This window comes from Nitrosomonas mobilis, from assembly GCF_900103035.1.
Classification (GTDB): domain Bacteria; phylum Pseudomonadota; class Gammaproteobacteria; order Burkholderiales; family Nitrosomonadaceae; genus Nitrosomonas; species Nitrosomonas mobilis.
In genome coordinates, this window is sequence record NZ_FMWO01000061.1 from 1 (window position 1) to 57,671 (window position 57,671).

The window sequence follows — 57,671 nt, forward strand, 5'->3', positions numbered from 1 at the left end:
TACGCACATGCCTATTGCCGAATTTCAAGCTATCTGCAATCCATGGCCAACAAGGGATATAACCCACTTGTCGCTATTCAAATAGCGTTGGCCGGTGAAGCTCATAAAGTATGGGGTGAGTAGTTACGCTATAACTAAGATTTGAATCAGCGGCGCATGGCCCGCCGCTTTTCCAGCTGCTCAAAAATTGCCATGCCAGTCAGCATGGCAATCACAAAAATGATTCCTTCCACATACCCTGATCCGGCGAGTACCAGCGCAGGTCCGGGGCAGATTCCAGCAATCCCCCAACCCACCCCAAATAGCATGCTACCGAAAATCAGACGTACATCGATCATCTTGCTGTCGGGCAGGTACAAGGGGGTGGCCAGTAATGTTTTTCCACGCTGCTTTACCATCCTGAACGCAAAAAAACCGACGCTAATCGCGCCTGCCATCACAAAAATCAGCGAAGGATCCCATTGCCCGGCAATATCCAGAAATCCCAGCACCTTGGCCGGATTGAACATGTCGGATACGATCAGCCCGATACCAAAGACGATGCCTGAGATAAGTGCGATTAGCTGAGTGATCACGGACTCTCCTTACTCAAGATATTACATGACGAATAACGTAGGTTGTTGCCATCGCCATGGTGATGAAAATAATGGTGGCCACGATCGAACGCGGCGACAGACGAGAGAGTCCACACACGCCATGTCCGCTGGTACATCCCGAACCATAGCGGGTACCCATTCCCACAATTAAACCCGCCAGTACAAGCAGACCATAGCTGGCATGGATTTCAACGGGTGGCAGCACAGCTACCCAACGGTAAAGCCATGGCGCAAGCAATAAACCGGCAACGAAGGCAATGCGCCAGCCCATGTCTCCTTGCGACAGCCTGAATAATCCGCCAACAATGCCGGAAATACCGGCAATACGACCTGCTAAGATCAGCAACAGGGTGGTCGCCAAGCCGATGACCAAACCACCAAGCGCTGCGTTAAGCGGGGTAAAAGATGACCAATCAATCACCAGCATATTTGTCATAACAATTTAATAAATAATGTAATTTTTATATTTCAATATCGATTAAAGAGCGCCAACCGCAAAAATCCGCCTCAAACAAAAAGGGATCACATGGATAACTTGACTGCTGAAATCATTACATATTCAGTGCGGAGCGCAGCAACCCGGCTGCTGCCGACCCTCCAGTGGATTCAAGGGAATTGGTGATGATCGGGATGAATTGTCCGATCATATCCGGCGATAGATTTAACTGCTGAAAAGCTGACGCCAGCGCTGCTGCACTTCCTAATTGATTGCTGCCGCCCCCCAGCATCGAGGAAACCCCACCCGGGAGACCAGTAGCAGGCAAGGCCGGGGCCGCTGCCAATAAATCATCCATACCGGGCACCGACTGCGACACCGTTTCAAATGCCTGTGGCGTCATATTTCCCCGGGCTGTACGGAATATCGAACCGGCGCCACCGGCTGCCTGGTTTGGTGAAATACCCAATTGATTCGTCAACAGCTGTACGATTCCATTCTGCCCACCGCCAACTGCATTCACTGCTCCTGTTCCGCCGCCAAACGGCTGGCTGGCGCCCTGAATTACCTGATCTGTTCGACTTGAAGATGCGATACTTTCATTCAACGGATTGTAAATCTCTCCACCACTATTGGATGCGCAACCTGCAATCGTTAACGTACACAGTACAACCGTCGTTGTCATTTTATGGAAATTTTTCATGAAAACTCCTTGGTTTGTTGGATATGGCTGTTGCATGATAAACCAGAACGGTTCCTCCGATTGTAAGTAAAATGAGCGCTCTCTTGGCAAATAATCACTTTTAGATAGAATCGATCACTCGTCCAGCCTTGCTGAAGAGTTGATTTCTATTTTGTTTTAATGAAAAGACCGCCAAAAATGATTAACTTCACCCCGATCCCAGCAACAGAAATACGCTACCATCTACTCTGACTCTGCCGCAACAATTAACTCAGCTAGGAACTTCATGTCAAAACAAATCCATCTGATCGCTGGGGCACGCCCCAATTTCATGAAAATCGCGCCGATCGTGCGTGCCTTGCAGCATCAAGACAAGTTATCCTACAAAATCGTACATACCGGCCAGCACTATGACAAGGAAATGAACGATGTTTTTTTTGATGAGCTGGGTATTCCCACGCCCGATATTTTCATGGCGGCCGGTGGTGGCAGTCATTCGCAACAAACGGCCAAAATCATGCTGACATTTGAGGAATACTGCCTGGGCAACCGCCCGGACGCAGTGCTGGTCGTTGGCGACGTTAATTCAACTCTGGCATGCTCAATCGTCGCCCAGAAACTGCACATTCCGGTTGCACATGTCGAAGCGGGGTTGCGAAGCGGCGATATGCGCATGCCGGAAGAAATCAACCGTTTAGTAACGGATAGCATCACCAACTGGTTTTTTGTAACCGAGCCCAGTGGACTGGAAAATCTCTTGCGGGAGGGCAAACCGGCCTCCGCCATTCATCATGTCGGGCACGTTATGGTCGACAATCTGCTCTATCAGGCCGACCAGCTGACCCGTGCCAATACCAACCATTTTGAAACCCATGGCATCAAACACGCATTATCCGGACAAGCTTATGGTGTCATCACGCTGCATCGGCCCAGCAATGTGGATGATGCCGAAACTTTTACCCGCCTTGGCCAGGCATTGCGGCAAATTGCCGAAAGCCTGCCATTGGTGTTTCCGATGCATCCGCGAACACGCGCCAACCTGCAGAAATTTGCAATTGACTTAGGCCCCAACATTACCCTCATTGGCCCGCAAGCGTATATGTCCTTTCTGCATCTATGGAAAGACGCCGCAGTCGTCCTTACCGACAGCGGCGGGCTTCAAGAAGAAACGACCGCGCTGGGCATTCCGTGCATCACCATCCGTGAAAATACCGAACGTCCCGTCACGGTGGAAGAAGGTACCAACACACTGGTTGGTACCGATCCTCCGCGAATTGTGGCCGAAGTCAACAAAATCCTGCAAGGCCAGGGCAAAACCGGACGCAGGCCGCATTTGTGGGATGGCAAAGCTGCCGGACGTATTGTCGATATTTTGATCAGTGAGCTGACAGATGCTTAGGTCCGGAGCAAGCGTCATTTCTTTTATCAGCAAATAACACTAAATATGAAACCATTACTCGTTCCCGTCATTCTATCCGGCGGTTCCGGTACTCGTCTGTGGCCACTATCACGCGAACAATATCCCAAGCAATTATTGCCGTTGACTAATGAAGAGTCATTATTGCAAGCGACTGCACGTCGCCTGGACGGACTGGAAAACGTTGCGGTGCAATCGCCCATTATTATCAGCAACGAGGAATACCGATTCGTCATTGCCGAACAATTGCGCGTTATCAATAAAAAAAGTACGATCATTCTGGAACCATGTGGACGGAATACAGCCCCAGCTCTGACCATCGCAGCGCTGGCGGCCAGCAGTGATGAATACGACCCGGTTTTGTTGATTATGCCTTCCGATCATACCATTACCGATACCGCAGCCTTTCAATCCGCCGTCAACAAGGGTATATCCTTAGCTGACCACAATATGCTGGTCACGTTTGGCGTTCACCCGGACGCTCCCGAAACCGGTTTCGGCTATATTCAAACGGGTACGGCACTAGCGGAATCCGGCGCCTTGCAACTGATTCGCTTTGTGGAAAAGCCAGATGAGGCAACCGCACAGGCTTATCTGCAGGCAGGTGATTACTTCTGGAATAGCGGCATATTTATGATGCGCGCTTCCATCTGGTTATCCGCCATTCACGAATGTCACCCTGAAATGCTGGAAGCATGCCGTGCCGCTTGGCAACAGGCCACCATTGACGGCGATTTTTATCGGCTGGACGCGTCGGAATTTGCTGCCTGCCCAAGTAACTCTATCGACTATGCTGTGATGGAACGACTGGCGGCCAATAATCCTGCTCTGCCCCCCGGTGCAGTCGTGCCGTTGTCTGTTGGCTGGTCGGACATTGGAACATGGGACGCATTGTGGCGCACCCTGCCCAGAAACGAATCCGGTAATGTCACACGTGGTGACGTGCTGTTGCATGCCTGCCGCAATACACTGGCATTTTCCGGACACCGTCTGGTTGCCTGCGTGGGAATTGACGATATGGTGGTTGTTGAAACATCTGATGCCATTCTGGTGGCACATCAAAAAAATGCTCAGGAAGTCAAAAAAATTGTCGATCTGCTCAAGCTGCAGTCACGTCCAGAGATTCGTTCGCACCGCAAAATTTATCGCCCCTGGGGCTGGTACGACGCTGTCGATGTGGGTGAACGTTTTCAAGTCAAACGTATCGTAGTCAATCCCGGAGCGGCACTCTCACTGCAAATGCACCATCATCGGGCGGAACACTGGATCGTAGTACGTGGTACCGCTCAGGTCACGCGTGCCGATAATACTTATCTGGTCAGTGAAAATGAATCTACCTATATTCCTCTGGGCATACCACATCGCCTGGAGAATCCTGGCCGGGTGCCGCTGGAAATTATTGAGGTACAGTCTGGCGCCTATCTGGGCGAGGATGACATTGTCCGCTTTGAAGACAGATATGGCAGAAAGCAAGATGTTTCATCGGCTACCAAAGATTCGTGAAATTATTCGCGAATACCCGACCTGCTACTTTTCTGGACAGCTTTAATTTGTGGCGAATACTCACACATCGCCATCACGAACGTTGCCCGGCAAGCAGGCACACTGAGGGTCCAGTATAATACTGGCCTGTTTCTAACAATTTAATTAATGGAGAAAAAATGCCAATCTACGAATATGTTTGCCATGCCTGCGGATTCGCAAAAGAGCATCTCCAGAAAATGAGCGATGCGCCGATAGCAAATTGTCCGGCATGTGATAGTAAAGAGTACATTAAAAAAGTCTCTGCAGCGGGCTTCAGACTGAAAGGAAGTGGGTGGTATGTCACAGACTTCAAGGATAAAAAAACAACCAAACCAGACTCATCTACCCGAAATGAGAAGAAAGCCGAGACAGCTCAAACAGACACAAAAGCAGAAACGAGCAGTACTGAATCAACACCTGCAGCAACTGCAAATACCGCCACTGCTGCTGAAAGTTGACACTCGATCCGCTTGTTAGCAACCAAAACATACTATTTTTTCTATCCTTCAAAAAAATTTCCTATGCGTACTGATTATTGCGGCGCCATCAATAAAAACTTTCTGGAAAAGACCGTTACCTTGTGTGGATGGGTGCACCGCCGCCGTGACCATGGTGGTGTCATTTTTATCGATCTACGTGATCGCGACGGTATCGTGCAGATTGTATTTGATCCCGACAATGAAACTGCTTTCCATACTGCCGAAATCACCCGCAACGAATTTGTCATTAAAGTGAGTGGCCGCGTACGTCATCGCCCGGAAGGCACCGTCAATCCTGGAATTTTTTCTGGAGATATCGAAGTACTCGCAGATCAGGTGGAAATCCTCAATACTTCGCTTACCCCTCCTTTCCAGATGGATGATGAACATCTGAGTGAAGCGATACGCCTCGAATACCGTTATCTTGATCTGCGTCGTCCGGCGATGCAGCGTAATCTGCTGCTGCGGCACAAAGTCAGCATGGCAGCACGGGTTTTTCTGGATCAACATGGTTTCATCGATATTGAAACACCTATGTTAACCAAATCCACTCCGGAAGGTGCACGTGATTACCTCGTCCCTTCGCGCGTCAATGCCTGCCATTTCTTTGCGTTACCTCAATCCCCTCAGTTGTTTAAACAACTGCTGATGGTATCCGGGTTCGATCGCTACTATCAGATCACTCGGTGTTTTCGTGACGAAGACCTGCGCGCTGACCGACAACCAGAATTCACGCAAATCGATATTGAAACTTCGTTTCTGTCGGAAGATGAAATCATGGGACTGATGGAAAACATGATGCGGCAATTATTTGCTGATGTCATGGCTGTAACGTTGGCAGATCCCTTCCCCAGAATCAGCTACGCGGATGCCATGTTCTACTATGGCTCGGACAAACCAGATTTGCGTATCCCGCTGGTATTAACAGAATTGACCGATCTGATGCAGACCGTCACCTTTAAGGTTTTCCTTGACGCGGCACAAATCCCTGGCGGTCGGGTAGCCGCATTATGCATTCCCATGGGCGCAGAACTGTCGCGCAAGGAAATCGATGATTACACTCAGTTTGTCTCTATCTATGGTGCCAAAGGCCTGGCCTATATCAAAGTCAATGACCTGACAACCGGGCTGGAGGGACTGCAATCACCCATTCTGAAATTCCTGCCTGAGCAGGTCATTCAGGAAATTCTCAAGCGCACCGGTGCAAAATCGGGTGATCTAATCTTTTTTGGTGCGGACAAAGCCAAAATTGTTAATGATGCGCTAGGAGCGTTGCGTGTCAAAATTGGCCATGAACGCGGCTTCGCTGAAAATTCCTGGAAGCCATTGTGGGTAGTTGATTTCCCGATGTTTGAATGGGACGAGGAAGAAAATCGCTGGCAGGCGCTGCACCACCCTTTTACTTCTCCCAAAACCAGCCACGAAGATCTTCTGATTTCCGACCCCGGCAAGGCGCTGTCGCGTGCCTATGATATGGTACTCAATGGCGTAGAAATCGGAGGAGGCTCCGTGCGGATCCACCAGCAAGCTGTACAAAGCAAGGTATTTCAGGCATTAAATATCCCGGATGAGGAAGCGCAGGAAAAGTTTGGTTTTCTGCTTGACGCCCTTCAATATGGTGCGCCGCCACATGGTGGCATCGCCTTTGGCCTGGATCGTATCGTGGCGATGATGACGGGTACGGACTCAATACGCGATGTTATCGCATTCCCCAAAACGCAGCGTGCTCAGTGCATGCTGACCCACGCACCTAGTGCCGTTGCAGAAAAACAATTGCGGGAATTACACATACGGCTGCGTAAAAATGATCAACCCACCAGCTAGCAGCTGTCTGGCGGTGACCCGGTTGTCCGCCTTTATGTGATATGCCCTCATCATCGACCGAAGGGCCGCGTTTCAAGCATCCTGTATCCGTACTGGTGATCATTCATACGCCTGATTTGCAGATACTGCTCCTGGAACGCGCAGACCACCCTGGTTACTGGCAATCCGTTACCGGCAGCCAGGAACCGGGCGAAACCTTACTGCAAACGGCTGTACGGGAGATCAAGGAAGAAACGGGGCTGAACAGCAATCACTATCCACTGATTGACTGGCAAATGAGCAACCAGTATACAATTTATCCCGAGTGGCGATGGCGCTATGCCCCGAACATCACTCACAATACCGAACATATCTTCAGCCTGGTACTGCCAGAAATCTGTCCAATTTATATTGCCGTGCGGGAACATCTTGGTTATTGCTGGCTTCCCTGGCAGGAAGCAGAATCGAAGGTATTTTCACCGAGTAATGCACAAGCAATCCGGATGATTGCTTGTCGACAAGCGCCATCAGACAAAGGATGACGTTGAAGTTTCAACCAGATTTTAGCCGATACAAAGTTATAAAGCCAATCGGAAAATTCTGGTAGGCGCGATTGGACTCGAACCAACGACCCCCACCATGTCAAGGTGGTGCTCTAACCAGCTGAGCTACGCGCCTATCGTCACGACCACGACAGAGCCGAGATTCTAACTGAAATACAGCGCTGCTTCAAATTAATCTTGGCCTCTGCCGAGAGATCAGTGCTCACTTCCCCGGCTCTGGTCAATTTCATCGGGGCTGACCAGACTGCCAAAATTTCCCCAGGCATTACGGATATAGGAAATCACCTGTGAAATTTCAACGTCACGAATAATGTGTTGGTATGGAGGCATGCCATACGGTCTTGGATTACCTGCCGTGACTGGCGAATACCCGCCGTATAACACACTGCGAATCACATTTTGCGGTGGATTCATGGTGACAGCGCGATTACCTGCCAGTGGTGGATAAATACCTGGCGCGCCCTGACCGGATTTTCCGTGGCAATCCTGGCAATGCTTTTCATAGATACTTTCACCTCGCGCCAAATATTGGCGGACAACTTCTGGCATCGGCGGGATTTTGCGTTTGGATTGCTGGTCCTTATCCTGTTCTCCGAGCGACTTAAGATAAACCGCCATTGCACGTTGATCTTCCGCAGTCAGATATTGCAGGCTCTGCCGAACGATCGTAGCCATCGGACCAGATGTGACGGCGTGCTGATTGATACCAGTGGACAGCAATTCGACAATCTCTTCTATCGGCCAATGACCCACACCGGCCTGCTGTACCGAAACCAAGGAAGGTGCATACCAGCGGGAGCCGACGATTTCACCACCAAGCGGCCGATCATCCTTGCTGGCTCCCCAGACATTGCGTGCAGTATGACAGGCGTTACAGTGCCCTAATCCTTCAACCAGATAAGCGCCACGATTCCACTCCTGGCTTTTAGTGCTATCCGGCTGATAGACTCCCTCCTTGAAATACCAGGTACGCCACAAAAACAACAAAAACTGATTATCATAAGGAGAATGGATTTTATGCTCAGGGTTTATCTGTCTGACCGGTGTCACTGATCGCAAATAGCTGAAAATGGCATCCGCATCCTGCCGCGATATCCTAGTATATTCAGTATAAGGAAAAACAGGATACAAATAACGACCATCCTTCGATTTGCCATGATGCAGCGCCTGCCAGAAATCCTCCTCGCTCCAGCGCCCTAACCCAGTCTCGGCATCCGGCGTAATATTGGACACCACGAACTCCCCAAAAGGGGTATTCAGTATGCGCCCGCCCGCAAAGTCCTGCCCGCCCCGAGCAGTATGACAACCCGCACAATTAGCCACACGCGTCAAATAAGCGCCTCGCTGCTGTTTTGTTTCGACGGTATCTTTAGCCCAGACCACAGCAGGGAACAGAATACCGAACAACCAGCCAATGAATAACACCACGAGCTGCAACCGGCCAATGTATTTGGCAGAAATGGATATACTCACGGTTTCGTCATTCTCCTAGCTGAAAAGATTGACTGACAACGCTCGACCATTTCCGGTGCAAGTACATCCTGCTCGGCGGGCTCTCCACTTGCTGCCTGTGCCGGCAACCACAAAGCCAATGCATTCACCTCCTCCTGTGATAATTTTCTGGCAATTTCCGACATACAATTTGGTACCTGGCCACGCATGACACCCCCATTGCGCCAGCCACCAAATTGTGCCGCCAGATAAGCAGAGGGCAATCCTAACAATCCGGGAATGAAGGGCTTAACTCCCATTAAATCAGCGCCATGGCACGCGCTGCATGCCGGCAGATCGCGCGTGGCATCACCAGAATCAACAAGCACCTGTATTTCTTGCACAGTTGCCGACGGTAAGGCATGCGGCCGAGGTAATGGATAATTGTATGGCTGAGCAGCAAAATATTCTGCCATTTCCTGCAAGTATTCATCTGTCAGGTTTTCCAGCAAAATAGCCATCGGTTGATAATAACGCCTGCCATCACGGAAATTACGCAGCTGGTTAAACAGATAACCCGCTGGTTTACCGGTGATGCGTGGGTAATAGGCATCTAGACCGGTTTTATCCTGGTCACCGTGGCAAAGCATGCAGGATTTAACCCGCTCCGCAATCGTATCAGCCACTTCTACAGGTGCATCTGCAGCAGCAACCGATGTAAAAAACAGTATTCCTGAGAGTATCAATAATCGCATTTGATCATGAATATAAGAGAACGACGTTCAACCAGCATCTGCGGTAATTGTCTCTTTCAATTCCAACAATTCCGGTTCGTTCAGTGTTTCGGTTTCCAGTAATTTTTCTGCTGCCTGTTCAAGCTGTGCGCGGTTCCTGAGTAATATGGCGATTGCGCGCTCAAGGGCACCATCTACCAAGGCGCGCACTGCCTGATCTACCTTATTGGCAGTATCTTCGCTGTATTCTCGACCTTGCGGTACGGGGATTCCCGGTTCTAGAAATGCGGAACGTTCACGATCATAAGTCACATTTCCCAAGGCGTCACTCATTCCGTAGCGTAAAACCATCGCACGCGCCATATCGGTTGCACGAGCCAGATCATCTGTTGCACCAGTCGAAACCTCCCCAAAAACAACCTGCTCCGCCGCACGTCCGCCCAACAATACCGCCATTTTGTTTTCCAATTCCTTGCGCGTCATCAGGAAACGATCTTCCGTCGGGCGCTGAATGGTATACCCCAACGCACCCACACCACGCGGAATAATGGAAACCTTGTGGACTTCATCACTGCCTGGCAACGATAATGCAACAATCGTGTGACCCAGTTCATGATAAGCCACTGTTCTTCTTTCCATCGGATTTAGCAAGCGATTGCGTTTTTCCAGTCCAGCAACAATTCGCTCGATAGCATGATTAAAATCATCCATCAATACTGCGGCTCCCTTGCGGCGCGTGGCCAGCAAAGCAGCCTCGTTAATCAAGTTTGCCAGATCAGCTCCCGTAAAACCAGGGGTTAAAGCCGCAATCTTTTCAATTTCCACATCCGGATCCAGTGTAACCTTACTGATATGTACCGCCAAAATCTGCTCACGACCCTTTTTATCGGGACGATCCACCAGAACCTGCCGATCAAAACGCCCGGCACGCAAAAGCGCTGCATCGAGAATCTCCGGCCGGTTAGTTGCCGCCAGCAACACAACTCCGCTAGAAGGATCAAAGCCATCGAGTTCCGCCAGCAACTGATTCAGCGTTTGTTCCTTTTCATCGTGACCGCCAAACCCTGTTGCGCCACGGGCACGCCCCACTGAATCAAGCTCATCGATAAAAATAATCGCTGGCGCCATCTGCCGCGCCTGCTCAAATAAATCCCGCACCCGCGCTGCCCCCACACCAACAAACATCTCCACAAATTCAGAACCGGAAATCGAGAAAAACGGCACACCTGCCTCTCCGGCAACCGCCCTTGCCAGCAGCGTTTTTCCCGTCCCCGGCGGACCTACCAATAAAATCCCTTTAGGTGCGCGCCCACCCAGCCGACTGTAATCCACGGGGTTTTTCAGAAAATTGACAATCTCGATCAACTCATCCTTCGCTTCATCTACACCAGCGACATCAGCAAAGGTCACCTTAGTCTCTTTTTCCACGTATACCTTGGCGCGACTTTTGCCTATCGACATCATGCCGCCACCCCCCATCATGCTCTGACTCATACGCCGGATAATGAACAACCAGATGCCAATAAAAATCGCCATCGGCAAAATCCAGGAAAGAATGTCACGAAACCAGGTGCTGCGAATAATGCCCGTGTAAATCACGTCATGCTTATCCAGCATCTCCGCCAGTTCTGGCTCTACCCTGGTAGTAATGAATTCCGTGAATCCTTCACCAGCAGTTGAGCGTAACTTGCCATGAATATGGTTCTCGCTAATTGCCACTTCTTCGATCTGCCCTTTCTCTAGTAATGCTTGGAAACGGCTGTAAGGAATGGGTTCAACGCGTGTATATTCGCTATAGAGATTCTGAATAAACAAAATCGCCAGTATTGCAGTAAGGATGTACCAGAAATTAATCTGTGCTTTTTTGTCTATGGGTGGATTGCTCATATTGATTTGTTCCAATTATATTCACATCGATATGCCTTATAGTACGACAAAACGGTTAGCCAAAAATTATAAAAATTTGGCAAGAAGATTCATCATGCGCAAGCACACGTTAATTTATTTGTACCACCAGATCCACAGTTGCAAAATTGAGAAACCCACTGAATTACACTTATAACAATTTTAAACGTAAGATAAAACAGATAGGTATTGACTGGGATTGACAATAATATAATCGAGCCTCCTTTGCAGTCTACCCTGATAAAAGATGTCATTTTCTGTAGTAATGGTGCTGGTGTAGAGGAGTAGAGAATAGATAATGGAGTGCCGGAGTAGACATAAACTCGCCAATTGTTAAACTCCAGACTGCCGTCAGGCAAGAAAAACACTATCAGCTGTTAATGGCCTTCAGGTTAAAGTCAATGACCTGTCAGCCGTTACCACATCATGTCATCAAGGAAAGCAATATGAGCATGAATCAAAAATGTGGTTTACAGGCATTAGCTCGCAGGTTACTGGCAGGTTTGTTGGCAATCTGCTCACCTGTAGTTATTGCACAGACATCGGTTGTGACTAGATCAGATAATATTGGCGAGCGGAACAAATCGTATCGTAATATTGGCAATATCGAGCTCTCAAGTTTTTCCTCTGAGCCTGCGACACTACCAGTCGATACCTGTGCAATCGTTGATCACATTGAGCAGATTAACATGGCCAATGAAATTAACAGCAGTACGGATACCCGAATCATGGGAACAATTGCTCAATCGGCAGGGCGCAATGCCGATAAGGTGTTTTATGCCAATGTCGATGTCCCGGCAGGCCAAGGATATCATCCGCCACAGCGCAATATTGAAAAAACAGACCATTTCCGTATTTATCTCGCCACATTTGACGGCAATTTGCATATCGTTACCCAACCAGCTTCTCCTCGATTCATGCCAGGAGATACTGTTTTGCTTCGGGATTCAGGACTTCTGGAAGCAACAGATTGCACGCACAAACCCGTATCAAGATAAAAAAGTAATTAAATTAATTGCTTACATATGTTTGTAGGAAATCTTCCTACAGCAGTTCCCGTCTTATCCTTACGCCGCCTGTAGCAGCCCGACTCTTTACTCTTCGGTCGCTAAAGTTAAAAATACACCCATCTTGTTAATCAACAAGCGTAACTCAACTTTGCACAGGGAGTATCAGTATGGAGAAAAGTCAGATTCTGGATGAAATCAGGGAACTTAACTTGAGTTATTTGTTGCTGGCGCAACAAATGCTGCGCGAGGACAAGATAGCAGCGATGTACCGCCTGGGTATTGATGAGAATGTCGCTGATATCCTGGAAAAGCTATCAAACAGTCAATTACTGAAAATGGCTGGCTCCAATATGCTGCTTTGTCGTTTCCGCTTCGACGACAGCCTGATCGCAGAAATTCTTACCAGCCATAAACAGGATCGCTCACTGACACAATCGCATGCAGCCATCCTGATGGCTGGGCAACCAGCAGAATCCATATCCTGATCTTAATATTCATATCCAAGGGGAAAAATCATGAAAGTTAAAAGTATCTTGTCTGAAGGAAGGCAGATTCAACTAGCAACCGAGTTGGTAGGATTGGGCGCAAGACTCCAAGTACTGGAAGCTTCAACCACGCTTAGTCGCGAGCGGCTCATAAAATTATATAAAGAAGTGAAAGGTGTCTCCCCTCCCAAAGGCATGTTGCCTTACTCAGAAGATTGGTTCATGGGCTGGCAGCCTAATATGCACGCATCACTTTTTATCAATATCTTCAAATACATCACTGAATACACAAGCGTCCGTGGCATAGACGCTACTATTAAAAGTTATCAACTCTATCTTGAGCATGTCGAAGCCAGTAATCTGCAACGCATTTTAAGCTTTACGCGTGCATGGACATTGAATCGCTTTATCGACAGCAAAGTATTAACCATGACTGCCTGCGTAGAATGCAAGGGGCATTTTATTGCGCATAGCCTTGATATCCAGTCCAATCATGTTTGTGGGCTTTGCCACGTCCCATCCCGCGCTGGTAAAACCAAGCAAGCTGCACTCGAAGCCAAAGCCAGAGAGCAATGTGCAGCTTAAATCCATCAGAAAAAGGCTATCACCAAACCCACCGTTCTAATTTAATGACACCTCTAAAAATTCAGAATCTAAGTAATACCTGACAAGACTAAACAACTACCGGCTTTAGCCGGTGGTTGTTTAGTCTTGTGATGAACAATAAAATATTGATATAGCGCGCGATTGATATTTAGAAAATATTTTTTTAAAAAGAGCTTGATTATAAGAATAGTATCAGGTTGGTCGTTTCCCGATTCTGACCTTGAACTTTTGCTCCATACCATTGCGCAGAATAGTGAGTCTGGCGATTTCTCCAGGCAACAATCCCGCGATAAGATTCAACATCTCGGATGAGTTCATTACCTTCCCGTCATTCACTGCAAGTAAAACATCTCCAGGTTTAATGCCGGCCTCATCCGCCGGTCCATTCTTCAGCACTCCGGCAATCAAGGCACCTGCCATACTTTTTAATCCAAAGGATTCAGCTAGTTCAGGTGTCATATCCTGCATGCTGACACCTAACCAGCCGCGTGTGACTGAACCCGTTTCGATAATTTGTTGCATAACCTGCTTCGCCGCGCTGACCGGAATAGCAAAGCCAATCCCAAGAGAGCCACCTGTGCGAGAATATATTGCCGTATTGATACCAATAATATTACCTGCAGTATCTGTCAAGGCACCGCCTGAATTCCCAGGGTTAATAGCAGCATCAGTCTGAATAAAATTTTCGAAAGTATTGATTCCCACATGGGAGCGCCCCAGTGCACCAATAATGCCCATGGTGACGGTTTGTCCCACACCAAAGGGGTTACCGATAGCCAACACAATATCACCTACTTGCGCCTTGTCAGACTCCCCGAATCTGATGCTGGGCAGTTGATCCAGATCGACTTTGAGTACTGCAATGTCGCTTTCAGGATCAGAACCGATCATTCTTGCGCGCGCATTTCTTCCATCCATCAGTGCCACCTGAATCTCACTGGCGGCTTCCACCACATGGTGGTTTGTGAGAATATAGCCTTCCGGGCTTACGATAACCCCAGAACCCAGGCTGGAAGTCCGCTGAGTTCTGGGATTGAACCGTTCACCAAAAAATTTCTGGAAAAAAGGATCGTCCATCAACGGGTGTGATGGCACATTGACCTCTTTACTGGTAAAGATATTGACTACGGAAGGCATGGCCTGTTTCGCAGCCTCATGAAAACTGCCCACATGCAGCGCGGTCTGCGCGTCATTTGTGCCCAAACTGACCATTTCCTTGATCGTTGCCACCTTGCCGCGCGGTGTCCACGGCAACAGCTCTGGGCGCAATGTGGAAACAACAAAGAAAATGGCAAGCAGTATGGTTGCAGTTTGTGCAAAAATTAACCAAAGTCTATACATGTCAAGAAATTAATTTGATATGTTTCAAAAAATTATCGTAAGCACTGATGAGTGTCTCTCAAAATTCAGAATTTTAAACAAGGCCAGACGCGAATAATAATGTTGACGCATCATATAACTAATATATAAGGAAACATTTTTTATAAGCAACATAGTATTGTGACGAAGTATGAATTTTTAGAGGTACCCTGATAGTAGTTACCATCCGGCGTCTCCATATAACCCTGACAATTATGCATCAAAAAGCCTTAGAAGATTATCTGAATACCATACTTGAGGTTACTCGCTTTCGAGATTATTGCCCCAACGGGCTACAGGTTGAAGGGCGCACCCAAATCCAAACCATCGTAACCGGTGTAACAGCTTCTCAGGCATTGATAGCACATGCAATCGAGCTTCGGGCAGACGCCATCATCGTGCATCATGGCTATTTCTGGCGAGGGGAAGATGCTTGTCTGCGTGGAATTAAACGCCAGCGGATTGCTGCACTGATCAAGCATGACATCAATCTTTATGCTTATCACTTGCCACTCGATGCACACATCGCGTTAGGCAATAATGCACAGTTGGCAAAAAAACTGAATATTGCTATTGAAGGTAGTTTTGGCGAGCAGGCAATCGCCCTGCACGGGTCTTTTGAGACGCCCACTACTTTACGCGAGCTAAACACCAATCTGACGCAGTTGCTTACTCGCCAGCCACTGATTATTGGCGATCCATCCAAATCGATTCGTCGTATTGCCTGGTGTAGCGGTGCCGCCCAGCATACATTCGAAGAAGCCATCAGCCTGGAAGTCGACGCCTATCTTACCGGAGAAATTTCGGAGCAAAGCGTACATACTGCCCGGGAAACGGGTGTTGCCTTTATTTCCGCCGGTCATCATGCCACTGAACGCTACGGAATTCAGGCACTCGGCGAGCACATCGCGAAGCAGTTTGACCTCTGCCACTATTTTATCGATGTGGAAAACCCGGTTTAGAGCACTTTCAGCTTACATTAACACCTACTCGGACTCGCTATCTTTATTAGTTTCTTTAATCGAATTATCGTTTTTCTTCTTTTTCGGCAATGTCCACCAGATAATGAACAGAAATAACCCCACCGCCAGTCCTGCTTCCAGAGCCAATACCCACATAGTAGTTTGTGTTCAGAATTAAATTACCCAGAACGTCTTACTTTAACCGAATTTTTATGAAAACCCAATCGATATTATTGCTGGCCATCATGATCATTGGTCTCATCAGTTGTAAATCAGACGCGCCCACCCGCAAGGAAACCAGCGGCAAAAAACAGACGGAAACACAACAGACGAAAATTATTCCTGATAAATCAGCATCTTCCCGGGAATCCTCGTTCATCATATCCATAAGCCCGGATAAAGAGCCATCAGCATCCGTCTGGACTAACTTACCTGAATGGCAGCATCACTCACTATTACCTGCCTGGTATACGTTTCTCAAAAGCTGCAAACCCCTGCAACAAAAACCTGACTGGCGAACCATCTGTGATCATGCCTCACGTTTGATAAGCCCCGATGAAGACACCATCAGGCGCTTCCTTGAGACCTATTTTACTCCCCAGCAGGTAACCAATAAGGACGGACATGACATCGGCCTGATCACAGGTTACTATGAACCCTTACTCAAAGGCAGTCGCCGGCCTTCTAAGCGTTTTCGTTACCCTATTTACGCGCAGCCCAGTAACTTACTGAAAATTGATCTAGGTATTCCACCATCAGAAGGCAAGTTCCCAACGGATCGCGGCCGACTGGAAGGAAGAAAAGTTATCCCCTACTATACCCGCGCAGAAATTGAAAACAATCAACACTTACTGCGGAATCATGCATTTCTATGGGTAGAAGATAAAGTTGAGTTATTTTTTCTGCAAATACAGGGATCAGGCAGAATCATACTGGACAACGGTGAGATGGTAAAAATTGGGTTTGCTGATCATAATGGCTACCCCTATCGTTCAATTGGAAAACTTTTAATCGAACAAGGCGAGCTTAATCCCCAGCAGGCTTCCATGCAGCATATCAAGCAATGGGGGGAAAAAAATCCTCATAAGCTGGATAACCTGCTGCAACAAAATGCACGTTTTATTTTTTTTCGTGAGTTACCTGCAAATATATCCGGACCAATCGGCGCTATGGGCATACCGCTGACGGCGAGGCGGAGTATCGCCATCGATCCTGAAAATATCCCGCTGGGAGCGCTGGTTTATTTATCCACTACCTGGCCAAATACTGGAAAACCACTGAACCGGCTTATGGTGGCACAAGATACCGGTAACGCCATCAAAGGTGAAGTGCGTGCTGATTTTTTCTGGGGACACGGTGAAGAAGCCGCGTTACAAGCTGGAAAAATGAAACAGCCAGTCAGAATGTGGGTATTGTTACCAAAAAAGGATCAGATGGAGCTGCCTCAACCATGAGCAAGGCGTTTGTCAGAGAATCCGATCAGCCGAACGACGACGATGAAGATATGACGTTGCCCCCGCTACCGCCCGGTAGCAAGAATTACATGACCCCGGGCGGGTATGCTCGTCTGGCAAGTGAATATCGCTGGTTGCTCGACAGGGAGCGACCTGAGATAACGGCAATTGTATCGTGGGCAGCCGGCAATGGTGATCGTTCGGAGAACGGGGATTATATTTATGGCAAGAAACGGCTGCGGGAGATCGACCGCCGCCTGCGATTCCTGTCTAGACGATTGGACAGTGCAGAAGTAGTCGATCCGGCCGCACCACGCGACAACAGTCACCACATCTTTTTTGGTGCGACGGTATGTTTTGCCAATCAAACCGGTGAGGAAAAAACGGTTTCGATCGTGGGGATGGATGAAATCGATCCATTCAAAGGTTATATAAGCTGGATATCACCGGTCGCCCGGGCCTTCCTTTCTGCACAGGAAGGAGATACGGTCACGCTGCGCACGCCCGGTGGCGTCGAAGAACTGGATATACTGTCCGTCAGTTACCGCGCGATTCCGATGGAGCCTTTCGTCCCGCCTTCCTCCCCGAGAGGAAAACGGGAAAACAGGCAAGGCTGATTTCTGGCGATTACTTGGATTTGGCTGACTGCTGATCGAGTCGTTTTTCAATTTCCGCCAGCGGAATCAGGCCAGAGACAATTGAGCCATCGGCAAAAATCAGGGTCGGTGTGCCGGTAATACGGTACTCCTGACCAGATTGCAAGATGGTCATCAACGGAGTTTCACATTCCCCAGCTTTGGGTTTGATCGCTCTCAACATGAAATCATCCCATGCCTTGACGCGATCCGGTGAACACCAGATCGCCACGGCGGTATCCATCGAACCATTCAGAATTGGGTATACCAGGGTACGGATGGTGACATTCTCGGCTTTTACCAGCTCTTCTTCCAGTTTCTTGCAATAAGGGCAATTCGGGTCAGAATAAACGATCAGGCTGCGCTCTCCCTTGCCTTTGACAGTTTTGAGAGCATGCTGCAGCGGCAGGGAGTCGATTGGAATACGCCGTGCATCCCGAATTTGCTGCACACGTTCACTGGTAAGACTGGTGCGAGTTTTGGTGTCTACCATGTGGCCCATAAAAAAATAATCTGCTTTCTCATCGGTATAAAAAACCTCACCACCGATAACCACCTCGTACAATCCCTGATAGGGCGTCTGAGTCAAACTTTCAATTTCACTGTCAGGAAAGTGTGTCTGCAGAGTTTTTCTTAAATCCGATTCACCCGCAATAGCGAACCCGCTTATCAGCAAACCAATGAGCGTAAATGGAACAAACAAACGCAACAATAATGACATAAAAATTCTCCAGATAATGTCGGGGAAGAATAAAGGAAGCTATAAAGAAAAGTAGTGCGAAATGTTACCGATTAGTTCAACGCATGTTGCATTAGTGTATTTTTCAATAATGGTAAACGGTTAGTCAACTCAAAACCCAGATTTCTCAACCGGATGAGGGTCGCCTGTTCACTGTCAAAAAGCTTTTGTAAACCATCCGTTACCCACTGCATTGCGGCAATATCCTGTTCACGGTGACGCGCGTAGTGCTGGAGGACTCGATATTCGCCACAATCACCGAGCCCGGCAAACTGCTCCAGCAGCACAGCCAGCTCCCGCGCATCGCGCAGCCCCAGATTGACGCCCTGTCCTGCCAATGGATGAATGCCATGCGCGGCATCACCGATCAATACCAGTCCAGGCTTGATCAACGACTTGACCCGTACAAAATTTAACGGAAAGCCTGCTGCTTTCGTGATGAGCGACAACTTGCCCAGTGTATGATTCGATGCAAGCGCGACTTGCTCGGCCAATGCTTGGTCAGGCAATCTGAGCAGAGTTTCCGCCTTGAGCTGATTGGCTGACCACACCATCGACACCCGCTTACCAGGTAAAGGTAACAGCGCCAGAATGCCATCCCGCCGGAACCATTGATACGCCGTGTGATGGTGGGACTGTTCCGTCTCGAAATTGGCCACGACACCCGTTTGAAAATAGGGCTGCCGTTCACTACGAATACCCGCTTGCTCCCGCACCCATGAATTGACGCCATCCGCACCCACTACCAGCGAAGCCTGCAGACAAGTGCCATCCGTCAGCGTGATATCTGCGTGGGAATAATGCCACTCAATCGCCGTACATTGCGCCGGGCAGAAAATGTGCACATGCTGGCCTGCTGCAGTCAGTTTCTCCCAGATGGCATACTGGAGCTCGCGGTTCTCGGCAATGAAAGCCAACTCGGGCACGCCACTCTCATAAGCGCTGAATTCAAGCTTAGAAGTCTGGTCGTCTCCATGAACCAGCATTTTGTAAACCGGGGTAAGACGCTCGGATGACAGTTGCTGCCAAGCACCGATTTTTTGCAGAAATTTCGTACTGCCAGGACTGATGGCGTAGATTCTGCTATCCCAGCTATCATCGCCAGGAAGTAGCGTCGGCGGTTTCGCCTCGATAATGGCAAGTTTCAGGCCGGTATCCCTCAACGCGGCTAGCAGACTCGCTCCCACCAAGCCACCTCCGATTACGACAACATCAAATTTCATGATTGAGTCAATCCTTGATATTTAATCTGGCTGACAGGATAACGCATTACTTCCAGCGTAACCATACGCGCAGCTGCCTGAAAGACTCCCGGTCGACACTATCCGGCAGAATCACAATTGTCCGACGCTGAAAGCAACGATTGGTTTTCAGACTGAGTACCGTCAAATAAGGTGCAACGAATGTACCGGCATCAATCATGTAATTCAGGTAATCATTCGATAACAGGCGCACCTCGCAGATATCTTTACCCGTCAAACGCAGGGATACCACGGATTGTGCCGACTGCAACCAGACATGGCGCCATAAGGTATGGGCAAGACTACTCACCAACAGCAGAATGGTGACAAGGGTTATTGCCACCGGATAATCCAGAATTGTGGGTAAAATCGCCGCCGCAGCAAAACCATGTGCCATAGCCATCATCCAGAAAAACTGCCGGGATGGATACAGCTGGAGATTGAGTTCAGACAATACAGTTTCTCAAGAAAAAATGGTTGGATAAGTAAATTTTACTTGAATCTTTGTTACCATTACCCTTATTTGCACCTTGAATGGTATCAGCCTGCAATTAACGACCAAGGATAATTCACCATGAAAACACGTGCCGCGGTCGCCTGGCAAGCTGGCCAATCACTGACGATAGAAGAAGTCGATCTCGCCGGACCTCAAGCAGGCGAAGTGCTGGTTGAAATCAAGGCAACCGGTATTTGCCACACCGATTATTACACTTTGTCTGGCGCGGACCCCGAGGGGTTATTTCCTGCCATTCTTGGTCATGAAGGTGCGGGGGTCGTGGTTGAAACAGGCGCCAATGTCAAATCGCTCAAACCAGGAGACCATGTCATTCCACTGTATACGCCGGAGTGCCGGGAATGCAAATTCTGCCTGTCGCGCAAGACCAACCTGTGCCAGGCGATACGCACCACTCAGGGACGAGGGTTGATGCCGGACAGCACGTCACGTTTTTCGCTGCATGGCAAACCAATTCTGCATTACATGGGGACATCAACATTTTCCAATTTTATTGTCGTTCCTGAAATCGCTCTTGCCAAAATTCGCAACGATGCACCGTTTGACAAGGTTTGTTATATCGGATGCGGTGTGACTACTGGTATCGGCGCAGTGGTTTTCACGGCCAAGGTGGAGGCTGGCGCGAATATAGCAGTTTTTGGATTGGGCGGTATTGGTCTGAACGTCATCCAGGGCGCGCGGATGGTAGGCGCAGACCGCATCATTGGTATTGACATCAACCCTGAACGTGAGCCACTGGCGCGGGAATTTGGCATGACTGATTTTCTCAACCCTAATGAGGTGGATGATGTCGTTAACGCTATCGTACAAATGACTGGTGGCGGGGTCGATTACAGTTTCGAGTGCACTGGTCATACAGGCGTCATGCGACAGGCACTGGAATGTACCCACAAAGGCTGGGGACGCAGCATCATCATCGGTGTCGCCGCAGCAGGCGCAGAAATCAATACGCGTCCGTTCCAACTGGTGACCGGTAGAAAGTGGGAAGGCTCGGCTTTTGGAGGTGCCAGAGGGCGCTCGGATGTCCCCAGGATTGTGGACTGGTACATGCAAGGTAAAATCAAAATTGACCCCCTGATTACGCATACACTGAAACTGGAAGATATCAACGAAGGTTTCTCTCTGATGAAAACCGGTAAATCAATCCGCGCTGTCATTGTTTACTGACTTCGGAGAAAACTGATGGCTGTCAAACTGGAAGTCAGGAATCAGCATGTCTGTTTTGGCGGGATTCAGAGTTTCTATGAGCATCACTCGCAGATCATCAATCTGCCGATGCGCTTTTCAGTGTATGAACCCCCACAAGCCCAGCATACCAAGCGACCGGTACTATTTTTTCTTGCCGGACTAACCTGTACGGAAGAAACCTTTATGATCAAGGCTGGCGCACAGCGTTATGCCGCCGAACTGGGTCTGCTGCTGGTCAGTCCGGATACCAGTCCACGTCATACCGGAATAGCCGGAGAAGCGGATGATTGGGAAATTGGAAGCGGTGCTGGTTTTTATCTCGATGCCACCGAAGCACCCTGGTCACGACATTTCCGCATGGAAAGCTACCTGACCCAGGAACTGCTGGAAATTATCAGCAAAAAGTTTCCAGCTGATCCCGAACGGATCGGTATTTTTGGTCACTCGATGGGCGGGCACGGCGCGCTCACGCTGGCTATGCGCCATCCACAGGTCTATCGCTCAGTCTCGGCCTTTGCACCGATCGCCGCACCAGTCAACTGCTTATGGGGGCAGAAGGCTTTCAGCCGTTACCTGGGAGAATCCACCGAATTATGGAAGAAACACGACAGCACCGAATTGATTGAATCTGGTCACCGCTTGCCTACCCCGCTAATTGATCAGGGCATGAATGATCCATTTTTGATCGAACAGCTCCACCCGGATTATTTTGAAACCGCCTGCCAGAAAATGAATCAACCATTGATACTGCGTCGTCACCCAGGTTATGATCACAGTTATTACTTCGTCAGCACATTTATTGCCGATCATTTACGTCATCACCTTGAAACGCTGATCTAACACCATTTGTGTTTGCTGTCCCCCCGGGTCGACATGTATACCTAATGGACATTCCCACAACTTCACTGTATGACCTTGAAGCCATCCGGACTCGGCATAGATGCCTTACTGTCACGGCTTTCAATGCCGCGAGAGCAAGATAATAGTGTTTTCACAGTACACAACAGATACAGACTGGATGCCTAAAGTTGAGTTTATATGAGAAAACGATTGGTTATTGCTGCTATTGCTGATATAAAATCACCGCTCTTTATCACGATCCAACTCGATCTTTAACAGGAATTTCAATGGCAGCTGCTCCCGCTCCTTCACACCTAACATCAAAAATTCCACGCGTGGGTTTTGTCTCGCTCGGGTGTCCCAAAGCAACGGTTGATTCCGAACGAATTTTGACCTGCCTGCGTGCTGAAGGCTATTTGATCTCGCCTAGCTATGCTGATTCCGATCTGGTGATTGTCAATACCTGCGGTTTTATTGACAGTGCTATCGCAGAGTCCCTCGAAACGATAGGCGAAGCATTGACCGAAAATGGCAAGGTGATTGTCACTGGCTGTCTAGGTGCAAAGGGAGATATCGTACGGCAAATGCATCCCAGCGTGCTGGCGGTGACCGGGCCGCAAGCAACTGAAGCCGTGATGGAAGCAATACACAAGCATTTGCCCAAACGGCACGATCCTTATATGGATCTGGTACCACCACAGGGAATTAAACTGACGCCCGGGCATTATGCCTATTTGAAAATTTCGGAAGGATGCAATCATAAATGCACCTTTTGCATCATTCCCAGTATGCGTGGAACACTGGTCAGTCGTCCGGCCGGTGATGTACTGCAAGAGGCGCGGAACCTCGTTGAGGCTGGTGTTAAGGAATTGCTGGTCATCTCGCAGGATACTAGCGCTTATGGTGTCGATATCGGGCATCGCACCGGTTTCTGGCAAGGAAGACCGGTACGCACACGGATTACTGAATTGGCGAAAGCTCTGGGGGAATTGGGAATCTGGGTGCGCCTGCATTATGTTTATCCCTATCCTCATGTGGATGAGTTGATTCCATTGATGGCGGAAGGAAAATTACTGCCTTACCTGGACATTCCCTTTCAGCATGCCAGTCAGCGAATTTTAAAACTCATGAAACGACCAGCCAATAGTGAAAACATACTGGCGCGCATACGCGCTTGGCGCAGCATTTGCCCCGATATTGCAATTCGCAGCACCTTCATAGTCGGCTTTCCGGGCGAAACCGAATCGGAGTTCAATGAGCTGCTGGGTTTTTTGACAGATGCGCAGCTTGATCGAGTCGGTGCGTTCACGTATTCACCGGTCGAAGGTGCGACGGCCAATCACTTGCCCGATCATATTCCATCGGAATTACAACGGGAACGACTGGCATTGTTCATGCAGCATCAGGAAACAATCAGCCGTCAACGACTGGCCGCCAGAATCGGTAAAGTGCTGCGGGTATTGGTGGACTCAATTGACGAGCATGGCATGGCGATTACTAGAAGCTACGCCGATGCCCCAGAGATTGACGGACTGGTTTATATTGAACAAGGGCAGTTGTTGAAAGCCGGGGATCAGGTTGATGTGCAAATTGTAAACACAGACACGCACGACATGTGGGGTGAGCAAATAACGACTACGCGCTGAGATTGAGCTAATCGTGTTTGCACAATAAAAGATTCTTTATCTGGCATGGTTAATTCCGCTTGATATCGTCGCACTTTTCTGGTATAGATCTCTACCTTTTATTTTTTCATATGTTAATAATATAACCTCGGCAGAATCAGCTATTCTCACAGGAGATACCGAATTCTGACCAAACAGGTTTTTGAGGCCTTTAAAAATGGGTACACAATTAGAACTGTCAAAAAAAGTCGCGATATCGTACAAACCCAAGAAAGGTGAGGAGTACATGTCCCCGGAACAATTGCTGTATTTTCGCCAAATTCTGGAAAAACAACGTGACGAGCTAAGCGAAGAAATGAATCGGGCTGTACATGTCATGCAGGAAGAAGCAACAATTTTCGCGGATCCAAATGACCGGGCCAGCCAGGAGTCTGATATGACCCTGGAGTTGCGGAACCGTGATCGTGAACGTAAATTGCTCAAAAAAATAGATGAGACAATTGCCAGCATTGATGCAAATGAATATGGTTACTGCGAAAAATGCGGTGTAGAAATTGGCTTGCAGCGACTTGAAGCCAGGCCAACCGCTTCACTCTGCATTGATTGCAAAACACTGCAGGAAATCCGCGAAAAACAGATGGCCAAATAAACCTATGCCTGCCTACGTCAACCTGCAGAGCGTATATTCTGCAGGTAAATGACGTTTCCAGAAATTTAATTTATGACTATTCATCAGCATAAACTTGCAGAACAGTCAGTTATTTATACCCATCGCACTTCAAATTTTTGGCACTCAAGCGTGACCGATGATTTGGAAGCAATCGGTCAATAGCGAGCGTAGCGAGGCGTGGTACTGGTCTAGTCCGGCAAAGAAATTGTTGCACGCTGTTTTGAATTGGTAAAAGGTTTCGTAGTAGCGCTCATACAGTACGGTTTTCTTGAAAAATTTCCAGAACCGCCCGATCAAGTTGAGGTTCGGTGCATAAGGCGGCAGAAAAACCAGTTCAATTCTGGAATTCGCCAGGTAGCCCTTCACTAACTGGGCATGGTAGTAACGGGCGTTGTCACAGATGATATGAATCCGCGCGGCTTCTGGATTTTGTAGTTCAATCTGTTGGAGCCGTTTGATGGTCGATGGGCATTAATGGCGCCATCGGATTGTGGTGAGGATGTGTGGCATCCATGAAGTAAATGTAGTCTTCCGGCTGTTTCGCTTCTTGAAGTTGACGGTACTCTTCGATAAAGGCGCGTTGCCGCCCATCTCATTGCGCAGCAAGGCCATCAGTCCACCTTTGCGGTAGCGCTTGTGATGGTTGCGCACACTTTCCCGATCTATCATCAGCGCCTGCGCTACTCGGCCGACTGGCCAGCCACTGCCGAGCAAGTACACGCCCTTGATTCGATCCGCATACCGCTTGTCGCTGGTATAACAATGCTCGTATTCCAACTCGCCGAGTTCTTGTTGTATTAAGCAAGAATGATTTAATATGAGTTTATTATAAATAAATCAGTTTGCTATATAACAATCCTAAATAAAATTTTGATTGGCGCGAGGTATATTTGGAAGTTAGAATTCAATCTACAAAAAGTTCAACGCGTGGTCCTTGAGTAGCAAGTGAGATGAATTCTCAAAGCGCTGATCATTGATCCGGATTGTGAATCGGAATTTATTGATGGCAGCTACGTTAAAGCGCATCAGCATAGTGTGGAAGCGGTCGACAAGAAGCCTCAGGCTATTGGGAAAAGCCGTGCAGTAAATACCACAAAGATTCACCTGGCGATTGATAGTTATGGCTTGCCAATCGAGTCTGAGATCACGGCTGGAGATGTCAATGATTGTTCTGCCGCACTCGAATTGATTACCAGGTTATCTGACGCGGAAGCGATGGTAGCGGACAAAGGCTATGACAGTGATTGTATACGGGAGCAGATAACAGAGAAGAGAGGGCCATGCCTGTAATACCAGGAAAGCACAATTTATTAAGAGGTGATGCAGACATGGATTGGAAGCTTATATAAATATTATATTTGGTGGAAAACGCTTTTGTGCGATTAAAGCAGTACCGTGCAGTGGCAACACGATATGACAAACTGAAGAAAAACTACAAAAGTATGGTTGCCATGGCTTGTGAATATCTGTGGCTACCCATGTGAAATGTCAACAGGCACTAGTAGTTTATTTTTGAGTGACAGTGCTTGCTCTCACAGATTGTTTTTTTCAGGGACAACGAATAGTGAGGGCATTCTTTGCTAGAATAGCGCTTTTTGTGAGACTGGGCCTTAAATAATGGAATCCACCTTTTTAGTCGATAACATGTTTTTTGTGATCGCTGCCATGTTGAGTGGCGGAATGTTGCTATGGCCGCTGATTATGCGCCATGGCGCAAAAGAAATCGACGCACAGCAGGCTGTTCGGTTGATTAATTACGAGCACGCTTTTGTATTGGACGTCAGAGATGATAGCGACTATGCCAGTGGGCACTTACCTGATTCCAAGAATATCCCGCAGGCGCTTGTGAAAGAACGCTTGGACGAGCTGGAAAAATACAAAAAAAAACCAATCATTATCATTTTTACGCCAAATTTACGTGCTGCGCAAACGGGCGCTATCTTGCATAAAAATGGCTTTGAGCGCGTGTTTAATCTTAGCGGTGGCATTGACGGCTGGAAACGAGAAAACCTTCCACTAGTAACAAAATAACTGACTACTTCTACAGGAATTATTTAAAGATGTCCAAGGTTATCATGTACGTTTCCGGCTTTTGTCCATACTGCACCATGGCAGAGAAATTATTACGCGCACGTGGTGTAGTAGAGATCGAAAAAATTCGTGTGGATTTACACCCGGAACAGCGGATTGAAATGATGCATAAAACGGGACGTCGCACCGTGCCTCAAATCTATATTGGACAAACGCATGTCGGTGGTTATGATGATCTGGCATTGCTGGATCAAAAAGGAGGAATCACTGGTCTGCTAGCAGGCTAGAGCCAAGCGCCAAGCGCCAATTTTAATTAATACAACTATCGGGATTAAGCATGACTGAACAAAAACAACCAGTTTTCGTAATTGAAAAGATTTATGCCAAAGATATTTCATTAGAAATACCCAGCGCACCTCAAATTTTCCTGGAACGCGAAGCGCCGGAAATCAATCTGCAACTGGATACCAAAGATGCACTCATCAACGGTGATATTCACGAAGTAGTGTTAACCGCCACTGTAACGGCCCGTCTCAAGGAAAAAGATGTCGTGATGTTTCTGGTCGAGGCTCATCAAGCCGGTATTTTTCGAATTAAAGATGTTCCCGGTGACGATATTGAACCGGTATTGGGTATCCTATGTCCCAATATCCTGTTTCCTTACCTGAGGGAAACCATCTCGGATATCGTTACCCGAGCAGGTTTTCCTGCTGTTATTCTTAATCCGGTAAACTTTGATGCAATTTATCAGCAAAAAAAACAACAGCAAGAACAAGCTGATTCCGCTACTCAGAATAACTCATCTCCGCTAGATAGTGCCACCAAACATTGATCAATGAGTGACCAGCGCATTAGCTACAAGTATTGCCCATTCTTTCTCTACGGAATTATTCTGCTGCTCTCTTTTGGAAAAGTAATGGCGGAGGAAAGAAATACAAAGCTGTTCCTCTCTATCATCAATCCAGCATCCATATTCTACGATGCTCCCTCACACAACGCGGAAAAGTTATTCGTTGCCAGCCAAAATTTTCCGGTCGAAATGGTAACCAGATTAGCAGAATGGACCAAGGTTCGGGATAGTCGTGGACGCCTTGTCTGGATAGAGAGCCGCAATCTAAGTACCAAGCGCTTTGTCATTGTCAACACTACTATTGCCAACATCCATTTATCAGCCAACACTACATCAGATATTGTATTTCAGGCCCAACAAGACGTAATCCTGGAATTACTTGAAACCGTGTCCGAGCAATGGGCAAAGGTCAGGCACCCTGATGGCGATACCGGATTTGTCAATACCGCGCAAATCTGGGGTTTATGAATATTTTGGTTCTGGGTGCCGGCGCATGGGGCACAGCACTGTCCATTCATCTTGCAGCTCGCCATCAAATTACTTTATGGACGCGTAGTCAGACTCATCTTGACGAAATGAGTCTGCGGCACATGAATCAGCGCTATCTACCTGGGTATGATTTACCAGAATCAATCCGGGTTACTACACAGCTGGATAGCGCAATAAAACAAATTGAACTGATTCTGATAACGGTTCCCGTTTCCGGTTTACGAGATGTTCTGAAACAGCTAACTGCGTTAAACTGCGTTCTCCCGTTAATACTTGCCTGCAAGGGTCTGGAAGCGATCTCCGCAAAACTGCCCCATCAAATCGTATCTGATGTTTACTCACCCACAGCTTTGTATGGCGTGTTATCTGGACCTAGCTTTGCTCAAGAAATAGCGCAAGGTTTGCCAGCAGCACTCACGCTGGCCTCGCATGATCAACATTTCGCCACGATGATAGCAGGTAAAATTCACACTACCTATCTGCGCATTTATGCCAGTAGCGACGTTATCGGCGTGGAAATCGCCGGCGCACTCAAGAACGTTATTGCGATTGCCGCCGGGATTGCAGATGGAATGGCATTTGGTAATAACGCTCGTGCCGCACTGATTACACGTGGACTGGCAGAGATAACCCGGTTAGGTGTGGCACTTGGCGGATGCCAGGAAACTTTCATGGGCCTGGCGGGTGTGGGTGATCTGATACTGACCTGCACGGGTGATTTATCCAGAAACCGTAGAGTTGGCATATTATTGTCATCAGGGCTGCACTTACCGGAAATTTTGTCTCAAATCGGGCATGTTACTGAAGGTGTATACACCGCAAGCGAAGCACATACTTTTGCAGGCAGGCATGGTATCGATATGCCTGTTACCGAAACGGTTTACCGCATCTTGTATGAAAAAACACCAGTACAGGACGCAATCCAGGCCATGCTGCAAAGAGAACCCAAATCAGAAATATGCCAATAAAATAATAAAATAAAATCAATTCTATACCCATACCTATATGGTTAATTTTAACCCTAAAAAATACCCTAAAAATCAAATATAACAACTATGAGTAGCCAGAAATATTTTCGCATCACCGCTTGACGATATCGGAATGCCTTGATATAAGGGCATCTGCAATATTTTTGAATAATTGTTTTATATGTTTTTTATTTTAGTAAACCATGAAATAAGATAAAGGGGAATGTTATGAATAAATCCGAACTCATCGATGCTATTGCCCAATCAGCCAATATTACTAAAGTTCAGGCTGGCGACGCACTGAACGGCGCCTTGGCCGCCATCAAGAAATCTCTTAGTAAAGATGACAGCGTCACTCTAGTGGGCTTTGGTACATTCAAAGTAGGTAAACGTGCGGCGCGCACCGGACGTAACCCGCGAACCGGTGCTGAAATCAAGATAAAGGCAGCCAAAGTACCTAAATTCACCGCTGGTAAAGCGCTCAAAGATGCTGTAAACTAGCCACCCTTGCAACACAAAGCAAAGTGAATTAAAACTAATAGCGAGGGTGCTTAGCTCAGCTGGTAGAGCGTCGCCCTTACAAGGCGAATGTCGGCGGTTCGATCCCGTCAGCACCCACCACCCGTACGATGTACTGTAATTATGCTAAAATCGCAGGCTTCTGCAGTACAATACGCTTAGCAGCAGGAACGACCAGGAGTGGTAGTTCAGTTGGTTAGAATACCGGCCTGTCACGCCGGGGGTCGCGGGTTCGAGTCCCGTCCACTCCGCCATCATTTATATAACTTCGGAATTAATCCCGATTTACGATGGCTTATCGCTGCCCATACATGCTTTCATGGTATTTCACCATGATGCCGATTCATACGGGTATCATGGTTTACACTGTGTTTCTGCTTAATTTCCTGGATCTTCACCGTGTTTGATTTCGTTCATCAAAAGAAAACTGTTGTTCAAATTGTTTTGTTCATTGCGGTTCTGCCATTTATGTTCTGGGGAGTCCAGTCATACCGAAGTGATAGCGATGCGGGTTATGTCGCCAAGGTAAATGACGACGAAATCGGTCGCCGTGATTACGAACAAGCGTTACGTAATCAGCAAGAAAATTTGCGGAATATACTTGGAAGTAACTTTGATAGCACACTGCTGGATAGCCCACAGATGAAATTAAGCGTGCTGGAAAATTTGATTCAGCAGAAACTAGCGCAACAGGAAGCTACCCATGTTGGCTTAACGGTTCTGGAAACACAACTGGCGGCAGAAATTCAGGCAATCGATTTCTTCCAGGAGAACAGCAAATTTTCCTTGCAACGTTATCGGGATTTACTGCAACGACAGGGGATGTCTGCCAGCTTATTCGAAGCCAGATTGGCAAATGAATTAAAGCAACAACAACTACTGGAAGGAATTACCAAGAGCGTAATTATACCGGAAACAGTAACCAGTAAGCTTATACGTCTAAGCGATACCAAATACGATATTAGCCAATTGACCTTGCGCCCAAATCAATTTATTGACCAAGTCGATCCAGATGAGACCGAAATAATTGCCTACTATGACAATCACCATCGAGATTTCATGTTACCCGAGCAGGTGCAGGCCGAGTATATCGTACTATCGGTTGATGAACTGGCAAAACAGGAACAAATAACCACAGAAGAAGCCAAGAAATATTTTAATGAACACCCTGATGAATTTGGTCGTCCTGAAGAACGTCGCGCCAGTCACATTCTACTGACAGCTCCAGCAGAAATAACCGAAGAAGCCAGAGCTGAGGTTAGAAAAAGAGTAGAGCAAATTCTGCTGGAAATACAACAAAATCCTGAGCGGTTTGAAGAATTGGCAGCAGAAGTATCCGAAGACCCAGGATCCGCCAAGATGGGCGGAGATCTTGGCTTTTTTACTAAGGGCTTAATGGTAAAAGAATTTGAGGATGAAGTGTTTACCATGCAGCCAGACGAAATCCGTGGCCCGGTAGAAACTCCGTTCGGTTTTCACATTATTAAACTTGCTGAAATCAAACTAGCTGATGTTGCGGATTTTGATGATGTCAGTGGCCATATTGAAGAACTGCTCAAACACCAGAAAGCATCGGAAAAATTTGGTGAACTTGCCGAGGATTTCCGTAATATCGTTTTCGAAGAAAATGATACATTACAAGTAGCGGCAGATATGTTTAATCTGCCCATACAGAAAACCGATTGGATCAGTCGCCAGTCAACCGAACCACCACTTGTCACGCACAAGTCTATATTGGATGAGATTTTTTCAGATAATGTTATCCACAGCCAATCTAATACCGGAGCAATTGAAGTACAACCTGACACTTTGGTTGCTGCTAGAGTACTTGCACACCGGCCTGCCAGTCCGCAATCCATAGAATTAGTACGCGATCAGGTAATTTCCCGCTTAAAACAGCAGTTGGCGCAAGAAATGACCGTGCAAAAAGGGCACGAAATTCTCGCCCGTCTTCAAGAAGGAAAAACTGATGACGAGCTGGATTGGGGAGGTTCTACTGAAATATCTTATACTCAAGCACAAGGTACCGACCTGGAAACCTTGCGTCTTGTTAGTCAAGTTGAGACTAACAAGGCATTTCCAGTCTATATCGGAAAAACAGCACCACAAGACGGTTATAACCTGATCAGAATCAACCGCATTATTGAATCTGCAGGAGAACCGGGAGACAAAAAAAATCAGGCCTTTGTCAACCAGTTACAACAGCTTCGCAGTCAGGAAGAATTAGGTGCTTATCTTGCCGGACTCAGGCAACGCTCAGAAGTAAAAATCAGAGAAGAGAGCTACTAAATTAGTAGCCCCTCTGACAAGATCAATCCTATCAGAATTCAACCAGTTCCCCGTAAACTGGTGAAGGTGGATTGACCTACAGATAATCTGAACCCGTAAGCAGATCTGACCGCAGGCTGCGGAGTGTTCGGGGTCCGCTGAAACGACTGTTATCGCTTTCACGACATCTGCTAAAACAACGAGTCTACGGGGTTCAATTCATCAAGCACATTGTTAAGATAAGATTTGAAGTCATCTGTGTATCCTCGTTGAAGTACTGCACGAAGTTGGGTGCCTTCAACGTTCCAGTTTGAACCTTCACAACTTTATCCTGCTTTGACTTACTAATGAATTTCTGTTGGCGGCAAAGCCAATGAATGTATCACAAACCAGTATCGCTCTCACTTCTGTTGATAACAGCAAAAAACTCAACGAATAATACCCACCGCACTTTAAATTTTGGCACTCAAGCGTGACCTACCGATGATCTGGAAGCGATAGGTAAATAGCGAGCGTAGCGAAACGTGGTGCTGTTCTAGTCCGGCAAAGAAATTGCCGCACGCTGTTTTGAATTGGCAAAAGGTTTCGTAGTAGCGCCCATACAGTATGGTTTTCTTTAAAAATTTCCAGAACCGCTCGATCAAATTGAGGTTCGGTGCATAAGGCGGCAGAAAAACCAGTTCGATTCTGGAATTCGCCAGGTAGTCCTTCACTAACCGGGCATGGTAGTAACGGGCGTTGTCACAGATGACATGAATCCGCACGGCTTCTGGATTTTGTGGTTCAATCTGTTGGAACCGCTTGATGATCGATTGGGCATTAATGGTGTCGTCATAGCGGACAGTGGCGCTGAGGTCGTTGCAATCGATGACACCATATGATGTTGGGCCGTTGCCGTCCGCCTCTTTGCGCAGCAAGGCCATCAGTCCGCCTTTGCGGTAGCGCTTGTGATGGTTGCGCATACTTTCCCGATCTACCATCAGCGCCTGCGCGACTCGGCCGACTGGCCAGCCACTGCCAAGTAAGTACACGCCTTTGATCCGATCCGCATACCGCATGTCGCTGGTATCGCAATGCTCGTATTCCAACTCGCCGAGTTCTTGTTGTGTTAAGCAACAATGATTTAATATGAGTTTATTATAAATAAATCAGTTTGTTATATAACAACCCTAAATAAAATTCTGATTGGCGAGAAGTGTAATTCTATATGCGTCTATTACGCATGAAATGCTCTAAAAAATCTTCCTCAGTTTCTTGAGGGGGAGCAAAGGTATTATGACAAAATATGGATTCTTAGAAAAATCCTAAATCCTTAAATGACCAGGCTTGGCTTTCATGATATAAAGCGTGCTGAGTAGATATTGTTAAGGAGATAGGGCTTGGAGCGCGGTTTCTATACCATCATGGCGGCACAATTTTTTTCGTCATTAGCCGACAACGCGCTCTTGGTGGTTGCTATTGCCTTCCTGATCGATTTGCATGCGCCAACCTATCTCACGCCCATGCTCAAATTTGTCTTTGTCCTGTTCTATGTTGTTCTTGCGCCAGTGGTCGGAGCATTTGCTGATTCTATGCCTAAAGGGAAAGTTATGTTTATCAGCAACTCAATCAAGATCATTGGCTGTCTATTATTATTTCTGACGGCACACCAGTATACTGCACTGGCGGCTTATGGCGTCGTCGGTCTGGGTGCAGCGGCCTACTCACCAGCCAAATACGGCATTCTGACAGAATTACTTCCTCCGGGAAAACTGGTGGTCGCCAACGGCTGGATGGAGAGTCTGACAGTTGCTTCCATCGTAATCGGAACTGTCATCGGCGGACTACTGATCACTCCTGTCATCACGAGTACTTTAGTTGATCTTTCGCCTGCACTGATTGATACCCCCACAGCTGCCGGCATCATGGTAGTCGCCTTATTTTATACGACTGCTGCGATCATCAATCTGTTTATCCCCAACACCGGTATCGATCATCGACTGCTCAAGAAAAATCCGGTATTTCTTTTTCATGATTTTTCCCATTGCGTCAAGTTGCTATGGACTGACAGACTCGGACAAATTTCGCTGGCTGTTACTACCCTTTTTTGGGGAGCAGGGGCCACATTACAATTTATTGTGCTTGAATGGGCTGAAACCGCACTCGGTTATGCGCTCAATCAGGCGGCACTGTTACAAGGAGTAGTCGCTATTGGTATCGCCTCTGGTGCGGTATTGGCGGCAAAAATGATTTCCTTACGTCGTTCGGTTACTGTTCTGCCGTTAGGCATTGCTATGGGCATGGTCGTCATACTGATGATACTAGTCAAGGATTTATGGATTGCTGTCATCCTGCTGGTCATCATTGGTGCGCTGGCGGGATTTTTTGTCGTACCGATGAATGCGCTGCTGCAGCATCGTGGCTATATCCTGATGGGTGCAGGGCATTCCATTGCGGTACAGAATTTCAACGAAAATCTGGGAATACTGGTCATGTTGTCCGTTTATGCATTCCTGATCTGGCTGGATGTTAACATCTACGCCGTCATTGCTTTGTTTGGCCTGTTTGTATCAACCACGATGGTATTGGTACGTCAGTGGCACATCAACAACCAACGCAAACAGGACTCACTACATCTCATCGGCACGCGAAACAGGCAAATTTGATCCGATATTGTGCCTGATCCCCTGCATGAACGCCTGTGCAAAGCATAGATCTTCCCATGCCTTAGCCTTGTCGATCATCGACCGAAGCAGGTAAGCCGGGTGATAGGTTACGATGAGTGGGATTCCTGAAAAATCGTGAACCCTCCCGCGCAAACTCGCGAGGCTGTCGTGAGTATTCAGTAGATTCCCGGCAGCAACCTTGCCGAGCGCGATGATCAATTTGGGCTGAATCAGTGCGATCTGACGTAGTAAATAGGGGCGACATTTCTCTGCTTCAGTCGCTTCTGGATTGCGATTGCCAGGCGGGCGGCATTTAACGATGTTAGCAATATAGACGTCATGGTGGCGATCAAGATGAATTGCCTGCAGCAGGCTATCCAAGAGCTTGCCAGCCTGGCCGACGAAGGGCTCACCTATTTCATCCTCTCTGGCACCAGGACCCTCCCCAATAAACAACCAGCTGGCAGCTTGATCACCCACTCCAAACACGGTATTTTTGCGTGTTTTTGCCAGCGGACAAGCCATGCATTCTGCAACAGCCTGGTTTAACTGTACCCAATTCATGCAAGCAGTAAGACTTTCAAGTTCAGTCTTATCGGTACTGTTTTCCAACAGGGCTTGCTGACTCGATTTCACTTGGTGAGTGTCCTCATCTGGCCTGAGACGCCACAGTGGCAGCAATCCCAGTTCTTTAAGACGATTGTTATCCCACATGCTGAATATAGAGCAGATTTTCTGCGCAAATGCGCAACTTCATAGCGCTCGCCGCATCACTAGCGCATCTTCTTTACCACACATTGCCGGATAATATTCCTTGCGTATCGCGATTTGCTCGAATCCCAAACGTTGATAAAGTTTGGCCGCGTTAGTATTGGATACACGCACATCCAGCAATACGGATCTTGCTCCCCCATTTCCTGCTAATTCAATGAAGTATTGTAATAAATAGGCGCCACACCCTTGTTTCTGCCAGACAGAACCAATACCCAAGGTAAGGAGGTGTGCTTCATCCACACCCATCATCATTACCCCGTATCCCATTAACGTATCGTTTTCTTTTCGCGTCAGCGCCCGGCAGGCATAACCCGCTTTGATCGAATCTCGAAAATTTCCCAATGTCCAAGGAAAAATAAAAATCTCATGCTCAATCAGGATGACCTGCTCGAGATCTTCCAGATGCATTTCACGAATTACGGTCTGTTCTTGAATCACCTTCCCCGTTCACTTTCCTTCAATGCTACCTTGTCACGCAGATAAACTGGCAGCGCATGTTCTGCCGCCACTCCCTCTCCCCGCAAGAATTTATCCACTGCCAAATACGCTATTTCACGCGCGCGCGGATGAAGATCCGGCACAATCTTCAGCAACTGATTGCCATATCGGTCTGCAAGTGCCGCCGCATACACATCGAAACCACTCCCGCACGCTACCCATTCTTCCCCCTCAACGGCAGGAACAGATGCTGGATCGATCAGCATAGGCGTGTGAACGGTCAACCAGCCCTGATCGATTCTGGTATAGGCCGCAAAATAAAGCTCGCCCATCCGGGCATCCAGCGCAGCTATCACCTTGGGCATATTTACCTGCTGCGCCAACGCTTCCAGCGTGATAATACCCACGACAGGTATGTCATGAGAAAATGCCAGCCCCTGTGCTACACCACAGGCAATACGCAGACCGGTAAAAGCACCAGGACCTGCGCCATAGGCAATACCGTCAATCTGGCTAAGACTAAGCGCCGCTTCATCCAGCAAGGTCTGCAGCATCGGCAACAGCAGTTCTGAATGACGTTGCCCAACATACGTGTCCTGATCGCTTATCGTGCCATTCTGCCACAAAGCTAATGAACAGTAAGCCGTGGAAGTATCAATCGCGATAATGTTCAAGTTTAGTGTGCGCCGATAAATGCTTCTATTTCGACACGGGAAATAAGGCCAATTTTTCGTGCAGCAGGGTTACCTGTCGGATCATAAAGATACGTACTCGGCAGCATGGAAAGCTCATCTATCTGCCCCGCTATTTTATGATTACCCAACACGATCGGATAGGGAATACTCAAGTCATCAACAAATTTCATGACGGTTGCTGGATCATCGAACTCCATTGCCACGCCGATAATGACGATATCCTTGCGAGCTTCATGCAATGCTGCCAGGTCAGGAATTTCTTTCAGGCAAGGCGCACACCAGGTTGCCCAGAAATTAACCAGCACCCATTTTCCCGAGTAATCCGACAGCTGATGCGTTCTACCTGCACTGTCTTTCAGAGTGAAATCAGGTGTCTGTGCATCTACAGGGGTAGTCGCGACCAGAAACATTATAAAAATGGTTAATAGGTAGTGCATGTCTATACTTGGGGATGAGCCCGCTCCAGTTTGGTGTATAGTTTATTGCAAGCGCTCAGGTAAGCCTTGGCCGATGCCTCGACAATATCGGTATCGGCACCTTGGCCATTAACGATCCGGCCTGCCTTCTGTAATCTGACCGTCACTTCTCCCTGCGCATCCGTTCCGCTGGTAATATTGTTCACTGAGAATAACTGTAATTCTGATCCGCTGTTCAGAATTTTCTCGATAGCACGAAAAGTTGCATCTACCGGACCACTTCCACTCGATTCCGCTTGCCTTTCATTGCCTCCTTCTGCAATTACCACTCTGGCAAATGGTGGCTCGCCTGTCTCACTATGAACGACCAGGGAAATCAGGCGGTAATACTCTTCAGGCTGCTTGATTTCATCAGAAACCAGTGCCTGCAGGTCCTCATCAAAAATCTCATGCTTTTTGTCTGCCAATTCCTTAAAACGGACAAATAACGCATTCAATTGGTCCTCGGAAGTAACATCGACACCCAGTTCCTGCAAGCGACTACGAAAGGCATTACGCCCAGAGTGCTTGCCCAGCAACAGCTTGTTGGCACCCCAGCCCACATCTTCTGCACGCATGATTTCATAAGTTTCCCGATGTTTGAGCACGCCATCCTGATGAATGCCCGATTCATGTGCAAAGGCATTTGCGCCAACAATTGCTTTGTTCGGCTGAACTGGAAAACCAGTAATCCCGGAAACCAGCTTGCTCGCAGGTACGATATGGGTCGCATCGATGCGAGTATCGCATGGAAAATAATCCTGACGAGTGCGAACTGCCATCACAACTTCCTCCAGCGCTGCGTTACCGGCACGTTCTCCGAGGCCATTGATCGTACATTCGACCTGGCGAGCACCATTCATGACCGCTGCCAGCGAATTGGCAACAGCCAGTCCAAGATCGTTATGGCAATGCACGGAAAACACCGCCTTGTCAGAGTTGGGAATACGCTCACGCAGCGTCCGGATCAGTTGGCCAAATTGCTCCGGCATCGTATAACCAACCGTATCCGGGATATTCAGCGTGCCAGCACCCGCATCGATGACAGCCTCCAGAATCCGGCACAGGAAATCTATCTCTGAACGACCTGCATCTTCTGGCGAGAATTCGACATTATCGGTATATTGCCTTGCCCATTTCACCGCTTTAATCGCCTGCTCGATCACTTTTTCCGGTTCCATGCGCAGTTTGTTTTTCATATGGATCGGTGAAGTGGCAATAAAAGTATGAATACGGATATCAGCTGCACCTTTAAGCGCCTCGCCGGCACGGTCGATATCCCTCTCGATCGCACGCGCCAATCCACAGACAGTACTCTCTTTTACTGTGTCTGCCACCGCCTTGACTGCCTCGAAATCACCATTCGATGCTGCAGGAAAACCAGCCTCAATCACATCGACTCCCATACGCTCCAGTTGTCTGGCGATACGCACTTTCTCTTCCCGGGTCATCGATGCGCCCGGACTTTGCTCTCCATCACGTAACGTTGTATCAAAAATATATAAATGCTCTTTCATTACTTACCCCACACTACATTAGCTTGAATCGACGACAAGGCTATAAACGCCAGCCCGGAATATTGAAAAACGAAGGAAAGTTTAAATGATTAGCGCGCGGGGCGCAGCAGTCGGTTTGCCCGGCAACACATCTGTTCCAGGCAATTTGGATGCGGAAGAGTCAGCAGTTTGAAGCAAATATTCATCAAAGCAGTATAAATTATTTGTAATTATTTATGTAATGAGTTATCTCTCTGCAGGTTATTACGCTTTCTGTTTTTTACCAAGCGCCAGATTTTCATACCATATCCGGAAAACGTATAAAGTAAAAATAATCCGAACAATACTACTGGTGGGTGGCTTGGCACCAGCACAAAAACAAAAAGCAGTAACAGCGATACCACGAAGAAGGAAACCTTCTTGTGCAAATTAAACTCCTTACCGCTATAATATGGAATATTGGTCACCATGGTCAGTCCGGCAAACAATGTTAACCCCCAAGCCAACCAGACCACATCCGCACCACTGAGCTGAAAATCTTCAGCCACCCAAATCATGCCGGCAACCAATGCCGCTGCTGCCGGTGAAGGTAATCCCTGAAAAAATCGCTTATCCACCACCGCGATCATCACATTAAAGCGCGCCAAGCGTAACGCGGCACAGGCACAGAAAACAAATGCCGCAATCCACCCAATCTTACCCAGATCACACAATGCCCATTCATAAACAATCAATGCGGGCGCCACACCAAACGAAACCATGTCCGACAGACTATCGTATTGTGCTCCAAATTCGGATTGTGTGTGCGTCATACGCGCAACGCGACCATCAAGGCCATCAAACACCATGGCCACAAAAATAGCGATTACGGAATACGAGAAATTGCCATTCATAGCTTGCACAATTGCATAAAAACCCGCAAAAAGTGCCGCTGTCGTAAAAAGATTGGGCAGCAGATAAATACCCCGCCGCTTCATCTGGGCGTTACCTGATGGCTGCTGAAGCGGATCTAATTCCTCCATCTTCAGATTTTCATTGGTTTACAAGCTCAGCCAGGATCGTGGTGGTCGCATGCACCTTATCACCAAGGGCCACCCTTACTTTACTATTTAGTGGCAAATAGACGTCCACTCTCGAACCAAAACGGATGAAACCAAAACGCTGTCCACGTGACAGATGCTCTCCCGGGTGAACATGACAGACGATACGTTTGGCAATCAATCCGGCAATCTGTACGCAGGTTATATCCTGGCCAGCATCGCTTTTAATCCATAAAGCATTACGTTCATTCTCCAGCGAAGCTTTAGGCAGGCTGGCATTAAAGAATTTACCTGGGAAATACCACTGATTCTGTACTGCTCCATCCACCGGACTGCGATTGGAGTGAACGTTAAAAACGTTCATAAAAACACCTACCTTAAGCGCTTCACGATCCAGGTAGGGATCCTGGACTTTTTCAATCGCAACGATACGGCCATCTGCAGGAGCCAGTACCGCATTGGCCAGTGCAGGAACCAGTCTGGGCGGATCGCGAAAAAACTGCAAAACAAAAAAAGCAATTACCCAGAAAAATATGGCCCATGACCAGCCGGCAAACAAGTGTATGACCATGGCAGCGGAAAATGCTGCGGCAATGAATGGCCAGCCTTCACGGGCTATGATCGGGTGCGGGTAAGTATCAGTCATTATATAATTTTCATATCTGTTTATATTCCATGCCAACGTAAAGCAAAATCAGTTTTTGTATTTTTGCTCAACTTATCACTTGAGGCTTCATTACTGTAAAAAGCTTTTTGTCCGTTAATTTTTTGTTTGATCAACCAGTTTATTATTTTTGATCCACGGCATCATATCTCGTAATTTCGCACCCGTTTGTTCAATCAGATGCTCTGATGCGAGACGACGACTCGATTTGAGCATAGGCGCACCGGCACGATTCTCAAGAATAAACTCGCGGGCATATTCACCTGTTTGAATTTCGCGCAGAATCTTACGCATTTCATTACGTGTCGTTTCCGTGATAATGCGTGGTCCTCTAGAAATATCACCAAATTCAGCATTATTTGATACCGAATAACGCATATTGGCAATCCCGCCTTCATAAATCAAATCCACAATAAGCTTGACCTCATGCAGACATTCGAAATAAGCCATCTCCGGTGCATATCCCGCTTCCACCAATGTCTCAAACCCCGTCTGGATCAATGCCGTCAAGCCACCGCATAACACCACCTGCTCACCAAACAAATCTGTTTCCGTTTCTTCCTTGAAGGTAGTTTCGATGACACCCCCGCGTGTGCCACCATTCGCGGCGGCATAAGACAAGGCAAGGTCTCGCGCTTTACCGGATTTATCCTGATGAACCGCAATCAATGAAGGCACACCGCCACCCTGCACATAAGTCGAACGCACCAAATGCCCCGGACCCTTCGGAGCGATCATGATCACATCGAGATCCTCGCGAACAGCAACTTGCCCGTAGTGAATATTGAATCCATGTGCAAAGGCCAGTGAGGCGGCTTTTTTCAATACCGGCTCAATCTCTTCACGGTAAATGGAAGCCATGTGCTCATCCGGCAGAAGCAACATGACTACATCCGCATCCTTGACTGCCGCACTGACCTCCTTTACCGTGATGCCTGCCTTTTTGGCCTTATCCCATGATGCGCTGTCTTTACGCAACCCGACGGTAACCTTGACACCAGAGTCGCTGAGATTATTGGCATGCGCATGCCCCTGAGAACCATAGCCAATAATAGCTACTTCCTTTCTCTTGATCAGAGACAGATCTGCATCTTTGTCGTAATAAACTTTCATTGCTTCCCTTTTAATTAATATGAACAATTATTGTCATTTTCACCGAAAAAAGCTTATATCAATAACTACTCAAGTTATAAATCGATATTTATTTCAGATCGAAGCACGTTAAATTGTAAGCGAACGCTCGCCACGCCCCAGACCAGAGGCGCCTGTACGCGCAATTTCCATAACCAGACTGCGATCAATGGCTTCCAGCAGCGCATCGAGTTTCGTACTCGGGCCGGTGAGCTCAATCGTATAAGTTTTTTCGGTAACATCAACGATGTTGCCACGAAATATATCAACCAGCCGTTTGAATTCTTCACGGGCCGAACCAATCGCTCTGACTTTTACCAGCATCAGCTCGCGTTCTATATGATTACCATCACTCAAATCCACCAGCTTGACCACTTCGATCAGTTTATTCAGTTGCTTGGTGATCTGTTCGATGACATCTTCGGAACCCGAAGTTACCAGCGTCATACGCGATAGCGTGGGATCTTCGGTAGGCGCAACCGACAAGGATTCAATGTTATAGCCGCGCGCCGAGAACAGACCCGCTACGCGGGATAACGCACCCGCCTCATTTTCCAGCAATATTGAAATGATATGTCGCATGTTGTTATACCAGAATCATCTCGGATAGCCCTTTACCGCCAGGCACCATTGGAAAAACATTTTCGGTCTGATCCGTCACGAAATCCATGAAAACCAAACGGTCTCTCAAGTTGAAAGCTTCCTTCAAGGCGCCATCGATATCTTCCGGTTTTTCAATACGCATACCGACATGGCCATAGCTTTCAGCAAGTTTCACAAAGTCCGGCAAGGCATCCATATACGATTCCGCATAGCGATTGCCATGAAAAAATTCCTGCCACTGCCTCACCATGCCCATGTAGCGATTATTCAGACTGATAATTTTGATCGGCAGATGATATTGCTTGCACGTGGACAGCTCCTGAATGCACATCTGAATACTTGCCTCACCCGTCACACAGGCAACCATTGCGTCCGGGTTAATCATCTGCACGCCCATCGCTGCCGGCAAGCCAAAGCCCATGGTGCCCAACCCTCCCGAATTAATCCAGCGCCTCGGTTTGTCAAATTTGTAGAACTGGGCCGCCCACATCTGATGCTGTCCAACATCGGAGGTAATGAATGCATCTCCCTGTGTCACCTCATAGAGTTTCTCGACCACCATTTGCGGTTTGATGATCTTGCTGGCACGATCGTATTTCAGACAATCGCGCGCGCGCCATTGCTCGATCTGTTTCCACCACTCCTGTAGCGCGTGGGTATCGCCAGTTTCTTTGCTGGCTTTTAACAGATTGATCAGTTCAGTTAATACCTGAGACACACTACCGACAATCGGCACATCGACTTTGACGCGTTTGGAGATAGATGACGGATCAATATCAATATGAATGATCTTCCGGTCTTCGCTATAAAAATGTTTAGGATTTCCGATCACGCGATCATCAAAACGGGCGCCCACGGCAATCAGAACATCACAATACTGCATAGCCATATTAGCCTCATACGTACCATGCATACCGAGCATACCAACAAATTGGCGATCGGTTGCCGGATAAGCTCCCAGTCCCATCAAGGTGTTGGTGCATGGAAAATCCAGCATTCGTGTGAAGGTCGCCAGTTCCGTGGCGGCATCATCCAGAATTACCCCGCCACCTGCGTATATCATGGGGCGCTTGGCACCCAGAATCATTTGCGCTGCTTTTTTGATCTGCTTGATATTACCATTGACAACCGGCATATAAGAGCGCAGTGAAACAGAAGCAGGATAATGAAAAGCCGTCTTGTGCTGGCTGACATCCTTGGGAATATCCACAAGCACTGGTCCTGGCCGTCCGCTGGAAGCAATATAGAAAGCCTTTTTCATTGTTGTGGCCAGCTCGGCAACATCCTTGACGAGGAAATTATGTTTGACGCAAGGACGCGTAATCCCGACCGTATCGACCTCCTGAAAGGCATCCTGCCCGATTGCCGCAGTCGGCACCTGTCCACTAATAATAACCAATGGAATGGAGTCCATGTACGCGGTAGCGATTCCTGTCACCGCATTAGTAACTCCCGGACCGGAAGTCACCAGCGCCACACCGACCTTGTTGCTCGAACGGGCATAACCATCCGCTGCATGTAATGCAGCCTGCTCATGACGAACTAGAATATGCTTCACCTTATCCTGTTTGAATAATTCGTCATAGATAAACAGTACCGCCCCACCGGGGTAACCAAAAATATGAGTCACACCTTCTTCCTGCAGGCAACGTATGGCGATTTCAGCACCAGTCAGCTCAGCATTCATGGCGGAAAATTCCTAAATTCAATATATTATTTTTCATGATCGCAATAAAAAAGCTAGCGATCAGCAATCAATCGCTAACTGGACATTCTTTCAGAAGTGCCTCAAGCCGGGCAGTTTCAGAAAAATAAACGCTATCTTACTAAAAAACCGCTTTACATTCCTGCAAATATCAATAGAACGTTACGACAGCTTTTATTAGTGCTAGCCATTCGTCCCCCCCACGGTGATCCCGTCTACCCGCAGCGTAGGTTGCCCAACTCCAACCGGCACACTTTGTCCTTCCTTGCCACAGGTTCCTACACCCGGATCCAGCAACAAATCATTACCGATCATCGAAACGCGGGTCAGTACATCCGGCCCGTTACCAATCAGAGTTGCACCTTTCACCGGATAAGTGATTTTGCCATCCTCGATCATATAGGCCTCCGCAGCTGAAAACACGAACTTGCCACTGGTGATGTCCACCTGCCCGCCACCAAAATTGGCCGCATACAGCCCTTTTTTAACAGAAGCGATGATTTCCTCCGGCACCTTATCACCATTGAGCATATACGTATTGGTCATGCGTGGCATTGGAATATGCGCGAAAGATTCTCGGCGGCCATTACCAGTAACCGGCTGATTCATCAATCGTGCGTTCAGGCTATCCTGAAGATAGCCTTTGAGAATGCCATCTTCGATCAAGGCGGTGCATTGTGTCGGATTACCTTCGTCATCAATATTTAGTGAACCGCGGCGGTTCTTCAATGTTCCGTCATCCACCACGGTTACGCCACGCGCAGCTACCAGCTCACCCACCCGCCCGGAAAACGCAGAACTGCCTTTGCGGTTAAAATCCGCTTCCAGTCCATGGCCGATGGCTTCATGCAGTAAAATCCCCGGCCAACCGCTACCAAGCACAACTGTCATGCTACCCGCTGGCGCCGGTTTTGCCGTCAGGTTGATAACCGCCTGATGTACCGCCTTGTGCGCATACTCCTGCAGAATCGCATCGCTAAAATAGGCATAATCAAATCGCCCACCGCCCCCGGCCATTCCTTGTTCACGTCGGCCATTTTCCTCGGCGATCACCTGCAACGACACCCGCACCAGCGGCCTGACGTCCGCTGCCAGCAAACCATCACTGCGCATCACCATCACGACCTCATATTCTCCGGCCAGTGATGCCATGACTTGAATCACCCGTTTATCCAGTGCGCGTGCGAAACCTTCCAGTTTCTCCAGTAATGTAATTTTGTCAGTATTCTCACAGCTGGCGATCGGATCGTGCGGCAGATAGAGAGGAGATGAGCGAACATTCTGCCCCTGCCTAATGATTGCAGCGGGCCTGCTTTGGCCCTGCTGGGCGATGGCTCGTGTCGCCTGCGCAGCGGACATCAATGCCAGATGATTAATTTCATCAGAATAGGCAAAAGCTGTTTTCTCCCCACTGGTGGCGCGCACCCCCAGACCTTGGTCGATATTAAAACTACCGGATTTGACAATACCTTCTTCCAGCACCCAACCCTCGGAACGACTATACTGAAAATAGATATCTGCATAGTCGATACGATGGGTACAAATCTGGCCAAAAACTGCTTCCAGCTTGCCGGCATCCAGCTGGTAAGGCGCGAGCAGATACTGATCGGCTATTGAAATTGAATCATTCATTCTGAAAAAATCCCGAAAAATTAGGCCAGAAAATCAGACCATTCTGAGCAAAAAACTGGTGCAGTCACCATTCCTGTGTACCAGTAGTCTGTCGGACTTGAGGCTGATCTATTACGCCAACGGGATAACGGCTCATATTTCCACAATTACCCGTTGCATAATCTCGCCATGCGCCCCAAAATCGAGAAAACCTGCTTTTGCCCTCCCACCTGGCTTACTACGATTGCTTAAACCCGACAGACTCCTAACAGGGCAGCAGGCAGCGATGTTCCAGTGCAGGTAAACTGGTGCGAACACTGGTTTGATAAGCGTGATCAATATCCGCCACCACTACTCCTGCACCACGCGGCAAGCGCTCCAGGATAACCCCCCACGGATCCACGATCATGCTATCTCCATTGGTCTCTCTTCCATTGACATGGAATCCGCCTTGCGCTGAAGCTATCAGGTAAGCTTGATTCTCGATTGCGCGCGCGCGGATTAACGTTTCCCAGTGCGCCTTGCCGGTGATGGCAGTAAAAGCGGATGGCGCCAGAATAATATCTACTTTACCCATCATACGGTAAAGTTCCGGGAAACGTAGATCATAACAGATTGACAGCCCCATCCGGCCAAATGGAGTATCAAGCACTACGACTTGGTTACCGGGCTCAATGGTTCTGTTTTCAGCAAAATTTTCATTGCCCAGCGCGAGACCAAACAAGTGAATCTTGTCATAACGCGCCGCCAACGTGCCCTCTTGGTCGTAAACCAGACAGCTATTGTAAACTTTATCCGGAATGGAAGAAACCAACGGTACCGAACCGCCTACCAGCCAGATATTCAGTCGTTTGGCCGTATCACTCAAAAACTGCTGAATTATCCCTTCTCCAGGATGCTCCTGCACTGTGAGTTTATCGGTATCATTTATCCCCATTATGCAGAAATATTCGGGCAGGACCACCAATTTCGCTCCACGTGATGCCGCCTCTTCGATCAAGCGTAGTGCCTCATCCAGATTAGCACTGACGCTTGGACCAGAAGCCATTTGCACTGCTGCTACACGCACCTTTTCATGGGTATCCTCTGGCGAGCGCCCCGAAAACAGCCTGGTATCAGCTGGCATGATTACGTCCATTAAAGAAATCAGACAATTTACTGTTGGCATGCTGGCTCACGACCAGAAACATGAATTGCCAAAAATTTATTGGATTGCTCATTTTTACCTACCCTCCTTATTAATTTTTTCTCCTGGAATTTCACCATTCCCCTCGCCGACCTTGATTACTTCAGGCGCATCCCAGCTACCCGTAATAGCATACTCACTTAGCAACACGCGATCAAAAGGATTTTGCAGAGTCAATGTAGTAATCATGGACGCAATACCGGCCACAGGCGTGGCCAGCCCAAATGAAGGAAAGGATTTCAAATTTAGTGATTGTGTTTCGTTGACCATATCCAATTCGCCAGTTAATGCCAGGTTTGCTGAACTGCCTATCGCCAACGCATTGTGTAATGTGGCAACTCCCTGATCAAAAGTGATACTGCCGGACAAATAATCAAAGCCAAACCCTTTTCCCAACAAATCATTGAAATCCAGCATTAATCTACGCGGGAGGGATTTCAGGTCAAAAATTCCCAACAACTTGCCAATACCGGGTTTCAATTTAATCAATTGGCCACGTTCAGCAGTAATATTCAAGTTACCCGACAATGAAGGAAAATCAATGGAGGTAGGCTTGCCGTTCCATTGAAGATCACCTTCTACCTTGCCTTCCCCACGCGCGACCCAATTTTTCTGACCATGACGGCTGAGCAGACTGCCGATATTGGTAGTTTGAAGTCGCAGATTACCGTTCACCGCAAATGGCGGCATGTGGTTCTGCCAAACTCCTTTAGCACGTAATTCTCCGTCTGGGTACACAATCTGCAGTCTCTCCAGATGCCAGTCATTTTTTCTTTGTTCTGCACTTAGTGTCAAGCGGCCAAGCACTTCTTCATCAACCACTAGCTTATCTGCGGTCAGGTTGATACTTGGCCAATCGACTGGTGTTTGCTGACGACTCACAGGTAGCCAGGCGGCCTGCTCCGCTCGCGCTGGAATAATCAGTTTGCTCAATCGTGCATTCACCTGATGCGGAGCAGGCCCTGACCAGCCGATGTCACCATCTACCTCCCTGCTGGTAACACGCGCCGTCCAGGCGTCACCCTGCCTGTCTATCATCAAATGACTCTTATTAAAATAACTGCCCAGGTATTCGAGCTGATCAATACGTAAATCCAGGTAGGCAGACTGAGTAAGAAACCCATCCAGCCCTCGCCCGACTTGTCCTGATGCCACCTCCAGCTGACCATGCAACTTGATCAGCTCCCGCCACTGATCCCATTCCAGCCTGGAGATAGCTCCGTTTATTATCGTGCCGGTAACTATTGTCGACGGCTGACTATCCTTACCGAAGTAGATCGTGGTATGAATCGGCTGATAATGATAAGGCTTCTCGCGAATACGCTGAAATTGTGCTGTTATCACTTCACCAAAACGCACTGTTAACAAATCCTGATTCGGTTTGGTGAAATGCTTCTGAAAATGCAGAGGCATTTTCTCGGTAGCAGCTTTGGCTAACGGTGCCGGCAAGCTTAATTCCAGCCCCGCCAGATCAGAACTCACAACAACATCCACACTATCCGGCTCTATATCAACCGTGCTCTTCCATGCGGTTGATCCTTTGGCAAATCGTCCCCACAACTGTAACAAGCTCTCCGGCATCACTGAAAAATCGAGTGTCAGCGCATCAAAATTCACCCGACCATCAGCCTGTAAACGTAAACCACCGGAAGGTGAAGTGGTTGAAGTAATCGAGACCGGGCCGCCAAAAATCTCACCGTGCAGGTCCTCCAGAACCATGCCCCTTTCCGTAAAAACCAGACCACCATTGATCTCGTTCAAATCTGGAACAAAACGCCCAATATCGATTTGATTGTCAATCAGCTGATAACGGCCCTTCAATTTGGTTACCGAAAAATCTTTCTCATTCTTCGCCATATCAAGCTCCAGAGATAGTTTTCCCTTACCTGTTATTCTAGTATGACTCAACAACTCCTCAGCCGATGGAACAAAGTGGCTTTTCCTTACCAGATCAATCATTTCTCCAGAATCTCCACTGACCTCCCCATTGAGCTGAATTGCCGTAACGCCCGTCGAAATACCCTGAAGCGCAACATCCAGGTTTCGCAGATCGATATTGGCGATCTTCCCCTTGGCGAAAGATGCACTCAGATTATCTTCCTGCAGGGACAACCTGCCAGATAGATTAGAGATTTCAGGCAAATCATCGGGCAGCTTCATCCGCACTTGCCTGACCTCTGTCTGAGCGCTGACCGCGATGACTTCCTCTGGCGCCAATTGCTCGCTCTTGTCCGTATCCTTCAGACTCCCGGTTACCTGAAAGTTAGTCTTGCCTAATTTACCCGCTACACTTACATCGTTGACTGACTGACGTATTTCCTTATCCGGTAACCAGGCAAGCTGCTTTTGCAGCAGAGCCAGATCCCCCCTGGAAAGACTGCCATCCAACACAAGCTTATTATTAGAAGCCAGCCCTGCAGGACGATAGTAGCCATGCACGCTACCTGCAGCTTCCTTACCGGAAAAAGTAAGGTCACCCAGTGCCAGCAGTGTCAACCCTTGTTCGGGTAATGAACGCCAACCAATTTGGCCCGTCATCGAATCGAATAACCATTTCTGGTTAGCCGATTTTTCACCGGTAATTTGTAAATTTTGCGAAGCCAATGTCATCATCCCGACCGATTCAGTTGCCCGAATAGTACCGCTCAGTCCGGCAACCGCCGGATAGCCACCGTAAGGCTGAGTAGAAAGATTGCTGAAATCTGCCTGCAGACTGAACATCCATTTGTCAGGCTGATTTTCCAGCCACCCCAGCCTCATCCGGGACGCCACTCCCATAGGAGAAAGATTTAAAGCAAGATTGCGCCAGTCTTCAGAAAGTGGCAGACTCGGCAGCAGATTAGCCAGCAGACCCAAATCGAGCCGATCAATCTGCAAACGATGCTGCAACGCCACCTCCCGGTTTTTACGGAATCGCTGCCAGACAAGCGAACCTATTTGTAACGGTGCCGCATCTCTCAGACTAATACCTACATGATCCGCATACCAGTATGTTCCGATCTCAGGAAAATCAGGCATCCACGCTTGCCCCAGCCTTCCCTGCAATCTGTCCAGCCATAGCCAAGGCAGCTGTTCTTCAAATCGTATCGCGGTATCCTGCAGTGCAATATCTGCTGTCCATTCGTTTAATTCACCTCTGTCAATATCGAGCCAGGCACGGAATGTTCCCGCACCACCCGCCAGTTCGTACCCATCCGGCAGAGACAACCATTGCAGCCAGTTTTCAAGCACAAAATCCTGTAAATTGACATACAAACGACCTTGCCAGGCAGACCAATCCTTGACTGAGGCACCCATAAAATCTCCGCGAATATCGATTCCGGAGATCAGATCAGCCGAAGTACGCACCTGCAGCCCAAAACGGTGCTGCTTCCCTCCGCGATCATTCTGTAAACGAAAATTTACGCTATCAAAGTAAAGTACTGGTGCTGAACGGAACTCATCCTGCCAAAAAACAGCAGCCTGCTTAACGATCACCCGCCGCTGGTGCAGCAACCAGTCACCAAACCCTCCTTGGTCTTCACTGGCCTGCAGGGCTACTCCGGCAACATGCAGACTGCCCTGCATGTCACGGCGTATCAGCAAAGCCGGTTGATCAATGATAATTTCATGAAAATTGATCTCTCCACGCAGAACCGAGCGCCAGGAAACCGTCCCCTCAATCTCGGAAAATATCAGCACCGGATTTTGCGCCGCATCAAATACCCGCACGCCGTGCATCAGCAAATGAGGACGCAACCCATCCCAATTGGCTTCGATACCGTCAATTCTGATTGCCTGCTGTGCAGTACGCGAAATTACTGTCGCAATCTCCTCGCGGTAATCACCAATATTTGGCAATATCCAGTAACGCAAGCTTAATAACACCGTACTCGCGAGCAATATCGAGAATAACCCGCACCAGCCAGCCAGACGTACCAGATAGTGCGACATGAAACGATTCAGCATAAAACGCTTTCCAGTAAACGACATCTCTAGGGCACCTCTAAAATCTCAGAGTTCTGAGTAAGACCAGGCGCGAATAAAAAATGTTGGCGCAGCACACAATTGATATGTAAGGAAACATTTTTTGTGAGTAACGAAGTATTGTGGCGAAATATGAATTTTTAGAAGCCTTCTAATCGACAGAACTGCCAATGCAGCACTCCAACCAAAACAATAAATACCAGAGCAGCCTATAATTGACAGCCTGAGAGGCCATTTTTTATGTGCAACAAAAAACTACGAATTTTAGAAGCAAACCGAGAAATATTCTAATTGATTCCACCAACAGTTTTCGATCGAGGCCGCTCCCCAACCAGTTATGACATCACCACCTGACAGCACTTTACTGCTGGGCAGCATTCTGCCTTACAGCCGATATATGCAAAGAACACTCGCAAGTGAACCTGCGTTGGAAGATGCCCTTGTACAGCACATGCAGCATGCCTTCAGTGAGCAAGAAATGCTTAAATTTCTGCAAACTGCGGCTGCAACCAATGAAGCAGGGCTGCGTCGATCGCTCAGGCAACTGCGCAAGCGGGTCATGCTACGCCTTATCGCACGTGATCTCACCGGGTTGGCGGATTTGAATGAAGTCATGCTGACTATGACCGCTCTGGCAGAAACCACGATTCGTTTTGCACTTGAATTACACCATGCCTGGCTGGCCGACCCTACCCGCCATGGTGAGCCGATAGGTGAAAAAACTGACACTCGTCAGCAACTGCTGGTCGTCGCAATGGGTAAATTAGGCGGCAGAGAACTGAATGTCTCTTCCGACGTAGACCTGATTTTCATCTACCCGGAAGAAGGCGAAACCACAGGCGCCAACCCAATTGCCAACCATGAATTTTTTACCAAACTGGGACGCAAGCTGATTGCGAGTCTTAATGATTATACCGCGGACGGCTTTGTATTCCGGGTAGACATGCGTTTGCGTCCGTATGGAGAAAACAGCCCTCTGGCAGTCAGTCTTGCCACACTTGAAGACTATTTCGTCACACATGGACGCGAATGGGAACGGCATGCCTGGATAAAAAGCCGGGTCATCGCCGGCTCTTCGATTGCGGAGGCTGCCCTGATGGAACTGGTTGTGCGTCCGTTCGTATTCCGCAAATATCTCGACTTTGAAGCCTATGAAGCCATGCGGCGGCTACATGCCCAGCTGCGCAAGGAAATTTATCGACGTGAGCTGCAAGACAATATCAAACTTGGACCCGGCGGTATTCGCGAAATCGAATTTATCGCCCAGCTTTTCCAGCTGATTCGCGGCGGATTCGACGCTGATCTGTGCATCCGCCCTACCCTGGCGACCCTGAAACGCCTCCGGCAAAAGCAACCAGTGCCCGCTCAAACCTTTGATGAATTGATCGACGCGTATCAGTTTCTGCGTAAATTGGAGCATCGCTTGCAATACCTTGATGATCAGCAGACTCAGGCTCTGCCACAGAATGCTGATGACCAGATATTGATCACCAAGACAATGAATTTCAGAGATTATGCAGAGCTTCTACAGCAACTGGATCATCACCGCAAAATAGCTTCACGTCATTTTGAACTGATTTTTGCAGAGCGGCACAAATCCGGCAACCATAACTCACTGGCCAGTCTAAAGCTCGAAGGGACAGACGGGGACTCCACGCCCAAAGCCTTCAACCAGCAACTTAAAGACTTTGGTTACGCTGATCCCGACAAAATTACCGGGCGAGTACAACGATTTTACGACAGCGATTTTTTTCAGCAACTTCCTTCCACCAGCCAGGAAAAAATACTTGGCCTAATGTCCAGCCTGATTGAAGTTATCGCACATTTTCCACAGATTGAAATCACGCTTGAGCGGATGTTACAGCTACTTGAGAAAATCAGTCCTCACCCAGGCTATCTCGCGCTACTGCAGGAGCAACCACAAACTCTGCCACGCGTCGCCAAACTCGTCAGCGCCAGCCAGTGGACCAGTGATTATCTCGGCCGACATCCCATTCTGCTCGATGAACTGCTCACCCCGCTTGGAGTGCATGCTTTACCAGACTGGGTGGTACTCGAGGCCGAGCTCGTCCATCAGCTTTATCACGCCAACATACCGAAGGCAGAACTGACAGAATGGCAAATGGATGTTCTGCGTCATTTTCAGCATGCTCAGACCTTCCGTCTGCTGGCAGTCGATCTGGAGGGCAACCTGCCACTGGAGAAGCTCAGCGACCATCTGGCCGAACTGGCCGGCCTCATTCTCGGTCACGTATTACAGCTTGCCTGGCAGGGCCTCAAGAAAAAACACCGTCCCGACCCCGTCTTTACCATTATTGGTTACGGCAAACTTGGCGGCAAGGAGCTGGGATACGTATCCGACCTGGATATCGTGTTCCTGTACGACGACGACGACCCGGATGCGTTAGCGGTTTATACCAAACTTGCACAGAGCATCAACCACTGGTTAACCGCGCATACTTCCGCTGGCGTGCTATATGAAATCGATCTACGCCTGCGACCCAGCGGCGCCACGGGATTACTGGCCAATTCCATGGAAGCGTTTGCCAACTATCAGCATCAACTTGCCTGGGTATGGGAACATCAAGCGCTGACCCGCGCACGTTTTGTCGTTGGCGATCAACAGGCAGGAGAAAAATTTGAACAGTTACGCAGGGAAATACTTTGCCAACCACGCGAACTGACGCAGCTCAAACAGGACATCACCATGATGCGCCGCAAGATGCTCGATGCCCATCCAAACTCCACCAGCCTGTTCGACATCAAGCATGATCGCGGCGGCATCATCGACGCGGAATTCATCGTACAATTCCTGATATTGGGCTACGCCCATCAGCATCCACAGCTAACCGACAACATCGGCAACATTGCACTGCTGAAACTGGCGGGAGAACTTGGTCTGATTCCATCCAACCTGGCTAACACCGTGCCCACCGCCTATCGTGAATTTCGCCGCCTGCAACACCAGCTGAGATTAAGCGGCACACCCCTGTCCCCCGGTGGCACGCCTGCAAAAGGCGTTTCTCAGGTATACGCCCGCATATCCGCTGACCACCTGACCGATGCACGCCAGGCCGTTCTGCAATTGTGGGAAGAAGTATTCGGAGAATGACCGCAACCAAATAAATAGTGAAATAGTGAGAACTCCCGGCAACCGGCCATCATCACAGATGATCGAGCGGGCTTACTACTGCCTTACCACTCTTGTTCAACACATACGTATAAATCATTGTCGTCGCCACATCGCTATGCCCAAGCAATTCCTGCACAGTGCGAATATCGTAACCGGCCTGCAACAGATGGGTTGCAAAACTATGACGAAGGGTATGCGGTGAGACCGGCTTGGCAATTCCGGCGGCCAGCGCCGCTTTCTTGACATAACGCTGCACCTGTTTTTCTTCGACATGATGGCGACGCTCAATCTGGCTAAGAGGATCGACCGAGTATTTTTTGGCGGCAAACACATACTGCCAGCCCCATTCCTTTGCCGCGCCAGGATATTTGGCCGCCAGTGCATCGGGCAACCACACATTCGCTTTGCCGAGACAGACATCCTCATCATGCCACTCACGGCGCAAGACAAGCTGGGCACGCATCGCTTCCAGCAAACTCTCGGGCAACATCGTCACCCGATCTTTACCGCCCTTACCATCACGCACAACAATTTCCCGCCGCATCAACTCCACATCTTTTACCCGTAGCCGCACCGCCTCCATCAACCGCATACCCGTACCATACAGCAAATGGATGATCAAACCGATTGGCGCCGGCGCGATCGCCGTCTCCCGCAGTAACTTCTGAACTTCCAGAATCGTTAAAACCACCGGTAATCGCCGGGGTTCTCTGGAGCGTTCAAAGTTATCCACCCACGGCAAATCAACTGCCAGCACCTCGCGATAAAGAAACAAAATTGCCGACAGCGCCTGATTCTGGGTAGATGTGGAAACATGACGCCGGGCAGCCAGATGGGTTAGAAACCTCTCAACCTCAGCAGCACCCATCTCCAATGGATGACGCTCATCATTAAAAGTAATAAATTGCTTGATCCATGAAATATAGGTATTTTCTGTACTCAGGCTATAGTGTTTGAAACGAATTTTCTCACGCACCTGATCAAGCAGTTTCTTAACGGGTGGCATTGTCGTATTTATTATTAAAGATTGTCCTACTGAAGTCGTTACAATTTTAGGATATATTACAAATTTTTTAATAATTTTTCTGATTATACGACATCACCACCTGAGTTATAGGGCAGAATGTCGTATACATTACGTTAGTGCTATTTAAATGAAACGTACCGATGCGCAAGAAGAGCAAGAGGGTTTTGTTCGTGGATTTCATGACATTCCTTCTGATAATAAATTATGCCAAATGTCGTTTGTTGAGCTTGCCGCTGAACTCACAGCATCCGAAAATGATTCGCCAAAGTTCATTGCCATCGAGCGTGAGTTGAAGAAACACATTGCAAAAGACCAAGCCAAAATTAACCTCCCAAATATGCTTTACGCCGCCTGTGTCGGCGGCACTTTCGCACTCGCTGGCGTTGTGTTGGGCTACTGCCTAAAAAATGATGTAACCTCAACCAGCTCCGTGCAAGGCGTTGAAAAAAGCGCACTCTACCCAAGCCTGCAAAATGGAAACGCCCCGGTTAGCAAGCCATCCGTCATGCCGCCGGCCATACACCCAGCACCAGCTCAAAACAATGCACAGCCAAGCAAGCAATAGTCCTCTAACCCGGCGTTCAACACGGACGCTCCTTCGGCGCGCCGGTTAACTCTACATTAGGCAAAAGCCCCATGAACCACACAGATCAAATCAAAGACCTTGCGACGACCGTAAACGGCAGCCTGACTGTCTATATCGCTATCCACAATGCAATCTTCCGGGATGCAGCCACCTTCAAGAGCTTCCTGAAGAATCTCTTCGGGCGGGGTGTGCCTATGTCGAAGTTGCTTGAGGATTCCGAAGGACTCTTGCCGCTATGGGACTCCATTCACAAGAAAATAGAGGTTTTCCGGCAGACAGCCTACTTATCCTTGTCGAAAGATGAAAGATACTATTTCGACATCCTGTCACGCTACGTGGCTGCTGTCCGAAAAACCGTCGCGGCACTAGTTGACCGACAGCGTTTAATGAACGAAAAAAGTAAGGGAAATCCAGTGACTTGGGAAGCTTTTCAGCAGAAAGAAATGGCCTATCAGATGGCAGTCCAACAATACACGGCGATAGGTCAGGAATTGAATGACGCAGCCCCTATTATTTTTGGATGAAAAAGCCGAGCCAATTGCTACAGTCACGGAGAGAAGCGTCTGAATTCTAACGAATGGTATTACGAAGGAGGGTCGTGCAACATGTTTGGTTTATTTAAGAAACAATCACCACCAGAAGAGTTAGTTGACAAGCTACGACCTCATTACGCGCAAGTCGTGTCTCTCGTTAATACCATTGATGGGCCGTTCTCTAAACTTTATGAGGCAGGCATTTTCGTTTCGTCTGTGGCCACCTCAAAGATTTTGACTTTTCAGAAAGTTGATCCGCCAGCATTCGCGGACGAATTTAATGCTATGTGGGTTAAATACCTTATCGGCAGCTATTCAGTTGACGGGAAAAGTCCATCCAAGAATGTGGTCGTGTCACGGCTGCAAGAGGAATTCCCTGTCTACCGTGAACTCTTTTTCGATACGATTGACCCCAGTCACAAAGAGAAAGCTCACGACAATGCAGTTACTTTAATGATGGTGCTTTTTAGAAATTGCACAGGAAAACAATCACCAGAAGGTAAAGGCAACTTCTTAAATCTTATGCTTGCCTCCAGCCAGCTTGTAGGTATTGGTTCACGCATTCTCAAAGAGATTAACGAGTGATTTTTATAAAAAATACAGCACCGGAAATGCCTAACACTACGCTCCAGCGGGGCGCTGCGCGATAAAGCCGCGCAGCGCCCCTGAGCTCCACGTTGGGGCCTTGAGCCATGAATGCTTGGCTACTTACTTGGGAATGGACATCAACCGAGCCGACCGAAAAGATCGCTGCGATCTTGTCGTCCCGTCGTTCTGATTCAGCGATTGCAGACCTTATGGAATTGCTTGTTCTCCGCTCACGATACCCTGCAAAGGAGGTTGCCTACTATGCCAACCGCAAGCGCGAGATGGTTTATAAAGCCCAAACACCTCTTGGCATCAATGGCGTTCCACATGGCGAACGTATCTTGTGTGGTCACGATCCGTGGCTCTACGGAAGGAAGGTTCGAGACCTAAAAGTTACGGTAGACGAAGCCAGCGATGAAGAGATTATTACTTGGCGAGAACCAAATGACTTCAAGTGGGCTGATGATTCAAAAAGTTCAATCGTCGTCGCAACCGAAGGCGCGGTTAAGCAATGGCGTCGCCCTAACAAGCCACTATCCAAGGATGTTTGGGCATGGGAAGTGTGAAAGTCGGCCCCAACCGAAAACATGGGGACAGGTCGCGAATTGAGAATATTATCGATAAATTCGGTATATTTTTTGTTTCATGATCTTGTGGTGTGCGCATTGTCTATACTGGATTCGTGATTCTGTACCTGACCCCAACGGTGCGGGCATGGGCGAGATATCCATCATAAACATAACGGTAAATCGGAAAATCACTGCGAGTGAAGCCGAGCGTCTACTCAAAGAAGAAATTCAAAGAGCCACTACTCTATTTCCACCCAAGGGCGAACTGATGGCTTATGCCTGGCTTGAAACCAATCCTGCTGCGGGTTCCGAGGAAATGATTAAGCTTCCAGACGGCTCAAACTTCCTCATCTACTCGCCGAAAACCAAAACAGCGCAGACAGAAAAGCAGTACGACACCTCGAAGCAGAAGCCACCACAAGCCGGCAAAGGAATCAAAGTCGATGTTTCGCTTGAACTGGAGCGAGGAACCGATGGCCGAGTGCGCATTCTTGGAACAACGAATCTTCCTCATGGCATGATCTTAATGACTGACCTTCGTAAAGTTGGCGCCAAGTATTTTGCACAAGACAAGGTTGAAGTTATCAATGGTCGTATTTCAACCACTTGGTTTAGTGATGGCGGCAAAGCACCACCATCTGGCGCGTACGAAGTGAGCATCTCTAGTCCACTTCCAGCATTGCAGTCGGTCGCTGTACGCGCTGTCATTGGCCAGACTGGAGAAAATCTTTCAGGTCCAATTAGAACGTCAATGGGTTCAAAGATGGTTGATGTCACTGTTAAGAACTTGTTCAAAGTCTTTT

The 57,671-nt window shown here is 48.2% G+C and carries 57 protein-coding genes, 3 tRNA genes and 2 pseudogenes (2 of these 62 only partly in view); 32 read left to right on the top strand and 30 right to left on the bottom strand.

Annotation, left to right across the window (positions count from 1 at the left end; all coding sequences use genetic code 11):
- Positions 1–146: 146 nt before the first annotated feature.
- The 3 genes from NSMM_RS10625 to NSMM_RS10635 all read right to left on the bottom strand — a co-directional run bounded on the left by NSMM_RS10625 (position 147) and on the right by NSMM_RS10635 (position 1,735).
- Positions 147–572: a DUF6691 family protein gene (locus NSMM_RS10625; protein WP_425412373.1), complete on the bottom strand. Its 426-nt coding sequence runs from the start codon at positions 570–572 to the stop codon at positions 147–149.
- 16 nt (positions 573–588) lie between these two features.
- Positions 589–1,032 (bottom strand): YeeE/YedE family protein, encoded by a 444-nt coding sequence (locus NSMM_RS10630; protein WP_245654774.1) that lies wholly within the window; start codon positions 1,030–1,032, stop codon positions 589–591.
- Positions 1,033–1,147: 115 nt separating this feature from the next.
- A complete protein-coding gene (locus NSMM_RS10635) occupies positions 1,148–1,735 on the bottom strand; it encodes a DUF2780 domain-containing protein (RefSeq protein WP_090287308.1) in 588 nt (195 codons plus the stop codon).
- Positions 1,736–2,000: 265 nt separating this feature from the next.
- Between NSMM_RS10635 and wecB the strand changes: the two genes are divergently transcribed.
- The 5 genes from wecB (at position 2,001) to nudB (ending at position 7,479) form a co-directional block, all read left to right on the top strand.
- The gene (wecB, locus tag NSMM_RS10640; protein WP_090287310.1) at positions 2,001–3,113 is read left to right on the top strand and encodes a non-hydrolyzing UDP-N-acetylglucosamine 2-epimerase; all 1,113 of its coding nucleotides are present in this window, start codon (positions 2,001–2,003) and stop codon (positions 3,111–3,113) included.
- 45 nt (positions 3,114–3,158) lie between these two features.
- Complete coding sequence (locus NSMM_RS10645; protein ID WP_090287312.1) at positions 3,159–4,634, top strand: mannose-1-phosphate guanylyltransferase/mannose-6-phosphate isomerase; 1,476 nt, start codon at positions 3,159–3,161, stop codon at positions 4,632–4,634.
- A 158-nt stretch (positions 4,635–4,792) separates the two neighbouring features.
- Positions 4,793–5,113 carry an FmdB family zinc ribbon protein gene (locus tag NSMM_RS10650; RefSeq protein WP_090287314.1) on the top strand — a complete coding sequence of 107 codons (321 nt, stop codon included), beginning with the start codon at positions 4,793–4,795 and terminating at the stop codon, positions 5,111–5,113.
- Between the two features lie 63 nt (positions 5,114–5,176).
- A complete protein-coding gene (gene aspS, locus NSMM_RS10655) occupies positions 5,177–6,958 on the top strand; it encodes an aspartate--tRNA ligase (protein ID WP_090287316.1) in 1,782 nt (593 codons plus the stop codon).
- A 41-nt stretch (positions 6,959–6,999) separates the two neighbouring features.
- Positions 7,000–7,479, top strand: coding sequence for a dihydroneopterin triphosphate diphosphatase (gene nudB, locus NSMM_RS10660; RefSeq protein WP_090287317.1), 480 nt, complete (start codon positions 7,000–7,002; stop codon positions 7,477–7,479).
- A 59-nt stretch (positions 7,480–7,538) separates the two neighbouring features.
- Here nudB and NSMM_RS10665 read toward each other — a convergent pair.
- The 4 genes from NSMM_RS10665 to ftsH form a co-directional block, all read right to left on the bottom strand.
- A tRNA-Val gene (locus tag NSMM_RS10665) sits at positions 7,539–7,615 on the bottom strand.
- 80 nt (positions 7,616–7,695) lie between these two features.
- Entirely contained in the window at positions 7,696–8,973 is a 1,278-nt protein-coding gene (locus NSMM_RS10670; RefSeq protein ID WP_090287319.1) for a cytochrome c, read from the bottom strand.
- Positions 8,970–9,686 carry a c-type cytochrome gene (locus NSMM_RS10675; protein WP_090287321.1) on the bottom strand — a complete coding sequence of 239 codons (717 nt, stop codon included), beginning with the start codon at positions 9,684–9,686 and terminating at the stop codon, positions 8,970–8,972. Before NSMM_RS10675 ends, NSMM_RS10670 begins: the two co-directional genes overlap by 4 nt.
- 27 nt (positions 9,687–9,713) lie before the next feature.
- Positions 9,714–11,537, bottom strand: coding sequence for an ATP-dependent zinc metalloprotease FtsH (gene ftsH / locus NSMM_RS10680; protein ID WP_218121093.1), 1,824 nt, complete (start codon positions 11,535–11,537; stop codon positions 9,714–9,716).
- A 479-nt stretch (positions 11,538–12,016) separates the two neighbouring features.
- Here ftsH and NSMM_RS10685 point away from each other — a divergent pair, with 479 nt between their 5' ends.
- The 3 genes from NSMM_RS10685 to flhC all read left to right on the top strand — a co-directional run bounded on the left by NSMM_RS10685 (position 12,017) and on the right by flhC (position 13,650).
- Positions 12,017–12,568 carry a hypothetical protein gene (locus NSMM_RS10685; protein WP_090287325.1) on the top strand — a complete coding sequence of 184 codons (552 nt, stop codon included), beginning with the start codon at positions 12,017–12,019 and terminating at the stop codon, positions 12,566–12,568.
- Positions 12,569–12,747: 179 nt separating this feature from the next.
- A complete protein-coding gene (gene flhD / locus NSMM_RS10690) occupies positions 12,748–13,065 on the top strand; it encodes a flagellar transcriptional regulator FlhD (protein ID WP_090287327.1) in 318 nt (105 codons plus the stop codon).
- Positions 13,066–13,095: 30 nt separating this feature from the next.
- Positions 13,096–13,650 carry a flagellar transcriptional regulator FlhC gene (flhC, locus tag NSMM_RS10695; RefSeq protein WP_090287329.1) on the top strand — a complete coding sequence of 185 codons (555 nt, stop codon included), beginning with the start codon at positions 13,096–13,098 and terminating at the stop codon, positions 13,648–13,650.
- 213 nt (positions 13,651–13,863) lie between these two features.
- On the opposite strand, the gene NSMM_RS10700 is transcribed toward flhC, so the two are convergent.
- The gene (locus NSMM_RS10700; protein ID WP_090287331.1) at positions 13,864–15,012 is read right to left on the bottom strand and encodes a Do family serine endopeptidase; all 1,149 of its coding nucleotides are present in this window, start codon (positions 15,010–15,012) and stop codon (positions 13,864–13,866) included.
- A 233-nt stretch (positions 15,013–15,245) separates the two neighbouring features.
- Here NSMM_RS10700 and NSMM_RS10705 point away from each other — a divergent pair, with 233 nt between their 5' ends.
- Complete coding sequence (locus NSMM_RS10705; RefSeq protein WP_090287333.1) at positions 15,246–15,992, top strand: Nif3-like dinuclear metal center hexameric protein; 747 nt, start codon at positions 15,246–15,248, stop codon at positions 15,990–15,992.
- 24 nt (positions 15,993–16,016) lie between these two features.
- Here the strand turns inward: NSMM_RS10705 and NSMM_RS16790 are convergent, their stop codons facing one another.
- Positions 16,017–16,148, bottom strand: a complete 132-nt coding sequence (locus tag NSMM_RS16790) for a hypothetical protein (protein ID WP_281200911.1) — start codon at positions 16,146–16,148, stop codon at positions 16,017–16,019.
- 56 nt (positions 16,149–16,204) lie between these two features.
- On the opposite strand from NSMM_RS16790, the gene mltA reads away from it, so the two are divergent.
- Together mltA and greB are read left to right on the top strand one after the other, a co-directional pair.
- Entirely contained in the window at positions 16,205–17,446 is a 1,242-nt protein-coding gene (gene mltA, locus NSMM_RS10710; RefSeq protein WP_245654775.1) for a murein transglycosylase A, read from the top strand.
- A complete protein-coding gene (gene greB / locus NSMM_RS10715; RefSeq protein WP_090287334.1) occupies positions 17,443–18,063 on the top strand; it encodes a transcription elongation factor GreB in 621 nt (206 codons plus the stop codon). Before mltA ends, greB begins: the two co-directional genes overlap by 4 nt.
- A gap of 10 nt (positions 18,064–18,073) precedes the next feature.
- Here the strand turns inward: greB and NSMM_RS10720 are convergent, their stop codons facing one another.
- The 3 genes from NSMM_RS10720 to NSMM_RS10730 form a co-directional block, all read right to left on the bottom strand.
- On the bottom strand, positions 18,074–18,802 hold the full coding sequence (locus tag NSMM_RS10720; protein ID WP_090287336.1) for a DsbC family protein: 729 nt from the start codon (positions 18,800–18,802) through the stop codon (positions 18,074–18,076).
- Positions 18,803–18,873: 71 nt separating this feature from the next.
- Positions 18,874–20,043 (bottom strand): UbiH/UbiF family hydroxylase, encoded by a 1,170-nt coding sequence (locus NSMM_RS10725; RefSeq protein WP_090287338.1) that lies wholly within the window; start codon positions 20,041–20,043, stop codon positions 18,874–18,876.
- Between the two features lie 46 nt (positions 20,044–20,089).
- Positions 20,090–20,515 (bottom strand): protein YgfX, encoded by a 426-nt coding sequence (locus NSMM_RS10730; protein WP_090287340.1) that lies wholly within the window; start codon positions 20,513–20,515, stop codon positions 20,090–20,092.
- A gap of 120 nt (positions 20,516–20,635) precedes the next feature.
- Here NSMM_RS10730 and NSMM_RS10735 point away from each other — a divergent pair, with 120 nt between their 5' ends.
- From NSMM_RS10735 to dksA, 4 genes are all read left to right on the top strand, one after another.
- A complete protein-coding gene (locus NSMM_RS10735) occupies positions 20,636–21,742 on the top strand; it encodes an S-(hydroxymethyl)glutathione dehydrogenase/class III alcohol dehydrogenase (protein WP_090287342.1) in 1,107 nt (368 codons plus the stop codon).
- Positions 21,743–21,757: 15 nt separating this feature from the next.
- A complete protein-coding gene (gene fghA / locus NSMM_RS10740) occupies positions 21,758–22,603 on the top strand; it encodes an S-formylglutathione hydrolase (RefSeq protein ID WP_090287344.1) in 846 nt (281 codons plus the stop codon).
- A 287-nt stretch (positions 22,604–22,890) separates the two neighbouring features.
- The gene (rimO, locus tag NSMM_RS10745) at positions 22,891–24,249 is read left to right on the top strand and encodes a 30S ribosomal protein S12 methylthiotransferase RimO (RefSeq protein ID WP_090287346.1); all 1,359 of its coding nucleotides are present in this window, start codon (positions 22,891–22,893) and stop codon (positions 24,247–24,249) included.
- A 196-nt stretch (positions 24,250–24,445) separates the two neighbouring features.
- Complete coding sequence (gene dksA / locus NSMM_RS10750) at positions 24,446–24,877, top strand: RNA polymerase-binding protein DksA (protein WP_090287347.1); 432 nt, start codon at positions 24,446–24,448, stop codon at positions 24,875–24,877.
- A 144-nt stretch (positions 24,878–25,021) separates the two neighbouring features.
- On the opposite strand, the gene NSMM_RS16145 is transcribed toward dksA, so the two are convergent.
- Positions 25,022–25,357, bottom strand: a complete 336-nt coding sequence (locus tag NSMM_RS16145) for a transposase (protein WP_090287348.1) — start codon at positions 25,355–25,357, stop codon at positions 25,022–25,024.
- 12 nt (positions 25,358–25,369) lie between these two features.
- Positions 25,370–25,675 (bottom strand): helix-turn-helix domain-containing protein, encoded by a 306-nt coding sequence (locus NSMM_RS16150; RefSeq protein ID WP_090287350.1) that lies wholly within the window; start codon positions 25,673–25,675, stop codon positions 25,370–25,372.
- A 124-nt stretch (positions 25,676–25,799) separates the two neighbouring features.
- Here NSMM_RS16150 and NSMM_RS16540 point away from each other — a divergent pair.
- From NSMM_RS16540 to NSMM_RS10815, 10 genes and pseudogenes are all read left to right on the top strand, one after another.
- A pseudogene (locus tag NSMM_RS16540) lies at positions 25,800–26,382 on the top strand (IS5 family transposase); the annotation flags it as partial.
- A 133-nt stretch (positions 26,383–26,515) separates the two neighbouring features.
- Complete coding sequence (locus NSMM_RS10775) at positions 26,516–26,929, top strand: rhodanese-like domain-containing protein (RefSeq protein WP_090287356.1); 414 nt, start codon at positions 26,516–26,518, stop codon at positions 26,927–26,929.
- Positions 26,930–26,958: 29 nt separating this feature from the next.
- Positions 26,959–27,216: a glutaredoxin 3 gene (grxC, locus tag NSMM_RS10780; protein WP_090287358.1), complete on the top strand. Its 258-nt coding sequence runs from the start codon at positions 26,959–26,961 to the stop codon at positions 27,214–27,216.
- A gap of 50 nt (positions 27,217–27,266) precedes the next feature.
- A complete protein-coding gene (secB, locus tag NSMM_RS10785; protein WP_090287360.1) occupies positions 27,267–27,761 on the top strand; it encodes a protein-export chaperone SecB in 495 nt (164 codons plus the stop codon).
- Between the two features lie 3 nt (positions 27,762–27,764).
- Positions 27,765–28,247 (top strand): SH3 domain-containing protein, encoded by a 483-nt coding sequence (locus NSMM_RS10790; RefSeq protein ID WP_090287362.1) that lies wholly within the window; start codon positions 27,765–27,767, stop codon positions 28,245–28,247.
- Complete coding sequence (locus tag NSMM_RS10795; RefSeq protein ID WP_090287364.1) at positions 28,244–29,236, top strand: NAD(P)H-dependent glycerol-3-phosphate dehydrogenase; 993 nt, start codon at positions 28,244–28,246, stop codon at positions 29,234–29,236. The genes NSMM_RS10790 and NSMM_RS10795 overlap by 4 nt, the downstream gene beginning before the upstream one ends.
- Before the next feature lie 228 nt (positions 29,237–29,464).
- The gene (locus tag NSMM_RS10800; RefSeq protein WP_090287366.1) at positions 29,465–29,737 is read left to right on the top strand and encodes an HU family DNA-binding protein; all 273 of its coding nucleotides are present in this window, start codon (positions 29,465–29,467) and stop codon (positions 29,735–29,737) included.
- A 44-nt stretch (positions 29,738–29,781) separates the two neighbouring features.
- Positions 29,782–29,857, top strand: a tRNA-Val gene (locus NSMM_RS10805).
- Between the two features lie 75 nt (positions 29,858–29,932).
- Positions 29,933–30,009 (top strand) — tRNA-Asp (locus NSMM_RS10810).
- Positions 30,010–30,154: 145 nt separating this feature from the next.
- Positions 30,155–32,044 (top strand): SurA N-terminal domain-containing protein, encoded by a 1,890-nt coding sequence (locus tag NSMM_RS10815; protein ID WP_090287368.1) that lies wholly within the window; start codon positions 30,155–30,157, stop codon positions 32,042–32,044.
- A 431-nt stretch (positions 32,045–32,475) separates the two neighbouring features.
- Here NSMM_RS10815 and NSMM_RS10820 read toward each other — a convergent pair whose 3' ends face one another.
- Positions 32,476–33,111 (bottom strand): transposase, encoded by a 636-nt coding sequence (locus NSMM_RS10820; protein WP_090287370.1) that lies wholly within the window; start codon positions 33,109–33,111, stop codon positions 32,476–32,478.
- 291 nt (positions 33,112–33,402) lie between these two features.
- Here NSMM_RS10820 and lplT point away from each other — a divergent pair, with 291 nt between their 5' ends.
- Positions 33,403–34,668 carry a lysophospholipid transporter LplT gene (lplT, locus tag NSMM_RS10825; RefSeq protein ID WP_090287371.1) on the top strand — a complete coding sequence of 422 codons (1,266 nt, stop codon included), beginning with the start codon at positions 33,403–33,405 and terminating at the stop codon, positions 34,666–34,668.
- Here lplT and NSMM_RS10830 read toward each other — a convergent pair.
- From NSMM_RS10830 to NSMM_RS10890, 13 genes are all read right to left on the bottom strand, one after another.
- Positions 34,633–35,382 (bottom strand): uracil-DNA glycosylase, encoded by a 750-nt coding sequence (locus NSMM_RS10830; RefSeq protein ID WP_090287372.1) that lies wholly within the window; start codon positions 35,380–35,382, stop codon positions 34,633–34,635. The genes lplT and NSMM_RS10830 overlap by 36 nt on opposite strands.
- 39 nt (positions 35,383–35,421) lie before the next feature.
- Positions 35,422–35,880, bottom strand: a complete 459-nt coding sequence (rimI, locus tag NSMM_RS10835; RefSeq protein ID WP_245654776.1) for a ribosomal protein S18-alanine N-acetyltransferase — start codon at positions 35,878–35,880, stop codon at positions 35,422–35,424.
- Entirely contained in the window at positions 35,877–36,554 is a 678-nt protein-coding gene (gene tsaB / locus NSMM_RS10840) for a tRNA (adenosine(37)-N6)-threonylcarbamoyltransferase complex dimerization subunit type 1 TsaB (RefSeq protein WP_090287374.1), read from the bottom strand. Before tsaB ends, rimI begins: the two co-directional genes overlap by 4 nt.
- Positions 36,555–36,556: 2 nt before the next feature.
- Entirely contained in the window at positions 36,557–37,012 is a 456-nt protein-coding gene (locus NSMM_RS10845; protein WP_245654777.1) for a TlpA family protein disulfide reductase, read from the bottom strand.
- Positions 37,013–37,014: 2 nt separating this feature from the next.
- Positions 37,015–38,547, bottom strand: coding sequence for a 2-isopropylmalate synthase (locus NSMM_RS10850; RefSeq protein WP_090287376.1), 1,533 nt, complete (start codon positions 38,545–38,547; stop codon positions 37,015–37,017).
- Positions 38,548–38,756: 209 nt separating this feature from the next.
- Positions 38,757–39,548 carry a CDP-diacylglycerol--serine O-phosphatidyltransferase gene (pssA, locus tag NSMM_RS10855; RefSeq protein WP_090287378.1) on the bottom strand — a complete coding sequence of 264 codons (792 nt, stop codon included), beginning with the start codon at positions 39,546–39,548 and terminating at the stop codon, positions 38,757–38,759.
- Between the two features lie 10 nt (positions 39,549–39,558).
- A complete protein-coding gene (locus tag NSMM_RS10860) occupies positions 39,559–40,212 on the bottom strand; it encodes a phosphatidylserine decarboxylase (RefSeq protein ID WP_090287380.1) in 654 nt (217 codons plus the stop codon).
- 114 nt (positions 40,213–40,326) lie between these two features.
- The gene (gene ilvC, locus NSMM_RS10865) at positions 40,327–41,343 is read right to left on the bottom strand and encodes a ketol-acid reductoisomerase (RefSeq protein ID WP_090287382.1); all 1,017 of its coding nucleotides are present in this window, start codon (positions 41,341–41,343) and stop codon (positions 40,327–40,329) included.
- 108 nt (positions 41,344–41,451) lie between these two features.
- Positions 41,452–41,943 carry an acetolactate synthase small subunit gene (gene ilvN, locus NSMM_RS10870; RefSeq protein ID WP_090287383.1) on the bottom strand — a complete coding sequence of 164 codons (492 nt, stop codon included), beginning with the start codon at positions 41,941–41,943 and terminating at the stop codon, positions 41,452–41,454.
- A gap of 4 nt (positions 41,944–41,947) precedes the next feature.
- On the bottom strand, positions 41,948–43,651 hold the full coding sequence (locus tag NSMM_RS10875; protein WP_090287385.1) for an acetolactate synthase 3 catalytic subunit: 1,704 nt from the start codon (positions 43,649–43,651) through the stop codon (positions 41,948–41,950).
- A gap of 201 nt (positions 43,652–43,852) precedes the next feature.
- Complete coding sequence (gene tldD / locus NSMM_RS10880; protein WP_090287387.1) at positions 43,853–45,301, bottom strand: metalloprotease TldD; 1,449 nt, start codon at positions 45,299–45,301, stop codon at positions 43,853–43,855.
- Positions 45,302–45,545: 244 nt separating this feature from the next.
- The gene (locus NSMM_RS10885) at positions 45,546–46,406 is read right to left on the bottom strand and encodes a carbon-nitrogen hydrolase family protein (RefSeq protein ID WP_090287389.1); all 861 of its coding nucleotides are present in this window, start codon (positions 46,404–46,406) and stop codon (positions 45,546–45,548) included.
- Positions 46,407–46,502: 96 nt separating this feature from the next.
- A complete protein-coding gene (locus NSMM_RS10890) occupies positions 46,503–50,438 on the bottom strand; it encodes a YhdP family protein (protein ID WP_090287391.1) in 3,936 nt (1,311 codons plus the stop codon).
- Between the two features lie 331 nt (positions 50,439–50,769).
- Here NSMM_RS10890 and glnE point away from each other — a divergent pair, with 331 nt between their 5' ends.
- Positions 50,770–53,544: a bifunctional [glutamate--ammonia ligase]-adenylyl-L-tyrosine phosphorylase/[glutamate--ammonia-ligase] adenylyltransferase gene (gene glnE, locus NSMM_RS10895; protein ID WP_090287393.1), complete on the top strand. Its 2,775-nt coding sequence runs from the start codon at positions 50,770–50,772 to the stop codon at positions 53,542–53,544.
- Between the two features lie 52 nt (positions 53,545–53,596).
- Here glnE and NSMM_RS10900 read toward each other — a convergent pair whose 3' ends face one another.
- On the bottom strand, positions 53,597–54,571 hold the full coding sequence (locus tag NSMM_RS10900; protein WP_090287394.1) for an integron integrase: 975 nt from the start codon (positions 54,569–54,571) through the stop codon (positions 53,597–53,599).
- Positions 54,572–54,719: 148 nt separating this feature from the next.
- On the opposite strand from NSMM_RS10900, the gene NSMM_RS10905 reads away from it, so the two are divergent.
- The 5 genes from NSMM_RS10905 to NSMM_RS10925 all read left to right on the top strand — a co-directional run.
- Positions 54,720–55,157, top strand: coding sequence for a hypothetical protein (locus NSMM_RS10905; protein WP_090287396.1), 438 nt, complete (start codon positions 54,720–54,722; stop codon positions 55,155–55,157).
- Positions 55,158–55,228: 71 nt separating this feature from the next.
- Positions 55,229–55,702 (top strand): hypothetical protein, encoded by a 474-nt coding sequence (locus NSMM_RS10910; protein ID WP_090287398.1) that lies wholly within the window; start codon positions 55,229–55,231, stop codon positions 55,700–55,702.
- Positions 55,703–55,783: 81 nt separating this feature from the next.
- Positions 55,784–56,296 carry a hypothetical protein gene (locus tag NSMM_RS10915; protein ID WP_090287399.1) on the top strand — a complete coding sequence of 171 codons (513 nt, stop codon included), beginning with the start codon at positions 55,784–55,786 and terminating at the stop codon, positions 56,294–56,296.
- A gap of 107 nt (positions 56,297–56,403) precedes the next feature.
- A complete protein-coding gene (locus NSMM_RS10920) occupies positions 56,404–56,865 on the top strand; it encodes a hypothetical protein (protein WP_090287400.1) in 462 nt (153 codons plus the stop codon).
- Positions 56,866–57,013: 148 nt separating this feature from the next.
- Positions 57,014–57,671, top strand: partial view of a hypothetical protein gene (locus NSMM_RS10925; protein ID WP_090287402.1) — the 5' portion only. 2 nt of this gene lie beyond the right edge of the window; only the first 658 of its 660 coding nucleotides appear in the window; its start codon is at positions 57,014–57,016; only part of the stop codon is in view: it crosses the right edge, with 1 base visible at position 57,671.
- Positions 57,660–57,671 (bottom strand): annotated as a pseudogene (locus NSMM_RS15260) (IS5/IS1182 family transposase); its annotated part runs 104 nt beyond the window's last position; the annotation flags it as partial. The gene NSMM_RS10925 and the pseudogene NSMM_RS15260 overlap by 14 nt on opposite strands.

Bases quoted from the DNA above. Each gene is read 5' to 3' on its own strand.
- NSMM_RS10775 (WP_090287356.1), top strand. From the start codon at position 26,516: ATGGAATCCACCTTTTTAGTCGATAACATGTTTTTTGTGATCGCTGCC.
- glnE (WP_090287393.1), top strand. From the start codon at position 50,770: ATGACATCACCACCTGACAGCACTTTACTGCTGGGCAGCATTCTGCCT.
- NSMM_RS10800 (WP_090287366.1), top strand. From the start codon at position 29,465: ATGAATAAATCCGAACTCATCGATGCTATTGCCCAATCAGCCAATATT.
- fghA (WP_090287344.1), top strand. From the start codon at position 21,758: ATGGCTGTCAAACTGGAAGTCAGGAATCAGCATGTCTGTTTTGGCGGG.
- NSMM_RS10630 (WP_245654774.1), bottom strand. From the start codon at position 1,032: ATGACAAATATGCTGGTGATTGATTGGTCATCTTTTACCCCGCTTAAC.
- NSMM_RS10875 (WP_090287385.1), bottom strand. From the start codon at position 43,651: ATGAATGCTGAGCTGACTGGTGCTGAAATCGCCATACGTTGCCTGCAG.
- NSMM_RS10885 (WP_090287389.1), bottom strand. From the start codon at position 46,406: ATGCCAGCTGATACCAGGCTGTTTTCGGGGCGCTCGCCAGAGGATACC.
- NSMM_RS10790 (WP_090287362.1), top strand. From the start codon at position 27,765: ATGAGTGACCAGCGCATTAGCTACAAGTATTGCCCATTCTTTCTCTAC.
- NSMM_RS10905 (WP_090287396.1), top strand. From the start codon at position 54,720: ATGAAACGTACCGATGCGCAAGAAGAGCAAGAGGGTTTTGTTCGTGGA.
- NSMM_RS10700 (WP_090287331.1), bottom strand. From the start codon at position 15,012: ATGTATAGACTTTGGTTAATTTTTGCACAAACTGCAACCATACTGCTT.
- ilvC (WP_090287382.1), bottom strand. From the start codon at position 41,343: ATGAAAGTTTATTACGACAAAGATGCAGATCTGTCTCTGATCAAGAGA.
- NSMM_RS10735 (WP_090287342.1), top strand. From the start codon at position 20,636: ATGAAAACACGTGCCGCGGTCGCCTGGCAAGCTGGCCAATCACTGACG.
- NSMM_RS10860 (WP_090287380.1), bottom strand. From the start codon at position 40,212: ATGACTGATACTTACCCGCACCCGATCATAGCCCGTGAAGGCTGGCCA.
- nudB (WP_090287317.1), top strand. From the start codon at position 7,000: ATGCCCTCATCATCGACCGAAGGGCCGCGTTTCAAGCATCCTGTATCC.
- NSMM_RS10910 (WP_090287398.1), top strand. From the start codon at position 55,229: ATGAACCACACAGATCAAATCAAAGACCTTGCGACGACCGTAAACGGC.
- NSMM_RS10850 (WP_090287376.1), bottom strand. From the start codon at position 38,547: ATGAAAGAGCATTTATATATTTTTGATACAACGTTACGTGATGGAGAG.
- rimO (WP_090287346.1), top strand. From the start codon at position 22,891: ATGGCAGCTGCTCCCGCTCCTTCACACCTAACATCAAAAATTCCACGC.
- NSMM_RS10795 (WP_090287364.1), top strand. From the start codon at position 28,244: ATGAATATTTTGGTTCTGGGTGCCGGCGCATGGGGCACAGCACTGTCC.
- dksA (WP_090287347.1), top strand. From the start codon at position 24,446: ATGGGTACACAATTAGAACTGTCAAAAAAAGTCGCGATATCGTACAAA.
- NSMM_RS10915 (WP_090287399.1), top strand. From the start codon at position 55,784: ATGTTTGGTTTATTTAAGAAACAATCACCACCAGAAGAGTTAGTTGAC.
- NSMM_RS10635 (WP_090287308.1), bottom strand. From the start codon at position 1,735: ATGAAAAATTTCCATAAAATGACAACGACGGTTGTACTGTGTACGTTA.
- flhC (WP_090287329.1), top strand. From the start codon at position 13,096: ATGAAAGTTAAAAGTATCTTGTCTGAAGGAAGGCAGATTCAACTAGCA.
- pssA (WP_090287378.1), bottom strand. From the start codon at position 39,548: ATGGAGGAATTAGATCCGCTTCAGCAGCCATCAGGTAACGCCCAGATG.
- mltA (WP_245654775.1), top strand. From the start codon at position 16,205: ATGAAAACCCAATCGATATTATTGCTGGCCATCATGATCATTGGTCTC.
- NSMM_RS10650 (WP_090287314.1), top strand. From the start codon at position 4,793: ATGCCAATCTACGAATATGTTTGCCATGCCTGCGGATTCGCAAAAGAG.
- NSMM_RS10900 (WP_090287394.1), bottom strand. From the start codon at position 54,571: ATGCCACCCGTTAAGAAACTGCTTGATCAGGTGCGTGAGAAAATTCGT.
- NSMM_RS10675 (WP_090287321.1), bottom strand. From the start codon at position 9,686: ATGCGATTATTGATACTCTCAGGAATACTGTTTTTTACATCGGTTGCT.
- aspS (WP_090287316.1), top strand. From the start codon at position 5,177: ATGCGTACTGATTATTGCGGCGCCATCAATAAAAACTTTCTGGAAAAG.
- wecB (WP_090287310.1), top strand. From the start codon at position 2,001: ATGTCAAAACAAATCCATCTGATCGCTGGGGCACGCCCCAATTTCATG.
- NSMM_RS10845 (WP_245654777.1), bottom strand. From the start codon at position 37,012: ATGCACTACCTATTAACCATTTTTATAATGTTTCTGGTCGCGACTACC.
- NSMM_RS10685 (WP_090287325.1), top strand. From the start codon at position 12,017: ATGAGCATGAATCAAAAATGTGGTTTACAGGCATTAGCTCGCAGGTTA.
- greB (WP_090287334.1), top strand. From the start codon at position 17,443: ATGAGCAAGGCGTTTGTCAGAGAATCCGATCAGCCGAACGACGACGAT.
- grxC (WP_090287358.1), top strand. From the start codon at position 26,959: ATGTCCAAGGTTATCATGTACGTTTCCGGCTTTTGTCCATACTGCACC.
- secB (WP_090287360.1), top strand. From the start codon at position 27,267: ATGACTGAACAAAAACAACCAGTTTTCGTAATTGAAAAGATTTATGCC.
- NSMM_RS10645 (WP_090287312.1), top strand. From the start codon at position 3,159: ATGAAACCATTACTCGTTCCCGTCATTCTATCCGGCGGTTCCGGTACT.
- NSMM_RS10830 (WP_090287372.1), bottom strand. From the start codon at position 35,382: ATGTGGGATAACAATCGTCTTAAAGAACTGGGATTGCTGCCACTGTGG.
- ilvN (WP_090287383.1), bottom strand. From the start codon at position 41,943: ATGCGACATATCATTTCAATATTGCTGGAAAATGAGGCGGGTGCGTTA.
- flhD (WP_090287327.1), top strand. From the start codon at position 12,748: ATGGAGAAAAGTCAGATTCTGGATGAAATCAGGGAACTTAACTTGAGT.
- NSMM_RS10705 (WP_090287333.1), top strand. From the start codon at position 15,246: ATGCATCAAAAAGCCTTAGAAGATTATCTGAATACCATACTTGAGGTT.
- NSMM_RS10725 (WP_090287338.1), bottom strand. From the start codon at position 20,043: ATGAAATTTGATGTTGTCGTAATCGGAGGTGGCTTGGTGGGAGCGAGT.
- NSMM_RS10720 (WP_090287336.1), bottom strand. From the start codon at position 18,802: ATGTCATTATTGTTGCGTTTGTTTGTTCCATTTACGCTCATTGGTTTG.
- NSMM_RS10920 (WP_090287400.1), top strand. From the start codon at position 56,404: ATGAATGCTTGGCTACTTACTTGGGAATGGACATCAACCGAGCCGACC.
- tldD (WP_090287387.1), bottom strand. From the start codon at position 45,301: ATGAATGATTCAATTTCAATAGCCGATCAGTATCTGCTCGCGCCTTAC.
- NSMM_RS16790 (WP_281200911.1), bottom strand. From the start codon at position 16,148: ATGTGGGTATTGGCTCTGGAAGCAGGACTGGCGGTGGGGTTATTTCTG.
- NSMM_RS10890 (WP_090287391.1), bottom strand. From the start codon at position 50,438: ATGTCGTTTACTGGAAAGCGTTTTATGCTGAATCGTTTCATGTCGCAC.